Annotated in this window: 50 protein-coding genes and 1 riboswitch (2 of these 51 cut by a window edge); of the genes, 30 read left to right on the top strand and 20 right to left on the bottom strand. The window is 69.0% G+C overall.

The features are described from left to right. From murI to proV, 5 genes are all read right to left on the bottom strand, one after another. On the bottom strand, nt 1-742 hold the 5' portion of the coding sequence (gene murI, locus AB4Z46_RS06385; protein WP_442282639.1) for a glutamate racemase. 71 nt of this gene lie to the left of the window's left edge; 742 of the gene's 813 nt are visible here — the first part of the coding sequence; its start codon is at nt 740-742; the stop codon falls past the left edge of the window. After that, complete coding sequence (locus tag AB4Z46_RS06380) at nt 739-2,289, bottom strand: fumarate hydratase (RefSeq protein ID WP_442282638.1); 1,551 nt, start codon at nt 2,287-2,289, stop codon at nt 739-741. Before AB4Z46_RS06380 ends, murI begins: the two co-directional genes overlap by 4 nt. A 68-nt stretch (nt 2,290-2,357) precedes the next feature. After that, the gene (gene proX, locus AB4Z46_RS06375; RefSeq protein ID WP_442282637.1) at nt 2,358-3,365 is read right to left on the bottom strand and encodes a glycine betaine/L-proline ABC transporter substrate-binding protein ProX; all 1,008 of its coding nucleotides are present in this window, start codon (nt 3,363-3,365) and stop codon (nt 2,358-2,360) included. Between the two features lie 35 nt (nt 3,366-3,400). Then, on the bottom strand, nt 3,401-4,570 hold the full coding sequence (proW, locus tag AB4Z46_RS06370) for a glycine betaine/L-proline ABC transporter permease ProW (RefSeq protein ID WP_442282636.1): 1,170 nt from the start codon (nt 4,568-4,570) through the stop codon (nt 3,401-3,403). Nucleotides 4,571-4,587: 17 nt separating this feature from the next. After that, nucleotides 4,588-5,829, bottom strand: coding sequence for a glycine betaine/L-proline ABC transporter ATP-binding protein ProV (gene proV / locus AB4Z46_RS06365; RefSeq protein ID WP_442282635.1), 1,242 nt, complete (start codon nt 5,827-5,829; stop codon nt 4,588-4,590). Nucleotides 5,830-6,327: 498 nt separating this feature from the next. Between proV and fumC the strand changes: the two genes are divergently transcribed. After that, on the top strand, nt 6,328-7,731 hold the full coding sequence (gene fumC, locus AB4Z46_RS06360; RefSeq protein ID WP_442282634.1) for a class II fumarate hydratase: 1,404 nt from the start codon (nt 6,328-6,330) through the stop codon (nt 7,729-7,731). A 13-nt stretch (nt 7,732-7,744) separates the two neighbouring features. On the opposite strand, the gene AB4Z46_RS06355 is transcribed toward fumC, so the two are convergent. Then, on the bottom strand, nt 7,745-8,362 hold the full coding sequence (locus AB4Z46_RS06355) for a YqhA family protein (protein WP_442282633.1): 618 nt from the start codon (nt 8,360-8,362) through the stop codon (nt 7,745-7,747). A gap of 164 nt (nt 8,363-8,526) precedes the next feature. On the opposite strand from AB4Z46_RS06355, the gene acs reads away from it, so the two are divergent. Then, nucleotides 8,527-10,524, top strand: coding sequence for an acetate--CoA ligase (gene acs, locus AB4Z46_RS06350; RefSeq protein WP_442282632.1), 1,998 nt, complete (start codon nt 8,527-8,529; stop codon nt 10,522-10,524). A 54-nt stretch (nt 10,525-10,578) separates the two neighbouring features. Continuing rightward, nucleotides 10,579-11,085 carry a LapA family protein gene (locus AB4Z46_RS06345; RefSeq protein WP_442282631.1) on the top strand — a complete coding sequence of 169 codons (507 nt, stop codon included), beginning with the start codon at nt 10,579-10,581 and terminating at the stop codon, nt 11,083-11,085. A gap of 22 nt (nt 11,086-11,107) precedes the next feature. On the opposite strand, the gene AB4Z46_RS06340 is transcribed toward AB4Z46_RS06345, so the two are convergent. Next, nucleotides 11,108-11,413 (bottom strand): c-type cytochrome, encoded by a 306-nt coding sequence (locus AB4Z46_RS06340; RefSeq protein ID WP_442282630.1) that lies wholly within the window; start codon nt 11,411-11,413, stop codon nt 11,108-11,110. 105 nt (nt 11,414-11,518) lie between these two features. Here AB4Z46_RS06340 and AB4Z46_RS06335 point away from each other — a divergent pair, with 105 nt between their 5' ends. Beyond that, nucleotides 11,519-11,776 (top strand): TIGR04438 family Trp-rich protein, encoded by a 258-nt coding sequence (locus AB4Z46_RS06335; RefSeq protein WP_442282821.1) that lies wholly within the window; start codon nt 11,519-11,521, stop codon nt 11,774-11,776. Between the two features lie 129 nt (nt 11,777-11,905). Here AB4Z46_RS06335 and ilvD read toward each other — a convergent pair whose 3' ends face one another. After that, nucleotides 11,906-13,600: a dihydroxy-acid dehydratase gene (gene ilvD, locus AB4Z46_RS06330; protein ID WP_442282629.1), complete on the bottom strand. Its 1,695-nt coding sequence runs from the start codon at nt 13,598-13,600 to the stop codon at nt 11,906-11,908. Between the two features lie 97 nt (nt 13,601-13,697). On the opposite strand from ilvD, the gene AB4Z46_RS06325 reads away from it, so the two are divergent. Beyond that, nucleotides 13,698-14,639, top strand: coding sequence for a LysR family transcriptional regulator (locus tag AB4Z46_RS06325; RefSeq protein WP_442282628.1), 942 nt, complete (start codon nt 13,698-13,700; stop codon nt 14,637-14,639). Nucleotides 14,640-14,645: 6 nt separating this feature from the next. Here AB4Z46_RS06325 and bfr read toward each other — a convergent pair whose 3' ends face one another. After that, the gene (bfr, locus tag AB4Z46_RS06320; protein ID WP_442282627.1) at nt 14,646-15,116 is read right to left on the bottom strand and encodes a bacterioferritin; all 471 of its coding nucleotides are present in this window, start codon (nt 15,114-15,116) and stop codon (nt 14,646-14,648) included. A 150-nt stretch (nt 15,117-15,266) separates the two neighbouring features. On the opposite strand from bfr, the gene lgt reads away from it, so the two are divergent. The 6 genes from lgt to AB4Z46_RS06290 all read left to right on the top strand — a co-directional run bounded on the left by lgt (nt 15,267) and on the right by AB4Z46_RS06290 (nt 21,717). Further along, nucleotides 15,267-16,094 (top strand): prolipoprotein diacylglyceryl transferase, encoded by an 828-nt coding sequence (gene lgt, locus AB4Z46_RS06315; RefSeq protein WP_442282626.1) that lies wholly within the window; start codon nt 15,267-15,269, stop codon nt 16,092-16,094. Nucleotides 16,095-16,201: 107 nt separating this feature from the next. Then, nucleotides 16,202-16,870 carry a GntR family transcriptional regulator gene (locus AB4Z46_RS06310; protein ID WP_442282625.1) on the top strand — a complete coding sequence of 223 codons (669 nt, stop codon included), beginning with the start codon at nt 16,202-16,204 and terminating at the stop codon, nt 16,868-16,870. Beyond that, nucleotides 16,867-18,330, top strand: coding sequence for a malonyl-CoA decarboxylase (locus AB4Z46_RS06305; protein ID WP_442282624.1), 1,464 nt, complete (start codon nt 16,867-16,869; stop codon nt 18,328-18,330). Before AB4Z46_RS06310 ends, AB4Z46_RS06305 begins: the two co-directional genes overlap by 4 nt. 75 nt (nt 18,331-18,405) lie before the next feature. Further along, a complete protein-coding gene (locus AB4Z46_RS06300; protein ID WP_442282623.1) occupies nt 18,406-19,392 on the top strand; it encodes a Bug family tripartite tricarboxylate transporter substrate binding protein in 987 nt (328 codons plus the stop codon). After that, on the top strand, nt 19,389-20,165 hold the full coding sequence (locus tag AB4Z46_RS06295; protein ID WP_442282622.1) for an enoyl-CoA hydratase/isomerase family protein: 777 nt from the start codon (nt 19,389-19,391) through the stop codon (nt 20,163-20,165). Before AB4Z46_RS06300 ends, AB4Z46_RS06295 begins: the two co-directional genes overlap by 4 nt. 7 nt (nt 20,166-20,172) lie before the next feature. Further along, nucleotides 20,173-21,717 (top strand): malonate--CoA ligase, encoded by a 1,545-nt coding sequence (locus tag AB4Z46_RS06290; protein ID WP_442282621.1) that lies wholly within the window; start codon nt 20,173-20,175, stop codon nt 21,715-21,717. A 10-nt stretch (nt 21,718-21,727) separates the two neighbouring features. Here the strand turns inward: AB4Z46_RS06290 and AB4Z46_RS06285 are convergent, their stop codons facing one another. The 5 genes from AB4Z46_RS06285 to AB4Z46_RS06265 all read right to left on the bottom strand — a co-directional run bounded on the left by AB4Z46_RS06285 (nt 21,728) and on the right by AB4Z46_RS06265 (nt 24,396). Then, on the bottom strand, nt 21,728-22,153 hold the full coding sequence (locus AB4Z46_RS06285) for a universal stress protein (protein ID WP_442282620.1): 426 nt from the start codon (nt 22,151-22,153) through the stop codon (nt 21,728-21,730). A 65-nt stretch (nt 22,154-22,218) separates the two neighbouring features. Continuing rightward, complete coding sequence (locus tag AB4Z46_RS06280; RefSeq protein ID WP_442282619.1) at nt 22,219-22,662, bottom strand: universal stress protein; 444 nt, start codon at nt 22,660-22,662, stop codon at nt 22,219-22,221. Between the two features lie 98 nt (nt 22,663-22,760). Next, a complete protein-coding gene (locus AB4Z46_RS06275; RefSeq protein ID WP_442282618.1) occupies nt 22,761-23,576 on the bottom strand; it encodes a sulfite exporter TauE/SafE family protein in 816 nt (271 codons plus the stop codon). 278 nt (nt 23,577-23,854) lie between these two features. After that, nucleotides 23,855-24,172 carry a cell division protein ZapA gene (locus AB4Z46_RS06270; RefSeq protein ID WP_442282617.1) on the bottom strand — a complete coding sequence of 106 codons (318 nt, stop codon included), beginning with the start codon at nt 24,170-24,172 and terminating at the stop codon, nt 23,855-23,857. Beyond that, complete coding sequence (locus AB4Z46_RS06265; RefSeq protein ID WP_442282616.1) at nt 24,172-24,396, bottom strand: DUF904 domain-containing protein; 225 nt, start codon at nt 24,394-24,396, stop codon at nt 24,172-24,174. Before AB4Z46_RS06265 ends, AB4Z46_RS06270 begins: the two co-directional genes overlap by 1 nt. 68 nt (nt 24,397-24,464) lie before the next feature. Beyond that, a riboswitch (cobalamin riboswitch) is annotated at nt 24,465-24,702 on the top strand. Nucleotides 24,703-24,783: 81 nt separating this feature from the next. On the opposite strand from AB4Z46_RS06265, the gene AB4Z46_RS06260 reads away from it, so the two are divergent. From AB4Z46_RS06260 to AB4Z46_RS06225, 8 genes are all read left to right on the top strand, one after another. Next, nucleotides 24,784-26,673 carry a TonB-dependent receptor domain-containing protein gene (locus AB4Z46_RS06260; RefSeq protein ID WP_442282615.1) on the top strand — a complete coding sequence of 630 codons (1,890 nt, stop codon included), beginning with the start codon at nt 24,784-24,786 and terminating at the stop codon, nt 26,671-26,673. Next, on the top strand, nt 26,670-27,236 hold the full coding sequence (locus AB4Z46_RS06255; protein ID WP_442282614.1) for a bifunctional adenosylcobinamide kinase/adenosylcobinamide-phosphate guanylyltransferase: 567 nt from the start codon (nt 26,670-26,672) through the stop codon (nt 27,234-27,236). Before AB4Z46_RS06260 ends, AB4Z46_RS06255 begins: the two co-directional genes overlap by 4 nt. Before the next feature lie 2 nt (nt 27,237-27,238). Continuing rightward, nucleotides 27,239-28,096, top strand: a complete 858-nt coding sequence (locus AB4Z46_RS06250) for an ABC transporter substrate-binding protein (protein ID WP_442282820.1) — start codon at nt 27,239-27,241, stop codon at nt 28,094-28,096. 34 nt (nt 28,097-28,130) lie between these two features. After that, the gene (locus AB4Z46_RS06245) at nt 28,131-29,135 is read left to right on the top strand and encodes a FecCD family ABC transporter permease (RefSeq protein ID WP_442282613.1); all 1,005 of its coding nucleotides are present in this window, start codon (nt 28,131-28,133) and stop codon (nt 29,133-29,135) included. After that, on the top strand, nt 29,132-29,923 hold the full coding sequence (locus tag AB4Z46_RS06240; RefSeq protein ID WP_442282612.1) for an ABC transporter ATP-binding protein: 792 nt from the start codon (nt 29,132-29,134) through the stop codon (nt 29,921-29,923). Before AB4Z46_RS06245 ends, AB4Z46_RS06240 begins: the two co-directional genes overlap by 4 nt. Nucleotides 29,924-29,961: 38 nt before the next feature. Beyond that, a complete protein-coding gene (cobO, locus tag AB4Z46_RS06235; protein ID WP_442282611.1) occupies nt 29,962-30,531 on the top strand; it encodes a cob(I)yrinic acid a,c-diamide adenosyltransferase in 570 nt (189 codons plus the stop codon). A gap of 166 nt (nt 30,532-30,697) precedes the next feature. Next, nucleotides 30,698-31,663 (top strand): adenosylcobinamide-phosphate synthase CbiB, encoded by a 966-nt coding sequence (gene cbiB, locus AB4Z46_RS06230; protein WP_442282610.1) that lies wholly within the window; start codon nt 30,698-30,700, stop codon nt 31,661-31,663. Beyond that, complete coding sequence (locus AB4Z46_RS06225; protein ID WP_442282609.1) at nt 31,660-32,664, top strand: aminotransferase class I/II-fold pyridoxal phosphate-dependent enzyme; 1,005 nt, start codon at nt 31,660-31,662, stop codon at nt 32,662-32,664. Before cbiB ends, AB4Z46_RS06225 begins: the two co-directional genes overlap by 4 nt. A 1-nt stretch (nt 32,665) precedes the next feature. Here AB4Z46_RS06225 and AB4Z46_RS06220 read toward each other — a convergent pair whose 3' ends face one another. Further along, the gene (locus AB4Z46_RS06220) at nt 32,666-33,580 is read right to left on the bottom strand and encodes a LysR family transcriptional regulator (protein ID WP_442282608.1); all 915 of its coding nucleotides are present in this window, start codon (nt 33,578-33,580) and stop codon (nt 32,666-32,668) included. A gap of 167 nt (nt 33,581-33,747) precedes the next feature. Here AB4Z46_RS06220 and AB4Z46_RS06215 point away from each other — a divergent pair, with 167 nt between their 5' ends. The 4 genes from AB4Z46_RS06215 to AB4Z46_RS06200 all read left to right on the top strand — a co-directional run bounded on the left by AB4Z46_RS06215 (nt 33,748) and on the right by AB4Z46_RS06200 (nt 40,861). Beyond that, nucleotides 33,748-34,608 (top strand): alpha/beta hydrolase, encoded by an 861-nt coding sequence (locus AB4Z46_RS06215; protein ID WP_442282607.1) that lies wholly within the window; start codon nt 33,748-33,750, stop codon nt 34,606-34,608. A 210-nt stretch (nt 34,609-34,818) separates the two neighbouring features. Continuing rightward, nucleotides 34,819-36,063 carry an efflux RND transporter periplasmic adaptor subunit gene (locus tag AB4Z46_RS06210; RefSeq protein ID WP_442282606.1) on the top strand — a complete coding sequence of 415 codons (1,245 nt, stop codon included), beginning with the start codon at nt 34,819-34,821 and terminating at the stop codon, nt 36,061-36,063. A gap of 23 nt (nt 36,064-36,086) precedes the next feature. Continuing rightward, on the top strand, nt 36,087-39,341 hold the full coding sequence (locus tag AB4Z46_RS06205; RefSeq protein WP_442282605.1) for an efflux RND transporter permease subunit: 3,255 nt from the start codon (nt 36,087-36,089) through the stop codon (nt 39,339-39,341). Between the two features lie 32 nt (nt 39,342-39,373). Further along, nucleotides 39,374-40,861, top strand: a complete 1,488-nt coding sequence (locus tag AB4Z46_RS06200; RefSeq protein ID WP_442282604.1) for an efflux transporter outer membrane subunit — start codon at nt 39,374-39,376, stop codon at nt 40,859-40,861. A gap of 10 nt (nt 40,862-40,871) precedes the next feature. On the opposite strand, the gene AB4Z46_RS06195 is transcribed toward AB4Z46_RS06200, so the two are convergent. Then, a complete protein-coding gene (locus tag AB4Z46_RS06195; RefSeq protein WP_442282603.1) occupies nt 40,872-41,099 on the bottom strand; it encodes a hypothetical protein in 228 nt (75 codons plus the stop codon). Between the two features lie 135 nt (nt 41,100-41,234). Between AB4Z46_RS06195 and AB4Z46_RS06190 the strand changes: the two genes are divergently transcribed. The 4 genes from AB4Z46_RS06190 to AB4Z46_RS06175 are packed head-to-tail and all read left to right on the top strand — an operon-like array spanning nt 41,235 to nt 45,071. Next, nucleotides 41,235-42,692 (top strand): cobyric acid synthase, encoded by a 1,458-nt coding sequence (locus tag AB4Z46_RS06190; protein WP_442282819.1) that lies wholly within the window; start codon nt 41,235-41,237, stop codon nt 42,690-42,692. After that, nucleotides 42,689-43,732: a nicotinate-nucleotide--dimethylbenzimidazole phosphoribosyltransferase gene (gene cobT / locus AB4Z46_RS06185; protein ID WP_442282602.1), complete on the top strand. Its 1,044-nt coding sequence runs from the start codon at nt 42,689-42,691 to the stop codon at nt 43,730-43,732. The genes AB4Z46_RS06190 and cobT overlap by 4 nt, the downstream gene beginning before the upstream one ends. Continuing rightward, the gene (gene cobS, locus AB4Z46_RS06180) at nt 43,729-44,526 is read left to right on the top strand and encodes an adenosylcobinamide-GDP ribazoletransferase (protein ID WP_442282601.1); all 798 of its coding nucleotides are present in this window, start codon (nt 43,729-43,731) and stop codon (nt 44,524-44,526) included. The genes cobT and cobS overlap by 4 nt, the downstream gene beginning before the upstream one ends. Next, nucleotides 44,523-45,071, top strand: a complete 549-nt coding sequence (locus AB4Z46_RS06175) for a histidine phosphatase family protein (protein ID WP_442282600.1) — start codon at nt 44,523-44,525, stop codon at nt 45,069-45,071. The genes cobS and AB4Z46_RS06175 overlap by 4 nt, the downstream gene beginning before the upstream one ends. A 49-nt stretch (nt 45,072-45,120) precedes the next feature. On the opposite strand, the gene nth is transcribed toward AB4Z46_RS06175, so the two are convergent. Further along, the gene (nth, locus tag AB4Z46_RS06170) at nt 45,121-45,759 is read right to left on the bottom strand and encodes an endonuclease III (RefSeq protein ID WP_442282599.1); all 639 of its coding nucleotides are present in this window, start codon (nt 45,757-45,759) and stop codon (nt 45,121-45,123) included. A gap of 86 nt (nt 45,760-45,845) precedes the next feature. On the opposite strand from nth, the gene AB4Z46_RS06165 reads away from it, so the two are divergent. Together AB4Z46_RS06165 and AB4Z46_RS06160 are read left to right on the top strand one after the other, a co-directional pair. After that, nucleotides 45,846-47,033 (top strand): aminotransferase-like domain-containing protein, encoded by a 1,188-nt coding sequence (locus tag AB4Z46_RS06165; protein ID WP_442282598.1) that lies wholly within the window; start codon nt 45,846-45,848, stop codon nt 47,031-47,033. A 125-nt stretch (nt 47,034-47,158) separates the two neighbouring features. Continuing rightward, entirely contained in the window at nt 47,159-49,411 is a 2,253-nt protein-coding gene (locus AB4Z46_RS06160; protein WP_442282597.1) for a PhoX family protein, read from the top strand. A 78-nt stretch (nt 49,412-49,489) separates the two neighbouring features. Here AB4Z46_RS06160 and AB4Z46_RS06155 read toward each other — a convergent pair whose 3' ends face one another. Genes AB4Z46_RS06155 through mfd form a run of 3 tightly spaced genes read right to left on the bottom strand, consistent with a single transcriptional unit; the run spans nt 49,490 to nt 54,923 of the window. Next, nucleotides 49,490-50,740, bottom strand: a complete 1,251-nt coding sequence (locus AB4Z46_RS06155; protein WP_442282596.1) for a cystathionine gamma-synthase family protein — start codon at nt 50,738-50,740, stop codon at nt 49,490-49,492. After that, nucleotides 50,737-51,441: a phosphoserine phosphatase SerB gene (gene serB / locus AB4Z46_RS06150; protein WP_442282595.1), complete on the bottom strand. Its 705-nt coding sequence runs from the start codon at nt 51,439-51,441 to the stop codon at nt 50,737-50,739. Before serB ends, AB4Z46_RS06155 begins: the two co-directional genes overlap by 4 nt. After that, nucleotides 51,438-54,923 (bottom strand): transcription-repair coupling factor, encoded by a 3,486-nt coding sequence (gene mfd / locus AB4Z46_RS06145; protein ID WP_442282594.1) that lies wholly within the window; start codon nt 54,921-54,923, stop codon nt 51,438-51,440. Before mfd ends, serB begins: the two co-directional genes overlap by 4 nt. Nucleotides 54,924-55,030: 107 nt before the next feature. Between mfd and ispD the strand changes: the two genes are divergently transcribed. After that, nucleotides 55,031-55,501 carry the 5' portion of a 2-C-methyl-D-erythritol 4-phosphate cytidylyltransferase gene (gene ispD, locus AB4Z46_RS06140; RefSeq protein ID WP_442282593.1) on the top strand. The gene runs 240 nt beyond the window's last position, so only the first 471 of its 711 coding nucleotides appear in the window; its start codon is at nt 55,031-55,033; its stop codon lies beyond the right edge, outside the window.

The raw sequence follows: 55,501 nt of genomic DNA, 5'->3' as shown, positions 1-55,501 counted from the left end.
ACAGGTCGCCGATGCCTTCGGTGCGCTGCGTGCCGGCCTGGGCGAGCAGCCGCCGCGTCTGTTGCGCCACGGGGGCGCCGGTATCGATGAAGCGGACCGCCTCACCGGTGTGGCGGCGCAATTCGTCGGCGATGAAGGGGTAGTGGGTGCAGCCCAGCACCAGCGTGTCGAGCTGGCCGTCGCCGCTGCCGAAGCATCCTGCGGCGGCCGAATACTGTTCGCACAGCGCCGAGATCCGCGCCGCGTCGGAGCGCTCGATGGCGCCGGCCAGGCCGTCGCAGGCCACGATGCTGAAGGAGGCCTGTCCGGCCAGCGAGGCGAGCAGGGTCTGGAACTTGCGGCTCTCGACGGTCACGCGGGTCGCCAGCACCGCGATGTGCCCGGTTCGGCTCAGCGCCACCGCGGGCTTGAGCGCGGGCTCGACGCCAACCACGGGCAGCGCCGGATGGTCGGCGCGCAGCCGGTGGATCGCGGCCGCGGTCGCGGTGTTGCAGGCCACCACCAGCGCCTTGATCCGGTGCGCATCGAGCAGATGGCGCGCGACCGCGGCGCTGCGCTCGGCGACGAAGGCGTCGCCGCGCTCGCCGTACGGCGCATGGGCGGTGTCGGCGAAGTAGACGAAGCGCTCGTGCGGCAATGCCTCGCGCAGCGCGTTGAGGACGCTCAGGCCCCCGACGCCGCTGTCGAACACGCCGATCGGATCGTCGGCATGCACGGGACCATCGACGCGCGCCAGGTTCAAGCCGGTTCCAGCGTGATGGTCTTGAACTCGCCGCTGGCGATGCGCTTCTGCCATTCGGCCGGGCCCGTGATGTGGGCGCTGGTGCCGCCGGCATCGACCGCCACCGTCACCGGCATGTCGACCACGTCGAACTCGTAGATGGCTTCCATGCCGAGGTCCGCGAAGCCGACCACCTTGGCCGTCTTGATGGCCTTGCTCACGAGGTAGGCGGCGCCGCCGACGGCCATCAGGTAGGCGCTCTGGTGCTTCTTGATGGCCTCGATCGCGACCGGGCCGCGCTCGGCCTTGCCGATCATCGCGATCAGGCCGGTCTGGGCCAGCATCATCTCGGTGAAGCCGTCCATGCGCGTGGCGGTGGTCGGGCCGGCGGGGCCGACGGCCTCGTTGCCGACCGGGTCGACCGGGCCCACGTAGTAGATCACGCGGTTGGTGAAGTCCACCGGCAGCTTCTCGCCCTTGGCCAGCATGTCGGAGATGCGCTTGTGGGCGGCATCGCGGCCGGTCAGCATCTTGCCGTTGAGCAACAGCGTGTCGCCGGGCTTCCAGCTCGCGACTTCGGCCGGCGTGAGCTTGTCGAGGTCGACCCGCTTGCTTTTGTTGGTGTCAGGCTGCCAGTCGATCTTCGGCCAGAGGTCGAGCGAGGGCGCCTCGAGGTACACCGGGCCCGAGCCGTCGAGCACGAAATGCGCGTGGCGGGTGGCGGCACAGTTCGGGATCATCGCGACCGGCTTGCTGGCCGCGTGCGTCGGATACATCTGGATCTTGACGTCGAGCACGGTCGAGAGGCCGCCCAGCCCCTGCGCGCCGATGCCCAGCGCATTGACCTTCTCGTACAGCTCGATGCGCAGCGCCTCGACCTTGGTCAGCTCGGCGCCCGAGGCCTTCTTGGCCTGCAGCTCGTGCATGTCGAGGTCGTCCATCAGGCTTTGCTTGGCCATCAGCGCGGCCTTCTCGGCGGTGCCGCCGATGCCGATGCCCAGCATGCCGGGCGGGCACCAGCCGGCGCCCATGGTCGGCACCGTCTTGAGCACCCAGTCGACGATGCTGTCGCCGGGATTGAGCATCGCCAGCTTGCTCTTGTTCTCGCTGCCGCCGCCCTTGGCCGCGACCGTCACTTCGACCGTGTTGCCCGGGACGATCTCGGTGAAGATCACGGCCGGCGTGTTGTCCTTGGTGTTCTTGCGGTCGAACTGCGGATCGGCCACGACCGAGGCGCGCAGCGTGTTGTCGGGGTGGTTGTAGCCGCGCCGCACGCCTTCGTTGATGGCGTCGTCCAGGCTGCCCGTGAAGCCGCCCCAGCGCACGTCCATGCCCACCTTCAGGAACACGTTGACGATGCCGGTGTCCTGGCAGATCGGCCGGTGGCCGGTCGCGCTCATCTTGCTGTTGGTCAGGATCTGCGCCATCGCGTCCTTGGCCGCCGGGCTCTGCTCGCGCTCGTAGGCGCGGGCCAGATGGGCGATGTAGTCGGCCGGGTGGTAGTAGCTGATGTATTGCAGCGCGGCGGCAACCGACTCGATCAGGTCGGCTTGCTGAATGGTGGTCATGGTGGGGAGATTTCTTGTGAGTGGGGACGCCCGGCGATTATCTCAGCCGCAAAAAACCTCCGCCCGCCTCACCTCGCGGCGGCCCGCGCCTCCTCGATCCAGCCATCGAACAACGGCTGGTGGACCCGGATCCAGCCGTCGACGTGGCGCTCGACGTCCCGCTGGCTGTTGGCGCCCTGGCTCATGCGCAGGTTCTGGGCGTTGATGTCGGCGATCGGCAGCTTCATGACCTCGAACAGGCGCCCGGCCGCCGGGTTCTTCGCGACGAAGTCCTTGTTGGCGACGATCTGCTGTTGGTTGGCCAGGAAGCCGTAGTTTCTGCCGTTGGCAAGCCGGGTGTCGACGCTGTCGCCCTGCGAGGACGAGAACGGCACCTGCAGCCAGACCACGTCCGTGCCCGGCCGCAGCACGGCGCTGACCCAATACGGCGTCCAGGTGTAGTAGAGGATCGGCTGGCCCTGCTTGAAGCGGGCGATGGTGTCGGCCATCAGCGCGGCATAGCTGCCTTGCTTGTGGGTCACGCTGTCGCGCAACTGGTAGGCCGTGAGGTGGTTCTCGATCGCCAGTTCGCAGCCCCAGCCGGGGTTGCAGCCGGTCAGGTCGGCCTTGCCGTCGCCGTCGGTGTCGAAAAGCTTCGCGATCGCCGGGTCCTTCAGCTGGTCGATGCGGGTGATGTTGTACTGCTCGGCCGTCTTCCTGTCGATCAGGTAGCCCTGGACCGCACCGTCCGCATAGACCCCCCGGCGGGACAGCCTGGCGTCGCCGCCGCTGTTCCTGTAGAAGTCGGCGTGCAGCAGGTTCCAGTGGTTGGCCATGAAGGTGGCGTCCCCGTTGGCGATCGCCAGGTGCTCGGTGGCGGGTTCGAGGTCCTTCATCGGTTCGACCGCGTAGCCGAGCTTCTCCAGGGCCCTGGACACCAGCAGCGTCTGGAACATCTCTTCCGCCAGCGAACTCTTGAGCGGCTGCACAGTGACGCCCTTGCCCGGCAGGCCATTGGCGCGGGCTTGGGTGGCGAGGCCGAGGACGAGCAGGCCGATGGCCAGCAGGCCGCGTGCGACGGGGCGGGTTCTCTTCATGCGTCGGATTCCTTCGAAGGTCATGGCGGGGCCTTTCACTGCGCTTGCGTGGACAGGGCCGCGACGGGTTCGCTCTCGCTGCGCGAGGGGCGCACCAAGCGATGCAGCAGGCGCAGCGCGAAGCCGGCCGGTCCGGTGTGCCACCAGCGGCGCCCGGCGCTGCGGCGCGACCGTCCCATGGCCTGGGTCAGGCGGTCGAGCGAGATCGCCAGCAGCACGATGCCCAGGCCGCCGACGGTCGCCAGGCCCATGTCGAGCCGGCCGATGCCGCGCAGCACCATCTGGCCCAGCCCGCCGACGGCGATCATCGAGGCGATCACCACCATCGACAGCGACAGCATCAGCGCCTGGTTGATGCCCGCCATGATCGACGGCATGGCCAGCGGCAGCTTCACCTTCACGAGCATCTGCCAGGGCGACGCACCGTAGGCGCGGGCGGCCTCGATCAGGTCGGGCCGCACCTGGCGCAGGCCCAGGTTGGTCAGGCGCACCAGCGGCGCCAGCGCGAAGACGATGGTCACGATCACGCCCGGCACGTTGCCGATGCCGAACAGCATCACCACCGGCACCAGGTAGACGAAGGCGGGCGTGGTCTGCATCGCGTCGAGCACCGGGCGCATCAGGCGCTGGGCCCGGTCGCTGCTGGCCAGCAGCACGCCCAGCGGCAGGCCGATCACCATACAGAACACCAGGGAGGTCAGCACCAGCGACAGCGTGACCATGGCTTCGGACCAGATGCCGAGCAACGCCACCAGCAACAGCGACACGGCGGTCCCGATGGCGAGCTTGCGGCCGGCGAACTGCCAGGCCAGCAGGCCGATCAGCGCGATCATGGCCAGCGCCGGGAGGCCATTGAGAAGGCCTTGCACCCAGGTCAGCATGCCGTCGATGGGCAGCCGCACGGTCTGGAAGAAGGGGCGGAAATGCGCGACCACCCAGCCGAGCCCCTGGTTGATCCAGGATTCGATGGGCAGGGAGCCATCCCAGAGGCGATTGAGCTGGAGGCCGCCGGCCATGGGGTCGACCGATCCGGCCAACTGCTGCGCCGCGTCGACCGGGGCCGGTGCGTCGAGCCAGTCGCTGGCCGCGGACGCATCGGGCGTGGCCGAGACGCTGGCCCAGGGGTCGGTCGACGTTGGCGGCGGCAGCGACGCCATGGCGTCGTTCAACGGGGCGATTTCGGAAGGAAGTGCGGTGTCGTTCATCAAGGGATCCTTCGGGGTCAGTGCGTTTCGGCGACGGCCACGGCGGCCGCAGGCTCCATCGGCGGCGTGTCGCGGTCGAGGAACTTCAGCAGCGTGGTCTTGCTGATGGCACCGCAGAAGCGGCCGTCGCCGGCCACCACCGGCACGGCGCACGGCGCCTGCGCGACCTGGCCGAACAGGCCGGCCACGGGCGCATCCGCCGCGATCGGCGGCAGCGCATTCAAGAACGCGTGTTGCAGGCCGAGCGGGCCCGAATGCCCGTCGAGGGCCGCGCGCAGCGTGTCGGCCGACACCGTGCCCAGGTAGCGTTTTCCGGCGTTCACCACGTAGGCATGGTCGCGGTCCTGGTCCTCGAGCAGCTTGAGCGCTGCGCGCGCGCCGCGTTCGGCGTGCTCGGAGACCACGGTGAGCGACTGGCGTGCGATGTCCGCGGCCTTGAAGACCGCCGCGGCATCGACGCCGCGCACGAAGCTGCGCACGTAGTCGTCGGCCGGGCTGCGCAGGATCTCGTCGGGCGTGCCGACCTGGATCACGTGGCCGTCCTTCATGATCGCGATGCGGTCGCCGATGCGCATCGCTTCGTCGAGGTCGTGGGAAATGAAGACGATGGTGCGGCGCTGGGCCTGCTGCAGCCGCAGCAGCTCCGACTGCATCTCGGTCCGGATGATCGGGTCGAGCGCCGAGAAGGCTTCGTCCATCAGCAGGATGGAAGGGTCGGAGGCCAGTGCGCGCGCCAGGCCCACGCGCTGCTGCATGCCGCCCGAGAGCTCGTCGGGATAGCTGTCGCCCCAGCCCGCGAGCCCCACCTGGGCCAGCGCCTGGTCGGCCTGTTCGAGGCGTTCCTTCCTGCTGGCGCCGGCGAGTTCCAGGCCGAAGGCGGTGTTCTCGCGCACCGTCATGTGCGGCATCAGGGCGAAGGACTGGAACACCATGCTGATGTCCTTGCGGCGCAACGCGCGCAGCTTCGCGTCCGAGTGCTCGTTGATGTCGGCGCCGTCGATCACGATGCGCCCGGCGGTCGGCTCGATCAGCCGGTTGAGCAGGCGCACCAGCGTGGACTTGCCCGAGCCCGAGAGGCCCATGATGACGAAGATCTCGCCGGCCTGGATCTCGAAGGTGGCGTCGAACACGCCGATCGACTGGCCGGTGCGCGCCAGGATCTCCTTCTTGGAAAGGCCTTGGCGGACCAGGTCCAGGGCTTGTTCCGGCTCGTCGCCGAAGACCTTGAACACGTGATCGATGAGAATTCCTTTGGCCATGGGCGGGGGCTCCTTGTGTGAAGGGTGGACAGGGCGCCGCCCAGGAGGGCGACGGCGGCCACGCCACCAGCCGATGGGGGTCCGCGGAGGGCGCGTGCAACGGCCCGGCGAGCCTCAAGGGCTGCCGACAGGCACTGAAGACGACGTGGCGACGAAACCAGTGCCCACCGGATGCTTCATTCGCAGGGCAGCGGGCCTGGTCGAGGGGCGCCGCCTGGATGAGCGTGGTGTAGCAATGGGACCGGAAAGATCCGGCCGGTTGCCGGGCTGGACCCGGCGGGAGAGGATCCTGCACCGCGACGGGATTCGGAGATCCGCGAGTAGTGCAGGGTGATCAACATGACTAGTCGATCGTCTGGGAGGTCGAATTATAACTTTTTGACATGAAGAGTCAAGCCTAGGCAGGACTATCAAATGCGATCCATTCTTGTTTGCGACGATACTCGGCCTAGCGCCCGGTGAATGGCCGGTCCCCATCCCTGACAGAGGAGTTCTTTCATGACGACATCCCCCAAGACCCGCATCGAACGCGACACCTTCGGCCCGATCGAGGTCCCTGCCGACAAGCTATGGGGCGCGCAGACCCAGCGCTCGCTGCAGAATTTCGACATCTCCGGCGAGCAGCAGCCGCGCGAGATCATCCGGGCCCTGGCGCAGGTCAAGCGTGCCTCGGCGGTGGTCAACCACGCGCTCGGGCTGCAGGACGAGAAGAAGACCCAGGCCATCGCCGCCGCCGCCGACGAAGTGATCGCCGGCAAGCACGCCGACGAGTTCCCGCTGGTGGTCTGGCAGACCGGCTCGGGCACGCAGACCAACATGAACGTCAACGAGGTGCTGGCCAACCGCGCGAGCGAACTGCTGGGCGGCGAGCGCGGCGAAGGGCGCCTCGTGCACCCGAACGACGACGTCAACCGCAGCCAGTCGTCGAACGACGTGTTCCCGACCGCGATGCACGTGGCGGCGGTCGAGGCGATCACGCACAAGCTGCTGCCGGCGATGGCCAGGCTGCGCGGGACGCTGGACAGGAAATCCAAGGACTTCGCCGACATCGTGAAGATCGGCCGCACCCACCTCCAGGACGCCACGCCGCTCACGCTGGGCCAGGAGTTCTCGGGCTACGTCGCGCAACTCGCGCACGGCGAGGCGCATGTGCGCGCCGCGTTGCCGCACTTGTGCGAGCTGGCGCTGGGCGGCACCGCCGTGGGCACCGGGCTGAACGCGCCCAAGGGCTATGCCGAACAGGTGGCGGCCGAACTGGCGAAGCTCACCGGCTTGCCCTTCGTCACGGCACCGAACAAGTTCGAGGCGATGGCCAGCGTCGACGCGCTGGTGCACGCGCACGGCGCCTTGAAGACCCTGGCCGCCAGCCTGATGAAGATCGCCAACGACGTGCGCTGGCTCGCCAGCGGCCCGCGCAGCGGCATCGGCGAGCTCAGCATTCCCGAGAACGAGCCGGGCTCCTCGATCATGCCGGGCAAGGTCAACCCGACGCAGAGCGAGGCGGTCACGATGCTCGCGGCCCAGGTGTTCGGCAACGACGTCGCGATCAACTTCGGCGGTGCCTCCGGCAACTTCGAGCTCAACGTGTTCCGCCCGATGGTGGCGCACAACTTCCTGCAGAGCGTGCGCCTGCTGGCCGACGGCATGGTGAGCTTCAACGACCATTGCGCCGTCGGCATCGAGCCGAACCGCGAGCGGATCACCGAACTGGTCCAGCGCTCGCTGATGCTGGTGACCGCGCTCAACACACACATCGGCTACGACAAGGCGGCCTTCATCGCGAAGAAGGCGCACAAGGAGGGCAGCAGCCTGCGCGAGGCGGCGATCGCGTCGGGGCACCTCACGGCCGAGCAGTTCGACCAGTGGGTGGTGCCGGAGAACATGACGGGGCGCCTCGGGTGAGCGAGGCCGTCAGTCAGTGGCTGTCGTCGAGCGATCGCGACATCAGCCGGTCCGTGTAGGCGATCGCAATCGCCGACAGCAGGAAGGTGATGTGGATCGCGGTCTGGGCGATCAGCACGCGGTCGGTGTAGTTGTCCGCGTTGATGAAGGTCTTGAGCAGATGGATCGAGCTGATGCCGATGATGGCGGTGGCCAGCTTGACCTTCAGCACCGAGGCATTGACGTGGCTCAGCCATTCGGGCTGGTCGCGGTGGCCTTCGAGGTTGAGGCGGCTCACGAAGGTCTCGTAGCCGCCGACGATCACCATGATCAGCAGGTTGGAGATCATCACCACGTCGATCAGCGCCAGCACCACCAGCATGATCACGGTCTCGTTCAGCGTCGTGACCGGCGCGGCGGTCTTGTAGCCGATGCTGGTGACCAGGGCTTCGAGCGCATCCGTGCTGCCGAAGGCGGCCTCGACCAGGTGCGTGAGCTCGACCAGGAAATGCATCACGTACACGGCCTGGGCGACGATCAGGCCCAGGTACAGCGGCAATTGCAGCCAGCGGCTGGCGAAGATCAGGTTGGGGAGCGGACGCAACGGCGAGACTTTGCCGCGTTTCGGAAGAAGGGTGTCGTCGTTTGACATCGAAAGGTTTCGGCGGGCTTTGCCAACAACTGTAAACGCGCGATTCTAGGGGCTGCCCAATGAGGCCTTGCGCCGCTTGGGGTCGTTAATATGTCCCGTCAGTCGGCAGTAAGTGCGGGACCCGACATTACCGCCCGTCATCACGTTTGGTACAGGAGACAAGAATGAGCAGCGCATCCACGATCGAATCCGTCCTGGTCGAGAACCGAGTTTTCCCGCCCGACGAGCGGGCCAGCCAAGGGGCGCGCATCGCCAGCATGGCGGCGTACGAAGCGCTCTGCAAGGAAGCCGCGGACGACTTCGACGGCTTCTGGGCGCGCCAGGCGCGAGCCAACGTGGTGTGGACCAAGCCCTTCACGCGCACGCTCGACGAATCGAACGTGCCTTTCTACAAGTGGTTCGAGGACGGCGAACTCAACGCTTCGGCCAATTGCCTGGACAAGCACATCGGCACGCCGGTCGAGAACAAGACCGCGATCGTCTTCGAGGCCGACGACGGCGTGGTCACCAAGGTCACGTACAAGGAACTGCTGGCGCGCGTCTCGCAGTTCGCCAATGCGCTCAAGGCCGAAGGCATCCGCAAGGGCGACCGGGTCATCATCTACATGCCGATGACCATCGAAGGCGTGATCGCGATGCAGGCCTGCGCCCGCATCGGCGCCACCCACAGCGTGGTGTTCGGCGGCTTCTCGGCCAAGGCGCTGCAGGAACGCATCATCGACGCCGGTGCGGTGGCGGTGATCACCGCCAACTACCAGTTGCGCGGCGGCAAGGAACTGCCGCTGAAGGCGATCGTCGACGACGGCATCGACCTGGGAGGCTGCGAATCGATCAAGACCGTGCTGGTCTACCAGCGCACCGCGACCGCCTGCCGCATGGTGGCCGGGCGCGACAAGACCTTCGGCGAGGCCCTCCAGGGCCAGAGCAGCGAATGTCCGCCGGTGCCGGTGGGCGCGGAGCATCCGCTCTTCATCCTCTACACCTCCGGCTCTACCGGGAAGCCCAAGGGCGTGCAGCACGCGACCGGAGGCTACCTGCTGTGGGCCAAGCTCACGATGGACTGGACCTTCGACATCCGTCCGGAGGACGTGTTCTGGTGCACCGCCGACATCGGCTGGATCACCGGCCACACCTACGTCGCCTACGGTCCGCTGGCTGCCGGCGCCACGCAGGTGGTGTTCGAGGGCATCCCGACCTTCCCGCATGCGGGCCGCTTCTGGCAGATGATCGAGAAGCACAAGGTTTCGATCTTCTACACCGCGCCGACCGCGATCCGTTCGCTGATCAAGGCCGCCGACAGCGACGAGAAGGTGCACCCGAAGAACTGGGACCTGTCGTCGCTGCGCATTCTCGGCACCGTGGGCGAGCCGATCAATCCCGAAGCCTGGATGTGGTACCACCGGCACGTCGGCGCCGAGAAATGTCCGATCGTCGACACCTTCTGGCAGACCGAGACCGGCGGCCACGTGATCACGCCGCTGCCGGGCGCCACGCCGTTGGTGCCGGGATCGTGCACGCTGCCGCTGCCCGGCATCATGGCCGCGATCGTCGACGAGACCGGCAAGGACATCCCGAACGGCGCCGGCGGCATGCTGGTCATCAAGCGGCCCTGGCCTTCGATGATCCGCACCATCTGGAACGACCCGGAGCGCTTCAAGAAGAGCTATTTCCCCGAGGAAATGGGCGGCACGATCTACCTCGCGGGCGACGGCGCGGTGCGCAGCGCCGACCGCGGCTACTTCCGGATCACGGGGCGCATCGACGACGTGCTCAATGTCTCGGGCCACCGGCTGGGCACCATGGAGATCGAGTCGGCGCTGGTCGCCAAGACCGATCTGGTGGCCGAGGCGGCCGTGGTGGGCCGGCCCGACGACCTCACCGGCGAGGCGGTCTGCGCCTTCGTGGTGCTCAAGCGCGGACGGCCGGCCACGGAAGACGAAGCCCGCAAGATCGCCGCCGAACTGCGCAATTGGGTGGCGAAGGAAATCGGACCCATCGCAAAGCCCAAAGACATCCGCTTCGGCGAGAACCTTCCGAAGACGCGCAGCGGTAAGATCATGCGGCGCCTGCTGCGCAGCCTTGCCAAGGGCGAGGCCATCACCCAGGACACCTCGACGCTCGAGAATCCGGCCATTCTGGAACAGCTCGGCCAGGCCTATTGAGCGCCTGGTCTCCCTGGCGCAGCGGCAGTTCAATCAACTTCAGGGAAAACAAAAATGGGATTGAGAACCGCTGTGCTGCTGGTGGTCGTGCTGCTGATCGCGGCACTGGCCGCGTTGAACTGGGGCACGATCGCGACGCCCACATTGATCTCGATCGGCTTCATGCAGGTCACCGCGCCGCTGGGCCTGATCATGCTGGGCCTGACCGCGCTGCTGGGCATCTTCTTCGTGGCCTACGTGGTCTACCTGCAAAGCTCGATCCTGCTCGAGACACGCAGGCACACCAAGGAGATGCAGGCCCAGCGCGATCTCGCCGACAAGGCCGAGGCCTCGCGCTTCACTGAGCTGCGGAATTTCCTCGAGGCCCAGGAGAACGCGCACATGGCACGCAATGCCGAACGACACGCGGCGCTGCTCGCGCGGATCGAACAGTTCGAAGTTGCCGCGAGGCAGCGTGCCGAGCAGTCCGAAAACACGATCGCGGCCCACATGGGCCAGTTGGAAGACCGTCTCGAACGCCGGCCGGTGCCCACGCCGGCCGCGATGCCGCCGGCAGTCTGAGCGGCGCTGCCCGTTCGGCTCTCTATTTGGTCGACAGCACCCAGGCCGCGAGCTTCTTCGCATCGGCTTCGCTGACCTGGTTGTTGGCCGGCATCGGCACCGGCCCCCAGACGCCGGCGCCACCCTTCATGATCTTGGTCGCCAGCAGGTCGGCGGCGCCCTTGGTGTCCTTGTACTTCGCTGCAATGTCCTTGAAGGACGGCCCCAGCACCTTGCGGTCGACCGCGTGGCAGCTCATGCAGTTCTTCGAAGTGGCCAGCGCCAGGTCGGCGAAGGCGGGCGCGGCGCAGAGGAGGCCGGCGGCAGCAAGGACGAGCGCTTTTTTCATGGGGGCTGGCAGTCGTGGGTGCGTTAAAGTCGATCCAACGCGATTGTAGGCAGGGCGGTGGACCGCTTCGGCCGGCGCGCCTCTGACACAACGGAGAAGTTCGCGATGTGGTTTCTGATGCTGGGCCTGCTCGGTGTGGCTCTCAAATATTTCGAGATCGGCTTCGTCGCCACCCTGAGTTGGTGGATCGTCCTGGTTCCGTTCGCGCTCGCTGTCGCCTGGTGGTCGTGGGCCGATGCCTCCGGCTACACCAAACGCAAGGTAGTCGAGAAGGAGAACCAGCGCCGCCAGGACCGGATCGATCGCCAGCGCAGCAACCTCGGCATGCTGAACAGCCGCTCGAACAGCCGCAAGAGGCGCTGAGCACCGCCGGCGCTTCCAACGCGCTTCTAGCCAGAAACACCGCGGAACCGGCTTTGCCGGGCCGCTGGTGTTGCCCCCGGTAGGGGGTGGGCGCCCCGACACGCAGTGCGGGGCAACCTGGGGGCGAGCTCAATACTTGTCGAGCACCGCGCCCGAACTGGCGCTCGAGGCGTTGAACGCAAACTTGGCTTGCACGCCGCGCGTGTAGCGCGGCGCCGGAGCCTTCCAGCCTTCGCGGCGCTTGGCGATCTCGGCTTCGGGCACGTTCAGTTCGAGCTTCAGTTCGTGCGCATCGATGGTGATCGAGTCGCCTTCGTTGACGAAGGCGATGGTGCCGCCGGCCGCCGCCTCGGGTGCCACGTGGCCGACCACCATGCCCCAGGTGCCGCCCGAGAAGCGGCCGTCGGTGATCAGGCCCACGCTCTCGCCCAGGCCGGCGCCGATCAGCGCGCCGGTCGGCGCCAGCATCTCGGGCATGCCCGGGCCGCCCTTGGGGCCCAGGTAGCGCAGCACCATCACGTCGCCGGCCTTGATCTTGCCGTCGAGGATCGCCTGCAGCGCCGACTGCTCGTCGTCGAACACGCGCGCCGGACCGGTGATGACCGGGTTCTTGAGCCCGGTGATCTTCGCCACCGCGCCTTCGGGCGACAGGTTGCCCTTGAGGATCGCGAGATGGCCCTCGGCGTACATCGGCTTGCCGATCGGACGGATCACGTCCTGATCCGCGCGCGGCTGGTCCGGCACGTCCTTCAGGACCTCGGCGATGGTCTGCCCCGTGATCGTGATGCAGTCGCCGTGCAGCAAGCCGGCGTTGAGCAGCACCTTCATGACCTGCGGGATGCCGCCGGCCTGGTGCAGGTCGACCGCGAGGTACTTGCCGCTGGGCTTGAGGTCGCACAGCACCGGCACCTTCTTGCGCATGCGCTCGAAGTCGTCGATCGACCAGTCGACGCCGGCGGCGTGCGCGATCGCCAGGAAGTGCAGCACCGCGTTGGTCGAGCCGCCCGTGGCCATGATCACGGCCACCGCGTTCTCGATCGCCTTCTTGGTCACGATGTCGCGCGGCTTGAGATCCTTCTTGATCGCCTCGATCAGCACCTTGGCCGATTCCTTGGCCGAGTTGGCCTTCTCGTCGTGCGGGTTCGCCATGGTCGACGAATAGGGCAGCGAGATGCCCAGCGCCTCGAAGGCCGAGCTCATCGTGTTCGCCGTGTACATGCCGCCGCAGGAGCCGGTGCCGGGGATGGCGCGCATCTCGATCTCGCGCAGGTCCTCGTCGCTCAGGTTGCCGGCGGCGTTCTGGCCGACGGCCTCGAACACGCTCACGATGTTCAGGTCCTGGCCCTTGTACTTGCCCGGCAGGATGGTGCCGCCATAGACATAGATCGCCGGCACGTTGGCGCGCAGCATGCCCATCAGGCCGCCGGGCATGTTCTTGTCGCAGCCGCCGACCACCAGCACGCCGTCCATCCACTGGCCGCCGACGCAAGTCTCGATGCAGTCGGAGATCACCTCGCGGCTGACCAGCGAGTACTTCATGCCTTCGGTGCCCATCGCCATGCCGTCGGAGATGGTGGGCGTGCCGAAGACCTGCGCATTGCCGCCGGCCTCCTCGATACCGGCGATCGCGGCATCGGCCAGCTTCTGCAGGCCCGAGTTGCAGGGCGTGATCGTGCTGTGGCCATTGGCGACGCCGACCATGGGCTTCTTGAAGTCGCCTTCCTGGTAGCCCATCGCATAGAACATCGAGCGGTTCGGCGCGCGGCTCTTGCCTTCGACGATGTTGGCGCTGCGGCGGTTGATCTGGAGCGGTTTGGTGTCCATCGTGGTTCTCGGGTTCGTGATCGGGGGATGCCAAGTATCGGACGATTGATTGATTGCTTCCAATCCTATTTCAGGGTGCTATTGATATGCTTGGCATATGAAAGAAACGTCGATCGACCTGCGCGCCTGGCGCCAGTTCGTGGCCGTCGCCGAGGAGCTCCATTTCGGGCGGGCCGCGCTGCGCCTGCACATGACGCAGCCGCCGGTCACGCAGGCCATCGCTCAACTCGAGAAGACGCTCGGCGTGCTGCTGTTCGACCGCACCCGGCGCCGCGTGGCGCTGACGCCGGCCGGCGAGGCGCTGCTGCCCGAGGTGCGCGAGCTGCTGGCCCGCGCCCAGGCGCTGCCGGCGCGGGCCCGCGCGGCGGCGGCCGGCGAGGTCGGGCGCGTGCGGTTGGCCTTCGTCTCGACCATCGGCTTCGACCAGCTGCCGGGCTGGGTGCGGGCGTTCCGCGAACACAGCCCGCAGGTGGTGCTGGAGCTGGTCGAGGCCACGGGCGACGTGCAACTGCGCGACCTGGAGCGTGGCGCCATCGACGCTGGCCTGATGCTGCATTCGCCTGGCTTTGCGCCGCCGGGCCTGCACCACCTGCGGGTGGCGGTCGAGCCGCTGGTGCTGGCGCTGCCCGAACACCATCCGCTGGCCGCGGCGCCGCAGTTGGCGTGGGACGCGGTGCTCGGCGAGCCGCTGGTGATCTTTCCGCGCCGCATCGCGCCGTCGCTGCACGATGCAGTCTTCGGGCTCTATCACGCAGCGGGCCGGCTGCCGGTCGTGGCGCAGGAGGCGATCCAGATGCAGACCATCGTCAACCTGGTCTCGGCCGGCCTCGGCCTGGCCTGGGTGCCCGAGAGCGTCATGCAGTTCCGGCGGCCCGGCGTGGTCTACCGGACGCCCGACGCCGCCGGCTCGCGCGGCAGGAAGCGGCAGCCCGCCGTGCCGCTGTGCGAGACCAGCATGGTCTGGCTGGACGGCGACGGGCACCCGGCGCTGGCCCGCTTCGTGGCTTTCGTGCGCGAGCGGATGGAGGAGGGCGGTTGAGCGCCTTCAGCCTTGCGATTGGGTTTGCAGGTAGTTCTCGAGCCCGACCTTGTCGATCAGGCCGAGCTGCTTCTCGAGCCAGTAGGCGTGGTCCTCCTCGGTATCCCGAAGCTGCGTCAGCAGCAGGTCGCGGCTGACGTAGTCGCCGACGCTTTCGCACAGGGCCATGCCCTCCTGCAGCGCGGCGCGCACTTCGTATTCGGTCGCCAGGTCCTTCTTCAGCATCTCGGGCACGGTCAGGCCCGGCGTGAATTCCTTCGGGCGCATGTCCGGCAGGCCACCGAGGAACAGGATGCGGCGGATCAGCGCGTCTGCGTGCTGGGTTTCCTCCTGCATCTCGTGGTCGAGGCGCGTGTAGAGCTTCACGAAGCCCTGGTCCTCGTAGATGCGCGAATGGATGAAGTACTGGTCGCGGGCGGCGAGTTCGCCGCGCACCAGTTGCTTGAAGTAGTCGATGACTTGGGGATCGCCCTGCATGTTGTTGGTGTTGTGTGGTTCCGGGAGTCGACGAGTATCGCGGCGAATGGCGTCCGGGACCTTGATGTCCCCGTGCCGGCGGTCTGCATGGGTGTGGGTATCAGAAGCGTTCGCATTCGGGATGGGCGCGCGGGGCGGCACAATCTCCCCATGCTCATGTACCCGCAGATCAACCCCATCGCGCTGCAGCTCGGCCCGGTCGCCATCCACTGGTACGGCCTGACCTATCTGGCCGCCTTCGCACTGTTCTATTTTCTCGGCACGCGCCGGCTGCGGCACGAACCCTTCCGTTCGATCACCGGTCCGGGCGCCTGGACCCGCAAGGACGTCGAGGACATCCTGTTCCTCGGCGTGATGGGCGTGATCGTCGGCGGCCGGCTGGGCTACTGCCTGTTCTACAAGCCGGGCTACTACCTCACGCATCCACTGGAGATCTTCTTCGTCTGGCAAGGCGGCATGAGCTTCCATGGCGGGTTGCTCGGCGTGATCGCCTCGATGGTGTGGTTCTCGCGCTCGCGCGCCAGGCCGTTCTGGCAGGTGATGGACTTCGTCGCGCCCTGCGTGCCCACCGGACTGGCGGCGGGGCGGGTCGGCAACTTCATCAATGGCGAACTGTGGGGCCGATTCAGCAGTCCCGATCTGCCCTGGGGCATGGTGTTCCCGCAGAGCGGTTCGATGCTGGCGCGCCATCCTTCGCAGGTCTACCAGTTCCTGCTCGAGGGCCTGCTGCTGTTCGTGCTGCTGTGGCTCTACGCGCGCAAGGATCGCGGCGAGCGCCGCGTGTCGGCGGTGTTCCTGATCGGCTACGGCCTGATGCGCTTCATCGCGGAGTACTTCAGGGAGCCCGACGACTTCCTGGGGCTGCTGGCGCTCAACATGAGCATGGGCCAATGGCTCTGCGTGCCGATGATCGCGTTCGGACTCTGGCTCTATGCCAGCGGACGACCGGCGCAAAGGGCGGGCGTGGTGCGGGGCTGATCGGCCCCGCCGCCGGGCGGCGCCGGGGTATCCACGGACGCAAAAAGGCATTGCGCTGCGGTACCTGAATTCTGATAATTACGCGTAATTACGGAAATCGCCCCCCGATGCGCCTGGTCCAGAACTCCTTGCACGACGAAGTCGCCGCCACGCTGCGCGAAGAAATCTTCGGCGGCGGGCTTGCGCCGGGCAGTTTCATCGACGAGGCGGCCGTGTGCGACCGGCTCCAGATCTCTCGCACGCCATTGCGCGAAGCCCTCAAGGTGCTCACGGCCGAGGGGCTGCTGCGGCACGAGCCGCGCCGCGGCTGCTTCGTCGCCGAGGTCACCCAGCGCGACCTCGACGAGATCTTCCCGGTGATCGCGCTGCTGGAAGGCCGCTGCGCCTGGGAGGCCGCGCGCAATGCGAGCGATGCCGACCTCGACGCCCTCGAGGCGCTGCACGGCCGGCTCGCGAAACACGCGCGGGCGCGGCGCATCAACGACTACTACGCGACCAATTTCGCCATCCACGAGGCCATCATCATGCTGGCCGACAACCGCTGGCTGGCACAGGTGATCGGCGACCTGCGCAAGATCCTCAAGCTGGCGCGGCAGCAGCAGCTGCATGCGCCGGGGCGGCTCGACCAAAGCCTGTCCGAACATCTCGCGGTGTTCGCCGCGCTCAAGGCGCGCGACAGCGACGGCGCCGAGGCCGCGATGCGCACCCATCTGAACCGCCAGCGCGAAGCCCTGCGGGCCGTCGCGCTGCAACAGAAAGCGAAGCTCATCTCATGAATGCCAGTGACTGGATCACGCGCGGCGTCTCGCTGCTGCGTCCGGGCAACTCGCCCGACGCGGGCAAGAAGACGGCCGCGGATGCGAGCAAGGCCAGGAAGGCCGCCGTCGGGCCGCGCCCGCTCGCGGAGCGGCTCGATGCCACGCTGCGCCGGCCGGGCGAAGCCCTCGCGCCGCGCGCGTTGCGCCGTGCGCTGGTCGAACTGCAGGCGGTGGTCGATCCCAGCGTGAGCGAGGTCGAGGCCGGACGGCGTGCCCATGCGGTGGTGCAGTGGTATGCAGCCCGCGAGCTGGACGAGCGCCGCGACATCTGGCTCTTGATGAGCGAACGCTTCGCGCCTGATGTGCAGACGCTCAGCAGTGCGCGCGACCAGCACGAGGCCGCGGTCGGCACGGCCGACGAGGGCCAGGCCGAGGTCCAGCTTCGGCGCGCGCTGGCGTCGCCGCGCGCGCGGCTGCTGCAGCGCTTCGCGATCGATCCCGATGGCATGCGCTTCCTGGTCGACCTGCGCGCCGAGCTGCTGCCGCACCTGAAGGGCGATCGCCGGCTGCTGCCGCTGGATGCCGAACTCGAGCACCTGTTCTCGACCTGGTTCGACATGGCCTTCCTGGACCTGCGTCGCATCAGCTGGGACTCGCCGGCCTCGCTGATCGAAAAGCTGATCCAGTACGAGGCGGTGCACGACATCAAGAGCTGGGCCGACGTCAAGAACCGGCTCGACAGCGATCGCCGCTGCTATGGCTTCTTTCATCCGCGCCTGCCCAACACGCCGCTGATCTTCGTCGAGGTGGCGCTGGTCGACCGCATCAGCGAGGGCATCGAGCCGCTGCTCGACGAGGCCGCCGCGCTGGTCAGGCCCGACCGCGCGACCACCGCGATCTTCTATTCGATCAGCAGCACGCAGACCGGGCTCAAGGGCGTGAGCTTCGGCGATTCGCTGATCAAGCGCGTGGTCGAGACGCTGCAGGACGAGCTGCCGCGCCTGAAGACCTTCGCGACGCTGTCGCCGATCCCGGGCTTTCGCAGCTGGCTGGCGAAGCACGCCGCCGACATGGTCGAGCGGCTCGACGAGAAGCGGGCCGCCGAGCTGGGGCGTGTCATCGGCTCGTTGCCGCCCTCGGCCGAACGCTTCCTCGCCGCGGCCGACGAGGCGGTTGCGCTCGACGCCAAATCCCCGGTGCGGCAACTGCTGCTGAACGCGGCTGCCGAGTACCTCGGGCGCGCAACCGCCGCGGGCAGGCCGGTCGACCCGGTGGCGCGCTTCCACCTCGGCAACGGCGCCCGGGTGGAGCGGCTCAACTGGGGCGGCGACCCGTCGCCGAAAGGGCAGAGGCAGTCCTACGGCCTGATGGTCAACTACCTCTACGATCTGAAGCGGCTCGACAAGCACCGCACCCTGCTTGCGCAGGGCAAGGTGGCGGTATCGGGCGGCATCGACGATCTGGTCCTCAGGGGCTGAGGCCGAGGCTCCGCCCGGCGCGGCACGCCGCCGACCGCGACGCACGACAGTTCGAACAACAACAGGAGACTACCGATGACCCCAGGCTTTCAACGGCGCGACTTTCTGCGTCTGGCCGCGGCGAGCGCCGCCACCCTGGCCGGCAGCGCGCGCGCGCAGTCGAACTGGCCGACCCGGCCGGTGACGATGATCGTGCCGTTCCCGGCCGGCGGAGGCACCGACGCTTTCGCGCGGCCGCTCTCGGCGCAATTCACCCGGATCACCGGGCAGACGCTGGTGATCGACAACCGCGGCGGCGCCGGCGGCACCGTGGGCGCCAGCATCGCCGCCAAGGCGGCGCCGGACGGCTACACGCTCTTCATGGGCGCGGTGCACCACGCGATCGCGCCCTCGATCTATCCCAAGCTCGACTACGACCTCGAGAGGGATTTCGTGCCGCTGCTGCTGCTGGCCAATGTGCCGCAGGTGGTGGTGGTGAATCCGAAGCGCGTCAGCGCGACCACGCTGAAGGCCTTCGTCGCCAACGCCAAGCAGAACCCGGGCAAGCTCAACTACGCATCGGCCGGCGCGGGCACCTCCCACCACCTGGCCGGCGAACTGTTCAAGCTGCAGACCGGCACGTACATCACGCACATCCCCTATCGCGGTGCGGGGCCGGCGCTGCAGGACCTGATCGCCGGCAACGTCGACGTGATGTTCGACGGGCTGGGCTCGTCGGCCCAGCACATCAAGGCCGGCCGGATCAAGGCGCTGATGGTGGCCGGCGACAAGCGCAATCCCGCCTTCCCCGACGTGCCCTGCGCCGCCGAGGTCGGTTTGCCCGACTACACCGTGACCACCTGGTACGGGTTGTGGGCGCCCAAGGGCACACCGGCGGAGGTACAGGCCAGGATCGTCGACGACATGAAGAAGGCCCTCGCCAGCGAAGAACTGAAGGCGATCTGGGCCAGCAACGGCTCTGAGATTCCGAATCTCTCGGGGACGGCCTATGGCAGCTTCGTGAACTCGGAGATCAGGCGTTGGGCCAAGGTGGTCAAGGATTCGGGAGCCAAACTGGAATGACAGCTTCGATCGGCCTGCGCATCGAAGGCCCGCTGGCCTTCGTGACGCTCGCGAACCCGGACCGGCTCAATGCCATGACGCGCGGCATGTGGCGCGCATTGCGCGACACCTTCGAGCGCCTGGCGCGGGAGCCCGCGCTGCGCTGCGTGGTTGTCGGCGGGGAGGGGGGCGCCTTCTGCGCCGGTGGCGACATCTCGGAGTACCCCTCGTTCCGTTTCGACGCCGCCAGCCTGCGCGAATTCCACGAGAACGAGGTCTGGGCCGCGCTGGCCGCCATGCTGGCTTGCGAGCTGCCGCTGGTGGCCCGGATCGAGGGCGCCTGCATGGGCGCCGGGATCGAAATTGCGAGCTGTTGCGACATCCGCCTGGCCGCTGCGTCCGCCAGGTTCGGCGCCCCGATCGCGAAGCTCGGATTCCCGATGGCGCCGCGCGAGGCGGCCTTGGTGCAGCGCGCGGTCGGGGACGTGCTGGCGCGCGACATGCTGCTGGCCGCGAGCGTCCACGACGCGGCGCGGCTGTACGACGCCGGCTTCCTGCTGCGCGTGCTGCCCGATGCCGAGCTGGCCGCAGGCGTGCTGGCGCATGCGCAGCGCATTGCGGTGCTGGCGCCCGAGGCCGCGCGCCTCAACAAGGCCACCTTCTCCGCCCTGCGGCAAGCGGGTTCGCAGGACGCGGTCGCGCCCCTGTTGCGCACTGCCTACGACTACGCCGACTCCGCCGAGCATCGCGAGGGCATCGCTGCCTTCCTGGCCAAGCGGGCCCCCGTTTTTTGAGATCGCCATGACCGACATTCCCAACGCCAATCTCTTCGCCGCCCTGCGCGCGGCGTTCCCCGCCGACCTCGACGCCATCGCGGTCGAGACCGACGACGGACTTTTCTATTCGTGGCGCGACCTGGACCGCGCGAGCGCGATGATCGCCAACCTGCTGGACGCGCTGGACCTCGAGAAAGGCGCCCGCATCGCGGTGCAGGTCGAGAAGTCGGTCGAGGCCATGATGCTGTATCTCGCCACGCTGCGCGCGGGCTATGTCTTCCTGCCGCTCAACACGGCCTACCGGAACGCCGAGATCGAGTACTTCATCGGCAACGCCGAGCCGGCCGTGGTGGTCTGCAGCAGCGCCAACGCATCCTGGGTGGCGCCGATCGCAACCGCGGCCGGAACCCGCCATGTCTTCACGCTCGATGACGACCGCACGGGCACGCTGCTCGAAGTGGCCGCGCAGTGCAGCGACCGGCATGCAGTGGCCGCCAAGCGGGAGGACGACCTCGCCGCCATCCTCTACACCAGCGGCACCACCGGCCGCAGCAAGGGCGCGATGCTCACGCATCGCAACCTGTCGTCGAACGCCGAGGTGCTGAAAGACTACTGGGGCTGGCGCAATGGCGATGTGCTGATCCATGCGCTGCCGATCTTCCATGTGCACGGCCTCTTCGTCGCGATCCACGGCGCGCTGATCAGCGGCAGCAGGATGATCTGGTTCAACCGCTTCGATCCGGCGCGCGTGGTGGCCCGGCTGCCCGAGGCGACCGTCTTCATGGGCGTGCCCACGCTCTATGTGCGCATGCTCGCCGAGCGCGGGCTGACCCGCAAGGCCTGCCGCCGGATGCGGGTCTTCATCTCGGGCTCGGCACCGCTCCTGATCGACACCTTCGAAGAATGGCGCGAGCGCACGGGCCACACGATCCTCGAGCGCTACGGCATGAGCGAGACGGCGATGCTGACCTCCAACCCCTACAGCCCGGTGCAGGGCGAGCGGCGCGGCGGCACGGTGGGCTTCCCGCTGCCGGGCGTGCGGCTGCGGGTGCGCGACGACGCCGGCGCGCCGTGCCCGACCGACGAGATCGGCCACATCGAGGTCGACGGGCCGAACGTGTTCGCGGGCTATTGGCGCATGCCCGAAAAGACGAAGGAAGAATTCACGGCCGACGGCTATTTCAAGACCGGCGACGTCGGCAAGGTGGACGGGCTCGGCTACGTCACGATCGTCGGGCGCAGCAAGGATCTGATCATCAGCGGCGGCTACAACGTCTACCCGGCCGAGATCGAGGGCTACATCAACGAGATGTCCGGCGTGGCCGAGAGCGCGATCGTCGGCGTGCCGCACGCCGACTTCGGCGAGGTCGGCGTGGCCATCGTGACGGCCAGGGCTGGCGCCGCACTCGACGGCGAAGCCATCATCGCGGAGCTGAAGGCGAAGCTCGCCAACTTCAAGATCCCGAAACGCTGCTTCGTGGTGACCGAGCTGCCGCGCAATGCCATGGGCAAGGTGCAGAAGGCACTGCTGCGCGAGCAGCACAAGGGGCTCTTCGTCCCGCGGGATTGAGGGCCTGCGCCTACTGCACCAGCAGCACCGAGATGTCGGTCTCGGACACCACCTTGGTCGCGACCGACCCCATCAGTGCGCGGCCGAAAAGGCCGTGGCCGTGCGTTCCCATCACGATCAGTTCGGCGCCCGAGGCGGCAGCCGCCTTGAGGATCTCCTCCGCGGCATGGCCGTGGCGCTGGTCGACCTTGAACTCGGTGATGCCGAGGCCCGCGAGGGTGGCCCTGACCGGCTCGAGAACCTTGGCGGCTTCCTCGGCGTAGTAGTCGCTGACGATTTCCTTGCTCAGGTGGCGCGTGACGTGACCCGGCACACCGACACAGACGTGCACCACGACCAGTTCATTGCCGTCGACGAACATCTTGCGATGCTTCGCCAGGTAGTCGAGCGCTTTCTGCGTGTGGGCGCTGCCGTCGACGGCGATCAGAATCTTCATTTAGGGCCTCTCGTTGTTGCTTGACGCGCGGTGAAAGCACCGCGTGCCTTGGTTATAAACCCGACTCAGCGCAAGACCAAGACGGGCAGTTCGGAATGCGTGAGAACGTGCTGGGTCTCGCTGCCCAGCAGCAGGCGCTTGATGCCCTGGCGGCCGTGCGATGCCATCACGATCAAGTCGCTCTGGTGTTTCTTGGCGGCGCCGATGATCGCCTCGGCCACGAGGTCGGCGCTGACCGTCGCTGTCTTGGTCCTGACGCCGCTGGCCTCCGCTTGCCTGGCGATCGCGTCGAGCGTGGCCTGCGCCGCTTCCGTCCACTGTTTCTCGATGCGCCCGATGTCTTCGGGCGTGAAGACCGCGGCGCCCTCGAAGTAGTTCGTCGGATAGCGGGGCACCACGGTGAGCGCGACCAGCTCGGCGCCGTTCAGGGCCGCCATGGCGATGGCGCTCGTCACCGCCTTCTGCGAGAGCGGGGAGCCGTCGGTGGCGACCAGGATGCGCTTGAACATGGAGATCTCCGTGCGTGAGTGGATCCCCTGAGCTTAAGGCAGGTGCCGTGCGCCCCGGCTTGATTCACGTCAAGCCGCGGGGTGAAATGCGCAGGCCCTCAGCCGTGCAGCCCTTTCCAGAGCATGTAGGCCGCCAGCAGGTAGAGGATGCTCCCGAACACGCGCTTGAGCTTGCCCACCGGGAGGCTGTGCGCCGCCCGGGCGCCGAGCGGCGCCACGAGGAAGCTGCAGACCGCGATCACCGCCAGCGCCGGCAGCCAGATGTAGCCGAACGAGCCGGCTGGCAGGCCCTGCACCGACTGGCCACTGGCCACATAGCCGGCCACGTTGGCGACCGCGATCGGGAACCCGAGTGCCGCGCTGGTGGCGACCGCGTTGTGGATCGCGACGTTGCACCAGGTCATGAACGGGACGCTGATGAAGCCGCCGCCGGCGCCGACCAGGCCGGAGATGAAACCGATCGCGCCGCCGGCCCCGAGCTGGCCCGCGGTGCCCGGCATCTGGCGCGTCGGCTTGGGCTTCTTGTCGAGGAACATCTGCGTGGCCGAGAAGCCGACGAAGAGCGCGAAGAAGATCGCCAGCGCAGTGCCCTTGAGCAGGCTGAAGACGCCCAGGCTGCCGGCCAGGCTGCCGATCACGATGCCGGGTGCCAGCCGCTTGACGATGTCCCAGCGCACCGCGCCGCGCCGGTGGTGGGCGCGCACGCTGGAGATCGAGGTGAAGATGATGGTCGCCATCGAGGTCGCGATCGCCATCTTGACTGCGAGGTCGGCGGCGACGCCGCGCTGGCCGAGGATGATCGTGATGAACGGCACCATCAGCATGCCGCCGCCGATGCCGAGCAGGCCGGCGAGGAAGCCGGTGCCGACGCCTAGCAGGGCGAGTTCGGCGATCAGCAGGGGTTCGATGGTCATGCGCACGGGTCCAGAAAAAAGCCACGGCGCCGATTCGCGGGGCCGTGGCTGTCAGTGAAGGGTGTCTGCGAGTGTGAGCCGAACCCGCATCCTGAACCAGGGTTCAGGTGGGCGAGGTCAGCAAGGCTTCGGGTTCATCTGACGCGAGATGATCACACCTGCCAAGCGATATTCCAAGCCCTGCTCCGGAGAGCATTGGTACAAGGAAATATAGAGCCCAGCCTCGCACCGCAGACGATGCGTATTTTACGCCCTGCCGCAGCGGGCGCGCCGGATCTTCAGAGCAAATGCCCGTCGCCGGCGAGGGCCTGGTCGAGCCGCTGGATCAATTGCGTGGCGCGAGCGTCGTCTTCGGTGGCGTCAGGAGCCGTCGCAGGCGCCGGGGCCGGCGCGGCTTCGCGCTGCACCAGGTCGAAGGCCAGGTTGAGCGAGGCCAGCACCGCGATGCGGTCGCGGGCCTTGACCTTGCCGGCATCGCGGATCTTGCACATCGCGCCGTCGACGCGTTCGACCGCGTCGCGCAGTTGCGCCTCGCCGCCTTCGGGGCAGCCGAGCAGGTAGCTCTGGCCCATGATCTGGACTTCGATTTGTTTCATCAGGAAGAGCTGGCGTCTTGGGAGGGTTCGACCGGGAGCTGATCGAGCAGGGCGTCGAGGCGCGTGCGCGCCGCGGCGAGCCGCGATTTGAGCGCGTCGCGTTCGCGCGTGAGCGCGTCGACCTGGTCTTGCAGCAACGCATTGGTGCGCTGTACTTCTTCGTGGCGCACGAGCAGGCGCTCGACGCGCTCGGCGATCTGGTCAATACGGCTCGATGCTGGCATGGAGGGCGATTGTAGATTCCGCCGCCGGCGCGGTTGCGCCCCGTCGTTCCGGGCGCATGCCGACAAACCCTACAATTCCGTTCGTTGGTGCTCGCGCCGCGGTTCACGCGTCGCAGTTCAACGGGAAGCAGGAGTCGAAGCCCCCCGGGGCCGAACCAACCTGCGCTGCCCCCGCAACGGTCAAGCAGTCGGCGCCCTCGGGCGCCGCCTTCGTCATCAGCCACTGGGTGCCCTGAAACAGGTGCCCGGGAAGGCGACGAGGGTGGCACTGCCAGCCCGGATACCGGCCAACGAGGCGGCTGCCGCATGCGCGAAGCATGCAGGCGGCCATGACGTCCGAATGCCGGCGGGGAAGCCGGCGAAGGACATTGACCTGTCGTCGCCCCCATGAAAACCTGCGTTTCTTCCACGCCCGCCTCCCGGTGCGCCTTGCCGCGGCCGCTGCGCGCCCATGCCATTTCGTCGGCCGTTGCGGCCTTGATCGCCGGTGCTGCCGGCCTCCCCACGCTGGCGTTCGCCCAGGAGGCCGCACCCGCGCTGCCCGAGATGGTGGTTACCGCGACCCGGGTGCCGACCCGCGCCGACGAGCTGGTGTCCGACACCGTGGTCATCGACCGGGAGCAAATCGAGCAGCAGGCGAGCCGCACGCTGCCCGAAATCCTGGCCCGGCTCGCCGGCGTGCAGATCTCGGCCAATGGCGGCGCCGGCAAGTCGAGCAGCGTGTTCATCCGCGGCGCCGAGGCGCGCCACACGATCCTGTTGATCGACGGCGTTCGCTACAGCTCCGCCACGCTCGGCACGCCGGTGTGGGACAACATCCCGGTCGAGATGATCGACCGGATCGAAGTGGTCAAGGGTCCGGCCTCGGCGCTCTACGGCAGCGACGGCGTCGGCGGCGTGGTGCAGATCTTCACGCGCAGGGCGAGCCCGGGCGAGACGGTGTTCGCCCCGCACGCCTCGACCACGGTCGGCAGCGAGAGCTACAAGCAGATCACCGGCGGCTTCAGCGGCGCCGCGGGGGCCGCGACCTATTCGCTCGACGTCGCGCGCACGCTCAACGCGAAGTTCTCGTCGACCAACCGCAACGTGCAGTTCGGCAACTTCAACCCGGACGACGACCCCTTCAACCAGACCGCGGTCAACGCCTCGTTCGGCTACCAGCTCAACCCGGACTGGAAATTCGACGCCGCCATGCTCTACGCCGACGGGCTGAACCGCTTCGACGACGGCCCGAACCGCGACACGCGCGGCACCCTGCGCACCCAGGCCGGCTACGTCGGCGCCCGCGGCCTCGTGATGTCGAACTGGACCACCCAGCTGCGCTACTCGCGCAGCGAGGACTACACCCGCGCGATCGTGGCCGCGCCGTTCAACCTGCCGGGCCTGTTCGAGACGACGCAGGACCAGTACCTCTGGCAGAACGACATCGTGACGCCGATCGGCACCGTGGTCGTCGGGCTCGAGCGCCGCGAGCAGGACGTGAAGAGCGACACCCGCTACACCGTGACCGACCGCGCCATCGATTCGGGCTTCGTCGGGCTCAACGGCAATTCGGGCGCCCACAGCTGGCAGCTCGACGCGCGGCACGACAGCAATTCGCAGTTCGGCGACAGCAACACCTGGTTCGCCGGCTATGCCTACCGCATCACGCCGAACTGGCGCGTCAACGTGTCGCAGGGCACCAGCTTCGCGGCACCCTCGTTCAACCAGCTCTACTTCCCGGGCTTCGGCAATTCGGCGCTGCAGCCGGAGGAGGGCAGGAACACCGACCTCGGGATCACCTGGACCCAGGGCGCCCACACGGTCAAGCTGGTGGGCTACGACAACAAGATCCAGGGCTTCATCACCAACACGACGCTGCCGCAGAACATTCCGCGCGCGCGCATCGAAGGCGGCACGCTGAGCTACGACGGGCAGTTCGGCGCCCTGGGCCTGCACGCGAGCTACGACTCGCTCGACCCGCGCAACGAGGGCACCGGCAAGCAACTGCCGCGGCGGGCGAAGAACCAGGCGTCGCTGGGGGTCGACTACGCGGTGGGCGCCTGGAAGCTCGGCGGCTCGGCGCTGAACGTGGGCAGCCGCTTTGACGACGCGGCGAACACGCGCACACTCGGCGGCTACACCACGTTCGATCTCTATGTGGACTATCGCTTTGCCAAGGACTGGTCGGTCCAGGCCCGTGTCACGAACCTGACCGACGAGCAGTATGAAACCGCCTATGGCTACAACCAGCAAGGGCGCGCCGCGTTCCTGACCGTGCGGTGGCAGCCGAAATGAGCATGGCCCGCCGCGAACTGATCCTCGGCGGTCAGAAGAGCGGCAAGTCGCGCCGCGGCGAGCAGCTCGCCGCGGCGTGGCTCGCCCGCTCGCCCGCGCATCGCGCGGTGCTGATCGCGACGGCGCAGGCGCTGGACGCGGAGATGCGGGCGCGCATCGCCAGGCACCGCGACGACCGCGCGGCGCGGGTGCCGGCGATGACCACGGTCGAGGAGCCGCTGGCGCTGGCGCAGGCGATCCGCGACCACGGCGCTCCCGGCACGCTGGTGCTGGTCGACTGTCTCACCCTGTGGCTCACCAACCTCATGGCGCCGCCCGGACCGCCGCGTGCGCGCGTGGGTGCCGATCGCGCGATCGCCGAACTGCTGGGCGCGATCGCCGACGCGCCCGGCCCGCTGGTGCTGGTCGGCAACGAGATCGGGCTGGGCGTGATCCCGCTGGGCCGCGAGGTGCGCCGGTTCGTCGATGCGCTCGGCGGACTCAACCAGCAGGTCGCCGCGGCCTGCGAGCGCGTCACGCTGATGGCGGCCGGACTGCCGCTGACCTTGAAGGAGCTCGCATGAAGATGCTTGCGCGGCTGGCCTGCGCGGCCCTGTGCGGCTGGTTGGGCGTGGTGGCCCAGGCGGCGGTCGTGACCGACGAACGCGGCGTCCCGGTGGACCTGCCGCGGCCGCCGCAGCGCATCGTGAGCCTGCTGCCTTCGCTGACGGAATCGGTCTGCACGCTGGGCGCCTGCGCGCGGCTGGTCGGTGTCGATCGCTATTCCAACTGGCCCGCGCCGGTGCGGGCGTTGCCGCAAGTCGGCGGCGGGCTGGACCCGAACGTGGAGGCGATCGTCGCGCTCAAGCCCGACCTGGTGCTGTTGTCGAAGTCGTCACGGGTCACCGAGCGGCTCGAGGGCCTCGGGCTGCGGGTGCTGGTGCTCGAACCGAAGAACCATGCGGACGTGCGCCGCGTGCTCGACGCACTGGGCCGGGTGCTGGGCGTGGACGATGCGCAGGCGGTGTGGCGCGCGATCGACGCCAGCGTGTCGGCGGCGGCGCAGTCGCTGCCCGCGGGCGTGGCGCGCACGCGCGTGTATTTCGAGGTCAACAGCGCGCCCTATGCGGCGGGCGAGGCCTCCTTCATCGGCGAGACGCTCGCGCGGCTCGGCGTGAAGAACATCGTGCCGGCCGCGCTCGGTCCGTTTCCGAAGCTCAACCCCGAGTTCGTGGTGCGGGCCAATCCCGACCTGATCATGGTCGGCGAACGCAGCGCGCAGGGGCTGGAGCAGCGACCGGGCTGGGGCGCCATCCGGGCGGTGCGCGAAGGCCGCATCTGCCGTTTCAGCGCCGCCGAGTCGGACGTGCTGGTGCGTCCCGGGCCGCGCATGGGCGAAGCCGCGCGGCTGATGGCCCAGTGCCTGCAGGAGAAGGCGCGATGACGGTTTCCTGCGTGCATGCGCCGCGAGGCCGCCGGTGAAGAGCCAGCACCGCCGCGCGCTGGCGCTGGGCATCGTGCTGGTCCTCTCGGCCCTGCTGCTGCTCCTGCTGGGCGCGGGCGTCGGCAGCACCGGCTTCGAGAACGTGCTGGCGGCCGGACACGATCCGGTGGCCCTGCAGATCGTCTGGGACATCCGCTTGCCGCGCACGCTGGGTGCGTGGCTTGCCGGCGCGCTGCTGGGCCTGGCGGGCGCGGTGGCGCAGGGGCTGTTCCGCAATCCGCTGGCCGACCCGTACCTGCTCGGCAGCGCCTCCGGGGCCTCGCTGGGTGTGGCCCTGGCGCTGACGCTGTTCGGACTCTCGCCGGTCAGCACCCAATGGGTGGTGCGGCTCGGCCTCACAGGGGCGGCCTTTCTGGGCGCGGTGCTCGCGGTGATGCTCACGCTGGTGCTGGCGCGCGGCGTCCAGCAGACGCTCAGGCTGCTGCTCGCCGGCGTGATCGTCGGCGTGGTCCTGGGCGCGGCCAAGGACCTGCTCACGATCGCCTCGGCCGACATCCTGCAGGCGATCCAGGGCTTCATGCTCGGCAGCACCGGGCTGGTCGGCTGGAGCGCCTGCGCCGTGATGGGCGGCCTGGGTGCGCTCTGCCTGCTGCTGGCCTGGGCGCTGGCGCCGGTGCTCGACGGGCTCGCGCTCGGCGAAGCCACGGCCGCCAGCCTCGGCCTGCCGCTGGGCGCGATGCGTGCCGCGCTGGTCGCGGTGCTGGCGCTGGCCACCGGCACGGCCGTGGCGCAGACCGGGCTGATCGCCTTCGTCGGCCTGGCGGCGCCGCACCTGGTGCGCTCGGTCGTGAAGACCACGCATGCGCGACTCATCGTCCTGTCGGCCGCCATGGGCGGCTTGCTGCTGATGGCCGCCGACCTGCTCGCGCGCTGGCTGGTCGCGCCGCAGGAGTTGCCGGTCGGCGTGCTGACCGCGGTGCTCGGCGGCAGCTACCTGCTGTGGCTGATGCACCGGCGCAGCGCGCGGGGGGGCCTGTGACGGCGCCGGTCGCCATTCACGGGCCCGCGCTCGAGGCGCGCGGCATCACGGCCAGGCTGGGCCAGGCCGAGGTGCTGCACGGTATCGACCTGGCGCTGGCGGGCGGTCGCTGGACCAGCATCGTGGGACCGAACGGCGCCGGCAAGTCGACCATGCTCAAGGTGCTCGCGGGCCTGCTGGCGCATGGGGGCGAGCTCCGTGCGCTCGGCCGGCCGCTGGCGGATTGGTCGGGGCGCGCGCGCGCGCAGCGCCTGTCCTGGCTCGGCCAGGGCGGCGCGGGCGAGGGCAGTGCGGACGACCTGCTGGTGCACGACGTCGCGATGCTCGGCCGCCTGCCGCACCAGCGCTGGCTGGCGGCCCCCAGCGAGGCCGACCGCGCCGCGGTCGAGCGGGCGCTGCGCAGCACCCAGGCCTGGGAGTGGCGCGAGCGGCCGCTCGGCCAGCTCTCGGGCGGCGAACGCCAGCGTGTGCTGCTGGCGCGCGCGCTGGCCGTCGAGGCCGAACTGCTGCTGATGGACGAGCCGCTGGCCAACCTCGATCCGCCGCACCAGGCCGACTGGATGCAGACCGTGCGCGCGCTGGTGGCCGGGGGGCGGACGGTGGTCAGCGTGTTGCACGAGCTCAACGCCGCGCTGTGCGCCGATGCGATGGTCGTGATGGCTCAGGGCCGCGTGCTGCACCACGGCGCCTGCGACGATCCGGCCACCCACCGCGCGCTGGAAGCGGTGTTCGACCGGCGCGTGATCGTTCATCGCGTGGAAGGCCAGTGGCTGGCCGTCACGCACTAGTCAAAGCAAAGCTCGAAGCTCACTCAGTCAGGAACCTCATGCAGATCGAAACACCCCCTACCGAAAAGCCCTACGAGAAACCCGAAGGCGAGCGCCGCGGCCTCGTGATCGTCAACACCGGCGACGGCAAGGGCAAGAGCACGGCCGCTTTCGGACTGGCATTGCGCGCGCACGGCCGCGGCAAGGCGGTCAAGATCTTCCAGTTCATGAAGGTGCCCAGCGCGCGCTTCGGCGAGCACCGCATGTTCGAGCAGATCGGGATTCCGATCGAGGGCCTGGGCGACGGCTTCAGCTGGAAGACCCAGGATCTCGAACGCTCCGCGCAGCTGGCGCGCGACGGCTGGGAGAGGGCCCGGTCGGTGATCCTCTCGGGCGCGCACTTTCTGGTTGTGCTCGACGAGATCACCTATCCGCTCATCTATGGCTGGCTGCCGCTCGAAGGCGTGCTCGAGACCTTGCGCGCACGGCCGAAGCAGGTGCACGTGGTGCTGACCGGCCGGCGCTGCCCGCCCGAGATCGTCGAACTGGCCGACACGGTGACCGAGATGCAGCTGGTCAAGCATGCGTTCAAGGCCGGCATTCCTGCGCAGCGGGGAATTGAAGATTGAACTTGAGCTTGAGATTGAGCTCGCCCCCAGGTTGCCCGGCACTTCGTGTCCGGGCGCCCACCCCCTGCCGGGGGCGACACCGGCGGCCCGGCGAAGCCGGTTCCGCGGTGTCTCACCAAGGGGCCTGGCTGCGCCGGCCGGCGGCGGGGAGGTATAGGGTGAGGACATGGCGGTGCTGAGTTCCATTGCTGCACTCTGGCTCGCGCTGGCCATCGACCGTTGGGTCGGGGAGCCGCCTGCGCGATGGCATCCGGTGGTCTGGATCGGTCGCTACCTGGGCTGGATCGGCAAGCGCATCGCGCCGGTCGCCGGCGCGCCGGCGCGCCAGTTCGCGGCTTTCGCCGGCGGCGCGATCGGCTGGTGCGTGGGCGCCTCGCTGGTTGCGGCGGGCGCCTGCGCGGTGGCTGCAGGCGTGAACCGCCTGCCGATCTGGGCCGGTGTACTGCTGGCGGGCATCGCCCTCAAGCCGCTGCTGGCCTGGCGCATGCTGCGCGACGAGGTGCTGGCGGTCGAAGCGGCGCTGGGCCGCTCGCTCGACGAAGGTCGCGTGCAGCTGGGTCGGCTGGTGAGCCGTGACGTGACTTCGCTGAGCGCCGCCGAGGTGCGCGAAAGCGCCATCGAGTCGCTGGCCGAGAACCTCAACGATTCGCTGGTCGCGCCGCTGTTCTGGTTCGTGCTGTTCGGCCTGCCGGGCGCGGCAGTCTATCGGTTCGCCAACACCGCGGATGCGATGTGGGGCTATCGCGGCGAGCGCGAGGGCCGGCAGTGGGAATGGGCCGGCAAATGGGCCGCGCGCGCCGACGACCTGCTGTCCTGGCTGCCCGCCCGCCTGACAGCCCTGTTCCTGTGGGCTTGCTCGCCCTCCCGCCCGGGACGCGCCGCGGGGCGGGCCATCTTCCGCGAAGCACGCCGAACCCCGTCGCCCAACAGCGGCTGGCCGATGGCGGCGATGGCGCTGCAGCTGGGCGTCCGGCTCGCCAAGCCCGGCGTCTATGTGCTCAACGCAGAAGGCCGCGGCGCCTCGGCCGCCGATACGGCGAGAGCGGCGCAACTCGCAGCGCGCGTGGTCGTCGTCGCAGGCCTGGGCGCGACGGCCGCGATTGCCTGCCTGATACCGATGGGAGGGGCATGAAAGCCTCCGAAATGTTCGAACTCATGCACGGCGGACCCGATGCCCAGGGCGCGGTGCCGCACGACTTCTCGACCAACGGCAATGCCTGCGGACCCTGTCCCGGCGCTTTGCAGGCGTTGCAGGCGACGGACGCCAGCCGCTATCCCGATCCGCACTACCTGAGGCTGCGCGAGCGGCTGGCACGCCTTCACGGCGTCGAGGTCTGCCGCATCGTGATCGCCGCGAGCGCCAGCGAATTCATCGGCCGGATCACGGCCGCCGTGTCGCAGGGCGGGGGCGGGCGGGTCCGGGTCCCGCGGCACGGCTATGGCGATTACCTTCGAGCCGCCAAGGCCTGGCACTTCGAGATCGCGACGGCGGACAGCGCGGCCGATCTGGTCTGGTGCTGCGACCCCGGCAGCCCGCTGGGCCAGCCGCAGGAGGACCTGATGAGCCGGATCGGCCCGCTGAGCGGGGGCGCCACCTGCGTGCTCGATCTCGCCTACGAACCGCTGCGCCTCGAGGGCACGCTGGCCCTGAGCGGCGCGCAGCGCGACACCGTCTGGCAGCTTTGGACGCCCAACAAGGCGCTCGGCCTGACCGGTGTGCGCGCGGCCTATGCGATCGCCCCCCTGGCCGCGCAGGACATGGCCGGGCGTCTCGTGCGCCTCGCGCCTTCCTGGCCGTTGGGCGCCCACGGCGTGGCGCTGCTCGAGGCCTGGGCCGGCGAGGCGGCGCAGCGCTGGCTGGCCGAGAGCCTGGCCACGCTCCGGGCATGGAAGGCCGAGCAGCGCGCACTGTGCGAATCGCTGGGCTGGCGCTGTTTCCCCAGCGTCGCCAACTTCTTCTGTGCCGAACCGGACGCGGTCTACACCGCCGGACGCGCCGCCGCCCTGCGCCAGGCCGGCATCCAGCTGCGCGACACGGCATCGTTCGGGCTTCCGGGGCAGGTGCGCCTCGGCGTGCTGCCGCCCGCCAGCCAGCAGGCGCTGCAGCGCGCCTGGATCGCGTCGCGCCCCTGAATCAGAGCCGCTGCAGCTGCGGGTGCTTGGCGAACAGTTCCGCCGCCCAGTCGACGAAGGCCCGCACCTTGGCGCTCAGGTGGCGGTTCGGCGGATACACCACGTGCACCGGCAGCGGCGGCCGGGTCCAGTCCGGCAGGATCTGCACCAGCTCGCCGCTCGCGATGTAGGGCTCGGCCATGTAGGTGATGACCTGCGACAGCCCGAAGCCGCCGAGCACCGCCGTCATGTGCGCATTGCTGTCGTTGACCGAGACCCGGTAGGGTCCCGCGATCTCGAACTGCTCCTCGCCGCGGTGGAACTCGTGCGGGTAGACCCGGCGCGTGCTGCCCGAAAAGAAGCTCACCACCAGGTGGCGCTTCTCGATGTCCGACGGATGCTGCGGCACGCCGTAGCGCTTCAGGTAGGCCGGCGAGGCCACGGTCATCCAGGGCAGGTTGCCGATGCGCCGCGCCACCAGCGACTGGTCGGTGAGCTCGCCGCCGCGGATCACGCAGTCGACATTGTCGGTGATCAGGTCGACCGTGCGGTCGCTGACGCCGACGTCTACCTGGATGTCTGGATAGCGGTCGCAGAAGGTCGAGAGCGCGGGCAGGATCACCAGCCGGGCCATCGACGAGCCGACATCGATGCGCAGCCGCCCCGTGGGATTGGCCTGCGCATTGGTCATGCTGGCCTCGATGTCGTCGAAATCGTTCAGCAGCCGCGCCGTGCGCTCATAGTAGGCGGCGCCGTCCGGCGTGACGGTGACGCGCCGCGTCGTGCGGTTCAGCAGCTTTACGTGCAGGCGCGACTCCAGCGCCTGGATCTGCTTGGTGACCGTGCCCTTGGGCAGGCCGAGGGAGTCTGCGGCGCGGGTGAACGTGCCTGCTTCGACGACACGGACAAAGATCCGCATGCCCTGGATCTGATCCATCTGTGCTGCTCCTGGGGGGTGGCCGGGGGGCCGGGGGGAGCGGAATTCTCACACGGCACCTGTATGCGATTGTTCGCCGATTGGAAACAGAGTGGGGTAGGGTGCCTCGTTGAAGCGACACGGCGCCGCCTTATATTTCAGTCATCGTTCAACCCACCGAGCCTGCCATGCCCACCCGTCCGATCCTGTCAGCTGCCGATGCCGCCCCGGCCGCCGCGCGCGGCGCAGAAACCGACATCCGCATCGAGCTGCCGGACCGCGAGCCGGTGCAGGCCCGCCTGTATGGCGAGCGTGCGCGGGGTACCACGGTGCCGCTGGTGCTGCATTTCCATGGCGGTACCTTCGTCTGCGGCGATCTCGACAACGGCCGCAGCGTCGCCCGCCTGCTGGCCGGCGCCGGCGCCGTGGTGGTCTCGCTCGACTATCCGCTGGCGCCCAAGGCGCCGTTCCCGGAGCCGATCGAGGTCGGCTTCGCGGCCCTCGAATGGCTCTACAAGCAGCGCGTGAAGCTGGCCGGCAAGGGCGCCCGCGTGTTCCTGGCGGGCGAGGAGGCCGGAGGCAACCTGGCCGCCGCGGTGGCGCTGATGGCGCGCGACCGTGCCCATCCGCCGCTGGCCGGCCAGATCCTGCTGTCGCCGATGCTCGACCCCTGCGCCGGCACCGCATCGCTGCGCAAGGCCACGGGCGATGCCACGCAGTGCAAGTGGGCCTCCGGCTGGCAGGAGTACCTGCGCCGGCCGATGAACGCCACGCATCCCTATGCGGTGCCCGGCGGGTCGCTGCGACTGGCCGAGGTGGCGCCGACGCTGGTGCTGGTCGGCCAGGACGACCCGATGCGCGACGAGGCGCTGAACTTCGCGCGCCGGCTCGGCGAGGCCGGCATCCTGGTGACCAGCAGCGTGCTGCCGGGTGCCGCGAACTGGCCCGAAGCGCTCTACGAGCCGGAAGGTGCGGGCTGCGCGGCCTGTGCGGCGGTGGTGCAGAAGCACTTCCGCGACTTCTTCAGCGCGGCCCCACCGCCGCACTGAGCGACGGCGCACGGCGGCCGTGCGCTGACTGACGGTTCCGCTCGCGCGGAGCCCTTCCCACCACCGAGGTGACGGCACCTCGACCCGAACGGCGGTTGCCCCGCCGCGGGGTGCCGTGCGCTCCGCAACAACTGCTTCTTCCCGCTGTCCTGCGCTACCCGCGCGGGAGGGCGTCGTGTTTTCCAAGAGTCACCAAAAGGACGTTTCATCATGTCGAACCTTCAACACTCCTCCCCGGCCCGCCGCGGCCTCTGGCCCGCGGTGACCGGCGTCACGGCCCTGCTGGCGATCGCTTCCGCGGCGCTCGGCTTCCACAGCCTCAACGCCGAGGCGAACGATGTCACGACCGTCGCGGCGCCGCGCGCGACACCGGTCTCGGTGGCCACGGTGGTCGCGACCGACATCAACACCTGGGACGAGTTCTCGGGCCGGCTCGAGGCGGTCGAGCGGGTCGACGTGCGTTCGCGCGTGGCCGGCGCGGTGCAGGCCGTGCACTTCCGCGAGGGCTCCCTGGTGAAGCAGGGCGAACTGCTGATCACCATCGACCCGGCACCGTACGCGGCCGAAGTGGAACGTGCCGAAGCCCAGGTCGCCTCGGCGCAGGCCCGGGTCTCGTTCACGCGCAGCGAGCAGGAGCGGGCCCGCCGCCTGTGGGAGGAGAAGGCCATCGCCCAGCGCGAGCTCGACGAGCGCAGCAACGCCGGCCGCGAGGCCGAGGCCAACCTGCGCGCAGCGCAGGCCTCGCTGCAGAGCGCGCGCCTGAACCTGGGCTACACGCAGGTGCGCGCCCCGGTGGCGGGGCGCACCGGCAAGCTCGAGGTGACCGCGGGCAACCTGGTGGCCGCCGGCCCCGGCGCGCCGGTGCTCACGACGCTGGTCTCGGTCAGCCCGATCTATGCGAGCTTCGATGCCGACGAGCAGATCGTGGTGCGGGCCTTGAAGGACCTGCCGGGCGGTGCCAGCGCACGCGGCCGCATCGAGGGCATTCCGGTGCAGATGGGGACTGCCGGCAGCGACGGCACGCCCTACCAGGGCCGCCTGCAGCTGATCGACAACCAGGTCGACGCCAAGAGCGGCACGGTGCGCGTGCGCGCGGCCTTCGACAACGCCGACGGCCGCTTGATCCCGGGCCAGTTCGCCCGCATCCGCATGGGCCAGGCGCGCGACGAAGCGGCCTTGCTGGTGAACGAGCGCGCGGTCGGCACCGACCAGAACAAGAAGTTCGTCCTGGTGGTCGGCGAAGACAACAAGGCGGAATACCGCGAAGTGGCGCTCGGCGCGCCGGTCAACGGCTTGCGCGTGGTCTCCAGGGGCCTGAAGGCCGGCGAGCGCGTGGTCGTCAACGGCCTGCAGCACGTCCGTCCGGGTGCGCTGGTGGCGCCGCAGGCCGTGAGCATGGACGCGAAGTCCGAAGTTCAACCGCAAGCCCAGCACGTGGCGGACGCGAAGTCCTGATCCCGGCTCAGGGAGAAACATTCATGAACCTTTCCAAGTTCTTCATCGATCGGCCGATCTTTGCCGGCGTGCTCTCGCTGCTGATGCTGATCGCGGGCCTGATCGCGCTGCGCGGGCTGCCGATCTCCGAGTACCCTGAGGTGGCGCCGCCCTCGGTGGTGGTGCGGGCCCAGTACCCGGGCGCCAATCCCAAGGTGATCGCCGAGACCGTGGCCACGCCGCTGGAGGAATCGATCAACGGCGTCGAGGGCATGCTCTACATGGGCAGCCAGGCCACCACCGACGGCGTGATGACGCTGACCGTCACCTTCAAGCTCGGCACCGACCCCGACAAGGCGCAGCAGCTGGTCCAGAACCGGGTCTCGCAGGCCGAGCCGCGGCTGCCGGAAGAGGTGCGCCGCCTCGGCATCACGACGGTGAAAAGCGCGCCCGACCTGACGATGGTCGTGCACCTGGTATCGCCCAACAACCGCTACGACATCAACTACCTGCGCAACTACGGGGTGCTGAACGTGAAGGACCGGCTCGCGCGCATCCAGGGCGTGGGACAGGTGCAGATCTTCGGTGGCGGCGAGTATTCGATGCGCGTCTGGCTCGACCCGCAGAAGGTCGCGCAGCGTGGCCTGTCGGCCAGTGACGTGGTGGCGGCGATCCGCGGCCAGAACGTGCAGGCCGCGGCGGGCGTGGTCGGCGCTTCGCCGGGTCTCTCCGGCGTCGACATGCAGTTGTCGATCAACGCGCAGGGCCGGCTGCAGAGCGAGGAAGAGTTCGGCGACATCATCGTCAAGACCGGCACCGACGGCGCCGTGACGCGGCTGCGCGACATCGGCCGCCTCGAGATGGGCGCGGCCGACTACTCGCTGCGCTCGTTGCTGAACAACGACGCCGCGGTCGGCATGGGCGTGTTCCAGGCGCCGGGATCCAACGCGCTCGACATCTCGCGCGACGTTCGCAAGACGATGGACGAGATCGCGAAGAACATGCCCGAGGGCGTGGAGTACCGCATCGCCTACGACCCGACGCAGTTCGTGCGGGCCTCGATCGAGTCGGTGATCCACACGCTGCTCGAGGCCATCGCGCTGGTGGTGCTGGTGGTGATCCTGTTCCTGCAGACCTGGCGCGCATCGATCATTCCGCTGCTGGCGGTGCCGGTGTCGGTGATCGGCACCTTCGCGGTGTTGCACCTGCTGGGCTTCTCGATCAACGCGCTGAGCCTGTTCGGGCTGGTGCTGGCGATCGGCATCGTGGTGGACGACGCGATCGTGGTGGTCGAGAACGTCGAGCGCAACATCGAGGCCGGACTGACGCCGCGCGAGGCCACCTACCGCGCGATGCGCGAGGTCTCCGGGCCGATCATCGCGATCGCGCTGGTGCTGGTCGCGGTGTTCGTGCCGCTGGCCTTCATCAGCGGGCTCACGGGGCAGTTCTACCGCCAGTTCGCGGTCACGATCGCGATCTCGACCGTGATCTCGGCGATCAATTCGCTCACGCTGTCGCCGGCGCTCGCGGCACTGCTGCTGCGCAGCCACGATGCGCCCAAGGATGCGCTGACGCGCGGCATGGATCGGGCCTTCGGCTGGCTGTTCCGAGGCTTCAACAGGTTCTTCCATCGCGGCGCCGAGGCCTACAGCGGCGGCGTCAAGGGCGTGATCTCGCGCAAGACGCTGATGCTGGTGATCTACCTGGCGCTGATCGGCCTGACCTTCGGCCTGTTCAAGGCGGTGCCCAGCGGCTTCGTGCCGGCGCAGGACAAGCAGTACCTGATCGGTTTCGCTCAGTTGCCCGACGGCGCCACGCTCGACCGCACCGAGGACGTGATCCAGCGCATGGGCGACATCGTGAAGAAGAACCCGAACGTGGAAGACGCGATCGCGTTCCCGGGGCTGTCGATCAACGGTTTCACCAACAGCTCCAATTCGGGCGTCGTCTTCGTGACCCTGAAGCCCTTTGCCGAGCGCAAGCGCGCCGACCAGAGCGGCGGTGCGATCGCGGGCCAGCTGAACCAGCAATTCGCCGGCATCCAGGAGGCCTTCATCGTGATGTTCCCGCCGCCACCGGTCGCGGGGCTCGGCACCACGGGCGGCTTCAAGCTGCAGCTGGAGGATCGAGGCTCGGTCGGCTACGAGGCGATGGACGCGGCGGTCAAGGCCTTCATGGCCAAGGCCTCGCAGGCACCGGAACTCACGGGCCTGTTCACCAGCTGGCAGGTCAACGTGCCGCAGCTCTACGCCGACATCGACCGCACCAAGGCGCGCCAGCTCGGCGTGCCGGTGACGGATGTCTTCGACACCATGCAGATCTACCTCGGCAGCCTGTATGCGAACGACTTCAACAAGTTCGGGCGCACCTACAGCGTGCGGGTTCAGGCCGACGCACCGTACCGCGCCCGCGCCGAGGACGTCGGCCTGCTCAAGGTGCGCTCGAACTCGGGCGAGATGGTGCCGCTGGCGGCGCTGATGAAGGTCAATTCGAGCTTCGGCCCGGAACGCGCGATGCGCTACAACGGCTACCTGGCCGCCGACGTCAACGGCGGCCCGGCACCGGGCTATTCGTCGGGCCAGGCGCAGGACGCGATCGAGCGGATCGCGGCCGAGACCCTGCCCAAGGGCGTCAGCTACGAATGGACCGAACTGACCTATCAGGAGATCCTGGCCGGCAACTCGGCGCTGCTGGTGTTCCCGCTGGCGATCCTGCTGGTGTTCCTGGTGCTGGCGGCGCAGTACGAGAGCCTCACGCTGCCGCTGGCGATCCTCATGATCGTGCCGATGGGCATCCTGGCCGCGATGACGGGCGTGTGGCTCTCGAACGGCGACAACAACGTCTTCACGCAGATCGGGCTGATCGTGCTGGTCGGGCTCAGTGCCAAGAACGCGATCCTGATCGTGGAGTTCGCGCGCGAACTCGAGTTCGCCGGGCGCACGCCGATCCAGGCCGCGATCGAGGCCAGCCGGCTGCGGCTGCGCCCGATCCTGATGACCTCGCTGGCCTTCGTGATGGGTGTGCTGCCACTGGTGCTCGCCACCGGCGCCGGCGCGGAAATGCGCTCGGCGATGGGCGTGGCGGTGTTCGCCGGGATGATCGGCGTGACCGCCTTCGGCCTGTTCCTGACGCCGGTCTTCTACGTGGCGGTGCGGCAGATGGCCGGCAATCGGCCCCTCAAGTTGCATGGCGAGGTGCCGCATCTCGACGCCTTCGTGTCGGCCGAGCACCCAGCCGGCGGCGGCGCGGGCGGCGGACTGCACCCCTCGCCCGCGGCGCCGCGGCATGACCACGAGTAGGCGCCATGGCGTCTCTACCCAGAAAGCTCATCATGAATTCAAGACTTGAAACCCGAGGCCGGCCATGGCGCGCCGCATGGCTGCCCCTGTTCGCCGCACTGGTGCTGGCCGGCTGCGCGACCGCGCCGGCCGAGCTGCCGACCTTCACGCCGCCTGCGCAGTTCAAGGAACAGGCGGCGGCCGCCCCGGAAGGCGCCTGGACCCGCGTGCAACCCGCCGAGGCGCAGCCGCGCGGCGAATGGTGGCGCGCCTTCGACGACCCGGTGCTCGACCGGCTGATCGAACGTGCGGATGCCCGCAACACCAGCATCCAGGCGGCCGCGGCCCGGCTGGCCGAGGCCCGGGCGCTGGCCCGCGACAAGGACGCCGACCGCGCGCCGCAGATCGGCCTGGCCGCCGGCGGCGTGCGCAGCGCCGGCCTGAACCGCAATCCGACCCCGCGGCCCTCGACGCTGGTCACGGCCGGCTTCGACTTCTCCTACGAGCTGGACCTGTTCGGCAAGTTGTCGCGCGCCAGCGAGGCGGCGCAACTCGACGCCGATTCGCGCGCCGGCCTGTTGCAGAGCACGCGGCTGCTGGTGCAGGCCGAAGTGGCGCAGACCTATCTGGCGCTGCGCGCGATCGATGCCGAGCGCGCGCTGGTGCGCGACACGGTCGAGGCCTACCGCGACACGCTGCGCCTGACGCAGAGCCGCGAGCGGGCAGGGGACGTGGCCGAGCTCGACGTCGTGCGGGTCGAAACCGAGGTGGCGTCCACCGAGTCCGATGCCCTGACGCTCGACCGGCGCCGCGCGGAGATCGAGCATGCGCTGGCGGTGCTGGCCGGCGACCTCGCCTCGGATTTCGGCGTCGGCACGGACGAGTGGTCGACCACCTTGCCCACCATCCCGCCGGGCGTGCCGGCCACCGTGCTGACGCGGCGGCCCGACATCTCGGCGGCCCAGCAGGCCGTGCTGGCGGCGCAGGCGCGGGTCGGTGTCGCGCAGGCGGCGTGGTTCCCGGACCTCGCCCTGACCGGCGGCGCCGGCTACGCGTCCGCGGACATCGGCGACCTGCTGAAGTGGTCGGCCCGCTCCTGGGGCATCGGCGCCTTGCTCGCGCTGCCGGTCTTCGACGGTGGCCGGCGCGAGGCCGGCGTGCAAGGCGCGTCGGCGCAGCTCGACGGCGCCCTGGCCAACTACCGGGCGCAGGTGCTGGTGGCGTTCAGGGACGTCGAGGATCAGTTGTCGTCGCTGCGCATCCTCGAGCAGCAGTCGGGCGTGCAGGCCAAGGCGGTGGCTTCCGCGATCCGGGCGACCACGCTGTCGGACTCGCGCTATCGCAACGGCATGGTCAGCCAGCTCGATCTGCTCGATGCGCGCCGCAGCGAGTTGCAGAACCGGCGGCAGGCGCTGCAGGTGCGAGCGGCTCAGTACCAGGCGACGGTGGGACTGATCCGTGCGCTGGGCGGGAGCTGGGAGGCGCAGGTGGCGCAGGCCACGCCGCCGGGCGACGCCAAGGCGCAGGTGGCGGCGCGCTGAGCCCTGGCGTTCACATGCGGGTCTCCGGTGCGTTGGCTGGATCCACCAGCTTGCGCAGCGCGTTGGCCCCCATGACGAGCGCGCTCGAATAGCTGGGTTGCGGCGTCGCGGCCGTGAGGATGCGGCTGTAGTGGATCGCCTCGGCGGCGTCGCTGTTGAGGGCTTCCAGGATGACCCAGAAGAACTGATGTGTCTCGCGCTCTTCGACCGTGAGCGCTATGTCGCGTGATGCTGGCATTCGCCGGAGTCCTCGTTCTCGTGGAGGTCTCGAAGCTAAGGGCGAAACATATGAATGCTTTCGACTTCGTTTTGAGAGCGCGCGCCCGAACGTGATGGAGTTCACGTAAAGCACAATCTCTCCATGACTTCCAACATGCAAGGCGGCCGGGCGCGCTGCGTCATGGTGCTGGGCACCACCAGCGGAGCCGGCAAGAGCTGGCTGGCGACCGCGCTGTGCCGCTGGTATGCGCGCCAGGGGCTTCGGGTGGCGCCGTTCAAGGCACAGAACATGAGCAACAACGCGCGCGTGGTGGCGGGCGGCGAAATCGGCAGCGCCCAGTACTTCCAGGCGCTGGCGGCGCGCGCCGAGCCCGACGTGCGCATGAATCCGCTGCTGCTCAAGCCCGAGCGCGACACGCACAGCCAGGTGGTGCTGATGGGGCAGGTGAGCAGCGAGCTCTCGACGCTGCCCTGGCGCGGGCGCAGCGAGCGGGTCTGGCCGCAGATCGCGCAGGCGCTCGACGAACTGCGCGCCGAGAACGACGTGGTGGTGATCGAGGGCGCCGGCTCGCCGGCCGAGATCAATCTGATGGCCAGCGACATCGTCAATCTGCGGGTGGCGCGCCATGCGGCGGCGCGCTGCCTGCTGGTGACCGACATCGACCGCGGCGGCGCCTTCGCGCACCTCTATGGCACCTGGGCCCTGATGCCGGAAGAGGACCGCTCGCTGCTCGCCGGCTTCGTCCTCAACATGTTCCGCGGCGACGCGGCGCTGCTCGCGCCGGCGCCGCAGCAACTCGAGGCACTGACCGGCGTGCCCACGGTCGCGACCCTGCCGATGTGGTGGCAGCACGGTCTGCCCGAGGAGGACGGCGTGTTCGACGACCGCAGCAGGTCGAACGGGGAAGTCACCCGCACCATTGCCGTGATCGCCTACCCCCGGATCAGCAACCTCGACGAATTCCAGCCGCTGAAGAACATCGCCGGCGTGCGCCTGTGCTGGGCGCGCAGTCCGGCCGACGTGGCGGACGCGGACTGGATCGTGCTGCCCGGCTCGAAGAACACCAGCGGCGACCTGGACTGGCTCAGGGGCCAGGGCCTGGACCGCGCGGTGGCCGCGCATGCCGCGCGCGGCGGGGCGGTGCTGGGTGTCTGCGGCGGGCTGCAGATGCTGGGCGAGGCGCTGATCGACCCGCACGGCGTCGATGGCAACGGGCCTGGCCTGGGCCTGCTGCCGGTGGTCACCACCTTCGCCCAGGACAAGACGGTGCGCCAGCGCGAGGCGGCGTTCGACACCCTGACCGGCCCCTGGGGCGCGCTCTCGGGCGTCGCGGTGCGCGGCTACGAGATCCATCACGGCCAGACGGCCGAGCATCCCGCGATGGCGGCGAGCGGCGACCGCGCCGTGGCTGTGATGCCCGATGGCCTCGCCTGGCAGAACGGCGCCGGCAACGTGCTCGGGCTCTACCTGCACGGCCTGTTCGAGGATCCGGCGGCGCTGAACGCGCTCTTCGGCGTGGCTGCGCGCACGCTCGACGTCGTGTTCGACGGCCTGGCCGACCACATCGATTCCCACTTTGAAGCGGGCGTGCTGCGCTCCCTGATCGAATGACCCTAGACATCTTCCCCATCGACGACCTCGACGACCCGGCGCTTGCCGCACGCCTGCAGCAGCGGCTCGACGGCAAGACCAAGCCGGTCGGCGCCCTCGGCCGGCTGGAGGCGCTGGCCTTGCGGCTGGGCACCATTCTCGGCACCGAGACGCCGGCACTGGCGGCGCCTCAGATGCTGGTCTGCGCCGCCGACCACGGCCTGGCCGCGCGCGGCATCTCGGCCTATCCGAGCGACGTGACCTGGCAGATGGTGCAGAACTTCCTCGCCGGTGGCGCGGCCGTCAGCGTGCTGGCGCGGCAGCACGGACTGGCGCTGACCGTGGTGGATTGCGGCGTGCGGCATGACTTCGCACCGACCGAGGGGCTCCTGATCCGCAAGATCGCGGCCGGCACCGCCGACGCCTCGATCGGCCCGGCCATGAGCGCTGCGCAGTGCGGGCAGGCCATCGCCAACGGCATGGCGGTCGTGCGCACGCTGCCGGGCAATGCGCTGCTGCTCGGCGAGATGGGCATCGGCAATTCATCCGCGGCAGCGATGCTGCTGGCGCGGCTCGCGAACCAGGATATCGACGCCTGCACCGGGAGCGGCACCGGTCTCGACGCCAGCGGCCGGGCCCGCAAGCGCGAGGTGCTGCGCGGCGTGCTCGACCTGCACGCCGACGCCACCGCGCCGCTGGACGCATTGGCGGCCTTCGGCGGCTTCGAGATCGCGACGCTGGTCGGCGCGGTGCTGCAGGCCGCGCACGAGCGCCGCGTGATCGTGGTCGACGGATTCATCGCCAGCGCCGCGGTGCTGGTCGCGGCGGCGCTGCGGCCGCAGGTCGTGCAGCGCTGCGTGGCGGCGCACGAATCGGCCGAGCCCGGCCATCGCCTGCTGCTCAATCATTTGCGGCTCGAACCGCTGCTTCGGCTCGACCTGCGGCTGGGCGAAGGTTCGGGCGCGGCGCTGGCCTGGCCGCTGCTCGAGTCGGCGTGCCGCATCCTGCACGAGATGGCCAGCTTCGAGTCGGCGGGGGTTTCGGGCCGGGAGAATCAATGAACGGCGTGCGCCACTTCCTGCTGGCGCTGCAGTTCTTCACGCGCGTGCCGGTCACGGGCGGGCTGGCGGGCTGGGTCGGTTTCAGTCCGGCGATGCTGCGCGCCAGCGCGGCGCATTTCCCCGGTGTCGGCTGGCTGGTCGGCGCGGTCGGGGCCGGTGTCTTTCTCGTGGTGCAGGCGGGTCTTCCGGGCCTGGCCGGCGCCTGCGTGGCGGCACTGCTGTCGACCGTCGCGACCGTGCTGATGACCGGTGCCTTCCACGAAGACGGGCTGGCCGACGTGGCGGACGGGCTGGGCGGGTCGGCCGATCGGTCGCGCGCGCTCGAGATCATGAAGGACTCGCGCATCGGGGCCTTCGGGGCGATCGCGCTGGTGCTGACACTGGGCCTCAAGGTGGCGCTGCTGGCGGCGCTGGCGGGGCAGGGCGCGCTCGGCGCGGCCGTGGCGCTGGCGAGCGCCCACGTGCTGTCGCGGCTCGCGCCCTTGTTCCTGATCCGGCGGCTGCCCTATGTCGGCGACGCCAATGGCGCAAGCAAGGCCAAGCCCCTGGCCGATGCGATCAGCGGCGGTGCCCTGCTGGTCGGTGCCGCGTGGTCCCTCCCGGCCGTCCTGCTGCTGCTCCTGGCCCATGGCATGGCGCATGGTCTCGCCGCCATCGGCCTGTGCGCCGTGGCCGCCCTGTACATGGCGCGGCTCTTCAAACGCCGGCTCCACGGCTTCACCGGCGACGGCCTGGGGGCGACCCAGCAGGTCTGCGAGCTCGCCATCTATCTCGCACTAGTCTGGCAGCCATGAAGCTGCTGCTGATCCGCCATGCGAAGACGACCGCGGCCGACGGGTTCTGCTACGGCCGCACCGATGTGCCCGTGCTCGCCGAGCTGACACAGGCGGCGGCGCTGCAGGTGGCCTCCGGGTTGCCCGCCGGTGCCGCGATGGCCTGCTCGCCGCTGAGTCGTTGCCGCGACCTGGCGCAGGCCATTTGCGCGCTGCGGCCCGACCTGCGCGCGGTGCCCGATCCGCGGCTGGCCGAGATGGACCTCGGCGCCTGGGAAGAACGCGACTGGGCCGCGATCGAGCGCGCCGAACTCGAGGCCTGGAGCCGCGACTTCGCCGACACGCGCGCGGGCGGCAGCGGCGAGAGCACGCGCCAGTTCATGCAGCGGGTGGCCGGCGCCTTCGACGCCTGGCGCGACAGCGGACGCGATGCGATCTGGGTCACGCATGCCGGCGTGATCCGTGCGGTGCGGCTGCTGCACGGCGGCATGCGATGCGTCGAACGCGCCGACCAGTGGCCGGGCGAGCCGATCGCCTTCGGGGCGATGGTCACCTTCGAAAGCTGACTCATGCGTGAGCGGCGGCCGGCTCGCAAGCGTCGCCGGATCCGCGCGGTCAAGGCGCGGGCGTCTTGGGCTTGTAGTCGCACCAGGGCGCCACTGCGCACTGCCAGCACAGCGGCTTGCGCGCCACGCAGACATAGCGGCCGTGCAGGATCAACCAGTGGTGGGCATGCAGGCGGTACGCCTCGGGCACCCGTTTCTCGAGCTTGAGCTCGACCTCCAGCGGGGTCTTCCCGGGGGCCAGACCGGTGCGGTTGCCGATCCGGAAGATGTGCGTGTCAACCGCCATGGTGGGCTCGCCGAAGGCGACGTTGAGCACCACGTTGGCGGTCTTGCGGCCGACGCCCGGCAGGGCCTCGAGTTCGGCGCGCGTCCTGGGCACCTCGCCACCGTGCAGTTCGACCAGCATGCGGCAGGCCTCCACCAAGTGCTTCGCCTTGCTGCGGTAGAGGCCGATGGTCTTGATGTAGCCCTCCAGGCCCTCGACGCCGAGGTCCAGGATCGCCTGCGGCGTGTTGGCAACCGGGAACAGCCTGCGCGTCGCCTTGTTGACGCCGACGTCGGTCGCCTGGGCGGACAGCAGCACGGCGGCAAGAAGCTCGAAGGGCGTCTGGTACTCGAGTTCGGTCTCGGGCGTCGGGTTGGCCGCCTGGAGCGTGGCGAAGAACGGCTCGATATCTGATTTCTTCATCGTGGCGGGGAGTTTAGTGAGGCGCCCGGCCGTGTTGCCGCACGCTGCGACAATCTCCTTCTGCAACTCCTCCGAAGAAGGCTCTCATGCAATTCGCCTCCCGCCTCGACAACGTCGAAACCTCCGCCATTCGCGAACTCTTCAAGCTGCTGGGCACGCCCGGCATCATCAGCTTCGCGGGCGGCTTCCCCGACAGCGCGATGTTCGATGTCGAGGGGCTGAAGGAGGCCAGCGCCAAGGCGCTGGCCGAAGAGCCCGGCGGCGCCCTGCAGTACGGCGCCACCGAAGGCTATGAGCCGCTGCGCACGCAGCTCAGTGCCTTCATGAAGACCAAGGGCGTCGAGGTCGATCCCAGCGGCCTGATCGTCACCACCGGCAGCCAGCAGGCGCTGGACCTGCTCGGCAAGACGCTGATCTCGCCCGGCGACAAGGTGATCGTCGAAGGCCCGACCTTCCTCGCGACCATCCAGTGTTTTCGCCTGTACGGCGCGCAGTTGATCAGTGCACCGATCGACGCCAACGGCGTGCGCACCGACGAACTCGAGAAGCTCATCGCCGAGCACAAGCCGAAGTTCGTCTACCTGATCCCGACCTTCGGCAACCCGAGCGGCGCGATGCTGAGCCTGGAGCGGCGCAAGAAGGTGCTCGAGATGGCGGTCAGGCACCAGACGCTGATCGTGGAGGACGACCCCTACGGCGACCTCTACTTCGACCAGGCACCGCCGCCGTCGATCATGTCGCTCACCAAGGATGTGCCCGGCAGCCGGGAACTCGTCGCGCATTGCGGCAGCCTCAGCAAGGTGCTGAGCCCGGGCCTGCGCATCGGCTGGATGATCGGCCCGGCCGAGCTGCTGGCCAAGGCCACCATGTGCAAGCAGTTCAGCGACGCCCACACCAGCACCTTCGCGCAGGCGACGGCCGCGCAGTACCTCAAGAGCGGCCGCATGCCGGCCACGCTGGCCAATGTGCGCAAGGTCTATGCGGAACGGGCGCTGGCCATGGGCGAGGCGCTCCGGAAGGAACTCGGCGATGCCGTCACCTTCACGCAGCCGGGCGGCGGCCTGTTCTTCTGGGCGCGTCTCACGGGCGCGAACGGCAAGATCGACGACGCCAACGTGCTCGCCAAGCGGGCGATCGAAAAGCTCGTGGCCTTCGTGCCCGGCGCGCCCTTCTTCGCCGAGAAGCCGGACGTCGCGACGCTGCGGCTGAGCTTTGCGACTGCCAACGTCGATAAGATCCGCGAAGGCATTGCGCGGCTGGGCGCGGCGCTGTAGTTTTCGCGCGACCGTCGGCACGGGGCCGTCATCGAACTGACACCGCGCTTTCGTCGCGGCGTCATCCGTTGTCTTTAACTTCATGGGTTGATCTCCCGATCTTCATACCCATGAAAGAACCACGCATGACCGCGAACATCCCTTCGGACGCCCCCCAGATCGACCCGGACGACATCGGCTACAACAAGACATCGAACCCCTCCTTCGGCGACCTGGTCGAGGCGCGCCTGAGCCGCCGCAATCTGTTCGGGCTCGGCGTCGGCAGCGCCAGCGTCGCGCTGCTTCAGGCCTGTGGCGGCGGCGGAAGCAATGGATTCCTGCCCGTCGCGGCACCGGCTCCCGCGCCTTCGCCGGCACCGGCCCCTGTGCCTTCGCCCGCACCGGCCAGCACCAAGCTCGGCTTCACCGCCGTGCCGAAGAGCCTTGCCGACGTGGTCTCGGTACCCCTGGGCTATACGGCGAGCGTGCTGTACCGACTCGGCGACCCGATCGCGGCAGGCGTTCCGGCCTATCTGAACGACGGCACCGACGCGCCCGCCAGCTACGATCAGCGGGCCGGCGACCACCATGACGGCATGACCTACTTCGGCATCAACGCGTCGAACAAGTGGGACCCGGCGGCCGCGGCGCGCGGCCTGCTCGCGATGAACCACGAGGCGATCACGGCGCTGTTCCTGCATCCCACCGGCCAGACCATCGTCGGCTCCGGCAACGCCGCCGTGCGCAGCGTCGCCGCCGAGGTGCAGCGCGAGTTCTTCGTGCACGGCGTGAGCGTGATCGAGGTCGCCAGGAACGGCAGCGCCTGGAGCTACAAGCAGGACTCGACCTTCAACCGCCGTGTCCACACGCTGACCGAGATGCAGTTCTCGGGCCCGGCTGCGAAGACCAACTACCTGAAGACCAAGTACTCGATCGACGGCAGCAAGACCCGCGGCACGGTCAACAACTGCGCCAACGGCACCACGCCCTGGGGCACCTATCTCACCTGCGAGGAGAACTGGGCCGGCTACTTCCGCCGCATCGCGGTGAACGACGATCCGAGCCGCAACGCGAAGGAAATCGCCGCCTTCGGACGCTACGGCGTCGCGGGCACGGGCCGCGAACTCTGGGCCACGGTCACGCCCGACACGGCCGACAACCTCTATGGCCGCTGGAACACCGAGGTCATCGGCGGTGCGGCCAGTGCCGTGGATGACTATCGCAACGGTGCCAACACCTACGGCTGGGTGGTGGAGATCGACCCCTTCACACCCGCCAGCACGCCCAGGAAGCGCACCGCGCTGGGCCGCTTCGGCCATGAGGGCGCGTGCCTCGGCCCGGTCGTGGTCGGCAAGCCGCTGGTCTGGTACATGGGCGACGACTCGCAGAACGAGTACATCTACAAATTCGTCTCGACAAAGGCATGGGACGCGGCCGACGTCAACGGCGGCATCGCGGCCGGCGACAAGTACATGGACGACGGCAAGCTCTACGTGGCCAGGTTCAACGCCGACGGCACCGGAACCTGGCTCGAGCTCGCGCTTGGCGTCAACGGTATCACGGCCGGCAACCCTGCCTATGCCTTCGCCGATGCGGCAGATGTGCTGGTCAACGTCCGACTTGCGGCCGACGCGGCCGGTGCGACCAAGATGGACCGGCCCGAGTGGACGGCCGTCAACCCGAAGAACGGCGAGGTGTACGTGACCCTCACGAACAACTCGGCGCGCCCCGTGGGCGGCACCGACGCGGCCAATCCGCGGTCCTACAACGACCCCAAGGGTCCGGGCCAGACGGCGCAGAAGGGCAATCCGAACGGCCACATCGTCCGCTTCGCGGATGCGAACGGCAACCCGGCCGCCACGACCTTCAAGTGGGATGTCTATCTGTTCGGCGCGCGCTCCACGGCCTCGGCCGACGTCAACCTGTCGAGCCTGGTCGCCGACAACGACTTCTCGAGCCCCGACGGCATGTGGTTCAGCTCGGCGACTGCCGGCCTGCTCTGGCTCGAGACCGACGACAGCAAGTACACGGACGTGACCAACTGCATGATGCTGGCCGCGCTGCCGGGCCAGGTGGGCGATGGTGCCGCGAAGACCATCACCAACGTGGACGGCGCCACCAGCGCCACGCAGGCGACCTTCGTCGGCAAGGCGCCTGGCACGGAGGGCTTGCGTCGCTTCCTCGTCGGTCCGAAGGATTGCGAGATCACCGGCATCGCCGAATCCGGCGACGGCCGTGCGCTGTTCGTGAACATCCAGCACCCGGGCGAGACCACGCCGGCCGCCAGCATCAGCGACCCGAGCAAGTTCGGCAGTCACTGGCCCCAGGGTGGAACGGCGCGGCCGCGCTCGGCCACGGTGGTGATCACGAAGGACGACGGCGGCTTGATCGGGCTCTGAGGCGAAGCGCCCTCGGGATGGCGTTGACGGGAGCCCGCGCGGGATCCTGGCGGCCACCCGAGGCGGCCTTGGGGCGAGTCAGGCGATGGCTTGCTCGAAATCCGCGATCAGTTCGTCGGCCGACTCCAGTCCGACCGAGACCCGGACCAGCCCGTCGGCGATTCCCATCTCGGCGCGCACCACCGGCCCGGCCTCCCAGTAGATCGTCGGCGCCACCGGAATCACGAGCGTGCGGTTGTCGCCCAGGCCGGTGGCCTTGATCGCCAGCTGGAGCCGGTCGAGCATCGCCGGCATGCGCGCGCTGTCGTGCAGTTCGAAGGCCAGCAGCCAGGAGCCGGCCTTGAAGTGGCGCACGGCCAGCGCATGCTGCGGGTGGCTTTCGAGCATCGGGTAGTGCACCCTGCCGACCGCCGGATGCGCGTCGAGAAAACGCGCCAGCGCCAACGCGGTGGCGCTGGTCTGCGCGACCCGCAGCGACAGGGTCTCGGCGCCCAGGCTGATGCGGTGGGCCTGCTCGGGCGCCAGTGTGCCGCCCATGTCGCGCAGGCCTTTCTTGCGGATCTGCTGCAGGCCCCATTGGCGCGGGTCCATGGCGCGGTAGCTGGCCGCGATGTTGGGATAGCCGCGCCAGTCGAACTCGCCCGTGTCGGTGACCGCGCCGCCCAGCGCCGCGCCGTGCCCCGCGATGGTCTTGGTGAGCGAGTTCACGACCAGCCCGGCGCCCACGCTCTTCGGGCGGAAGAGGGCTGGCGAGGTGATCGTGTTGTCCACCACGTAGAGCAGCCCGCGCTCGCGGCACAGCGCGCCGATGGCCTCGAGGTCGGGAATCTGGGTGCCGGGGTTCGCGACCGTCTCGACGAACACCATGCGGGTCTCGGGCCGCAGCGCCGCGCGAACCTTGTCCGCCGACCCGGCGTCGACCTTGCTGACCGCCACGCCCAGATCGCCCAGCGTGCCGAACAGGCTGTTGGTGTTGCCGAAGACGTAGCGGCTGGCCACCAGGTGATCGCCCGCGCGCAGCAGCGTCAGGAAGAGGGCGCTCAGCGCGGCCATGCCGCTGGCGAAGCAGATGCTGCCGATGCCCTGTTCGAGCTGGCTGATCTTGGCTTCGAGCGCGGCGCTGGTCGGGGTGCCCTGGCGGGCATAGCTGAAGCTGTTCCTGACGGTGCCCTGGAAGACGCCGATCAGGTCCTCGACGCGGTCGAAGCCGTACTGCACCGAGGTGTGGATCGGCTTGTGGATCGCGCCGTGCTCGACGCCGTCCCGGCGATCGCCATGCAGCGTCTGCGAGGTGGGCGGAGGGAGCTCGTCGTCGGGCACGGCGGTCACCGCAGGACTTCGAGCAGCCGGTCGAGGCCGCCTTCGTTGATCGCAACCATGGCCTGTTCGCGCACCTTCGGCTTCGCGTGGTAGGCCACCGAGAGGCCGGCCTCGCCCATCATCGGCAGGTCATTGGCGCCGTCGCCCACGGCGATCGTCTCGGCGGCCGAGATGCCCAGCAGCGAAGCGACCTCGAGCAGCGTGCGGCGTTTCTCGGCACCGTCGCAGATGTCGCCCCAGGACTGCTGGACGACGCTGCCGGTGAGCTGGCCGTCGGCCTCGTCGAGCAGGTTCGAGCGCGCGAAATCCAGCCCCAGGCGCGCCTTCACCCGGTTGGCGAAGAAAGTGAAGCCGCCCGAGACCAGCAGGACCTTGAGCCCGGCGGCCTTGCAGGTCGCGACCAGTTGTTCCGCGCCCGGATTCAGCCGCAGCCGCTGGTCGTAGACCTGCTGCAGCGAGGCCACCGGAACGCCTTTGAGCAGGGCCACGCGGCGCCGCAGGCTTTCCTTGAAATCCTTGATCTCACCGCGCATCGTGGCCTCGGTGATGGCCGCGACTTCGGCCTTCTTGCCGACCGCGTCGGCGATCTCGTCGATGCACTCGATGTTGATCAGCGTCGAGTCCATGTCGAACGCGATCAGCTTGAAGTCGGCGAGCGCGAGCGGCGGCGTGAAGCGCTGGACGACCAGGCCGGGAGAGAGTTCTTTCATGCCGGTGCCGGCTCCTGTACTTTGGGTTGGCCCAGGCTGCGCAGCACGTCGCGCACCATCTGCGCGCGCTCCTTGGGCTCCTTCAGCTCGCGCTCGATGCGCAGCTTCTCGTTGCCCGCGAGCTTGATGTGCTTGTTCTTCTGGATCAGCTGGATGATGTTCATCGAATCGACCGGCGGGTCCTTCTTGAACGTGATGTGGATCACGCCCGGCGCGGCGTCGACCTTGACCACGCCGTAGGGCCGCGCCAGCACGCGCAGCCGGTGCACGTCGATCAGCGTCTGTCCCTGCGGCGGCAGCTTGCCGAAACGGTCGACGATTTCTTCCAGCAGGGTGTCGATCTGGTCGGGCGTCTTGGCCGTCGCGAGCTTCTTGTAGAACGACAGCCGCAGGTGCACGTCGCCGCAGTAGTCGTCGGGCAGCAGCGCCGGCGCATGCAGGTTGATCTCGGTCGTGACGGACAGCGGCGCCAGCAGGTCGGGCTCCTGGCCGGCCTTGAGCGAACGCACGGCCTCGGCCAGCATCTCGTTGTAGAGCTGGAAGCCGATCTCCAGCATGTTGCCGCTCTGGTTCTCGCCCAGCACCTCGCCGGCGCCGCGGATCTCGAGGTCGTGCATCGCGAGGTAGAAGCCCGAGCCGAGCTCTTCCATCTGCTGGATCGCGTCGAGCCGCTGCGCCGCCTGCTTGGTCAGGCCGTCGATGTCCGGCACCATCAGGTAGGCGTAGGCCTGGTGGTGGCTGCGKCCGACGCGGCCGCGCAGCTGGTGCAGCTGCGCCAGGCCGAACTTGTCGGCACGGCTCATCACGATGGTGTTGGCGGTCGGCACGTCGATGCCGGTCTCGATGATTGTCGAGCACAGGAGCAGGTTGTAGCGCTGGGCCACGAAGTCGCGCATCACGCGCTCGAGTTCGCGCTCGGGCATCTGTCCGTGCGCTACCGCGATGCGCGCCTCGGGCAATATCTGTTCGAGCTTCTGGCGCCGGTTCTCGATCGTCTCGACCTCGTTGTGCAGGAAGTAGACCTGCCCGCCGCGCTTGAGTTCGCGCAGCACGGCCTCGCGGATCACGCCGGTGCCTTCGTTGCGAACGAAGGTCTTGATCGCGAGCCGCCGCTGCGGCGCGGTGGCGATCACGCTGAGGTCGCGCAGCCYTTCGAGCGCCATGCCCAGCGTTCGCGGGATCGGCGTCGCCGTGAGCGTGAGCACATCGACCTCGGCGCGCATGGCCTTCATCGCTTCCTTGTGGCGGACGCCGAAACGATGCTCCTCGTCGATGATCAGCAGGCCCAGGTTCTTGAACTTGACCGACTGCGAAAGCAGCTTGTGCGTGCCCACCACGATGTCCACGCTGCCGTCGCCCAGCCCCTTGGCAGCGGTGGTGATTTCCTTGGCCGAGCGAAAGCGGCTCATCTCGGCCACCTTCACGGGCCACTTGGCGAAACGGTCGACCAGCGTCTGGTAGTGCTGCTCGGCCAGCAGCGTGGTGGGCGCCAGGAAGGCCACCTGCTTGCCGCCGGTCACCGCCACGAAGGCGGCCCTCAGCGCGACCTCGGTCTTGCCGAAGCCGACGTCGCCGCAGACCAGCCGGTCCATCGGCTGCGGCGAGATCATGTCCTGGATCACGGCGTGGATCGCGGCCTTCTGATCGGCGGTCTCGTCGAAGCCGAAGTCGTTGGCGAACACCTCGTAGTCGGCGGCCGAGAAGCGGAACGCATGGCCCTCGCGCGCCGCGCGGCGGGCGTAGATGTTGAGCAGCTCGGCGGCCGAATCGCGCACCTGTTCGGCGGCGCGACGCTTGGCCTTCTCCCACTGGCCCGAGCCGAGCTTGTGCAGCGGCGCCTCGTCGGCGCTGACGCCGGTGTAGCGGCTCACCAGGTGCAGCTGCGACACCGGCACGTAGAGCGTGGCCTTGTCGGCGTACTCCAGGTGCAGCATCTCCTGCAGCAGCGGCTTGCCCTCGGCATCCACGCCCTGGCCCAGGTCCATGTTGACCAGCCCGCGGTAGCGGCCGATGCCGTGCGCGGAATGCACCACCGGGTCGCCGATCGCGAGTTCGCTCAGGTCCTTGATCAGCGCCTCGACGTCGCTGACCTGCTCCTGCTTCTTGTTGCGGCGCCGGGTTGCCGGCGCGGTGGCGAACAGCTCGGTCTCGGTGACGAAGTCGATGCCCTGTTCGCGCCAGGCGAAGCCCGCCACCAGCGCGGCGGTCGCGATGCCGATCTTCTCGTCGGGCGAGGCCTCGAACTCGGCCAGCGAATCGAAGGCCGGCGGACCGACGCCGCTGGCGCGCAGGAAGTCGAGCAGGCTTTCGCGCCGGCCGTCGCTCTCGGCAATCACGAGCACGCGGTGCGGCGTGCTGCCGATGTGCTCCTTGAGCTTGACCAGCGGGTCGTCGGCGCCGCGCACCACCGCGAAGGGGGGCAGGGTGTCGAACTCGGCGTAGGGCGGCACATCGGCGGCCGCCTCGCCGCGGATGGCGAGCTGCGCGTGCGGCTTGGCGCGCTGGTAGAACTGCTCGGCGTTCAGGAACAGCGCCTCGGGCGGCAGCGCGGGCCGCTCAGGGTCGCCCTGCACCAGGCGGTAGCGCTCGCCGGTGTCCTGCCAGAAATGCTGGAAGGCCGGCTCCAGCTCGCCGTGCAGCACCACCGTCGCATCGGCGCCCAGGTAGTCGAAAACGGTCGCGGTTTCTTCGAAGAACAGCGGCAGGTAGTACTCGATGCCCGCCGTGGCGACGCCGTTGCCCATGTCCTTGTAGATCCGGCTGCGCGTCGGGTCGCCCTCGAGCAGTTCGCGCCAGCGGCTGCGAAAGCGCGCCCGCGCGTCGTCGTCCATCGGGAACTCGCGGCCCGGCAACAGCCGCACCTCGGGCACCGGGTAGAGGCTGCGCTGGGTGTCCGGGTCGAAGGTTCGGATCGAGTCGATCTCGTCGTCGAACAGGTCGACCCGGAACGGCACCGGCGAGCCCATCGGGAACAGGTCGATCAGGCCGCCGCGCACCGCGTACTCGCCCGGGCTCACCACCTGCGTCACATGGGTGTAGCCGGCCAGCGTGAGCTGGGCCTTGAGCTTGGAATCCTGCAGCTTCTGGCCGCTCTTGAAATGGAAGGTGTAGCCGGCCAGGAAGGCCGGCGGCGCCAGCTTGTAGAGCGCGGTGGTGGCGGGCACCAGCACCACGTCGGCCTCTTTCTGGCTGATGCGCCAGAGGGTCGCGAGCCGCTCGCTGATCAGGTCCTGGTGCGGCGAGAAGCTGTCGTAGGGCAGCGTTTCCCAGTCCGGAAACAGCGCGCAGCGCAGGCCCGGCGCGAAGAAGGCGATCTCGTCGATCAGCCGCTGCGCGTCGTTGGCGTCGGCGGTGAACACCGCGGTCGCGCGGCCGGCCGTTTTCTCGCGCTCGGCCAGTTGCGCCAGCATCAGCGCGTCGGCCGACAGCGGAGGGCGCGGCAGCGTGAAGCGCTTGCCCGCCGTGAGTTGGGGGAGGTCCATGGAGTGCCCGGGAAATGCAGAACACCCCGCGCCGGTCGGCGAGGGGTGTGCGAAGCCCGATTCTAGAATGGCTGCCCCTTTGTCGCTGGCCGCCATTGCACCCCCCCATGTCCGCTTCCCGTCTTTTCGTCCTGATCCCCTGCGCGGGCTCCGGCAGCCGTGCCGGCAGCACCGGCCCCAAGCAGTACCAGCGTATCGCCGGCCGCCCGATGGTCGAACACACGCTGGAGGCTTTCCGCGCCCTGGCCGGAACCTTCGCCGGGCTGGCGCTGGTGGTGGCCCCCGGCGATGCCGACGTCGGCATCGTGCTGCCGCGCTTTCCGGCCGAGCGCGAACACCTGCTGCGGGTTGGCGGCGCCAGTCGGGCCGCGACGGTGCGCAACGGGCTGCGCTCGCTGCGGCAGCTCGGTGCCGAGCCGCACGACTGGGTGCTGGTGCACGATGCCGCGCGCTGCCTGGTCACGCCGACCCAGATCGAGGCGCTGATCGCGGCCTGCGAGCACGACGCGGTTGGCGGCCTGCTGGCGCACCGGCTGGCGGACACGCTCAAGGTCGCCACGCCCGACGGCCGGGTTGCG

It is taken from the genome of Variovorax sp. M-6 (genome assembly GCF_052114385.1).
GTDB lineage: Bacteria > Pseudomonadota > Gammaproteobacteria > Burkholderiales > Burkholderiaceae_C > Variovorax.
The sequence above is the reverse complement of the archived record's forward strand: the minus strand, read 5'-3'. Positions and strand labels throughout refer to the sequence as shown.

Excerpts from the sequence above, each read along its gene's own strand:
- AB4Z46_RS06380 (WP_442282638.1), bottom strand. The coding sequence starts at position 2,289 with ATGACCACCATTCAGCAAGCCGACCTGATCGAGTCGGTTGCCGCCGCG.
- proX (WP_442282637.1), bottom strand. The coding sequence starts at position 3,365 with ATGAAGAGAACCCGCCCCGTCGCACGCGGCCTGCTGGCCATCGGCCTG.
- proW (WP_442282636.1), bottom strand. The coding sequence starts at position 4,570 with ATGAACGACACCGCACTTCCTTCCGAAATCGCCCCGTTGAACGACGCC.
- proV (WP_442282635.1), bottom strand. The coding sequence starts at position 5,829 with ATGGCCAAAGGAATTCTCATCGATCACGTGTTCAAGGTCTTCGGCGAC.
- fumC (WP_442282634.1), top strand. The coding sequence starts at position 6,328 with ATGACGACATCCCCCAAGACCCGCATCGAACGCGACACCTTCGGCCCG.
- AB4Z46_RS06355 (WP_442282633.1), bottom strand. The coding sequence starts at position 8,362 with ATGTCAAACGACGACACCCTTCTTCCGAAACGCGGCAAAGTCTCGCCG.
- acs (WP_442282632.1), top strand. The coding sequence starts at position 8,527 with ATGAGCAGCGCATCCACGATCGAATCCGTCCTGGTCGAGAACCGAGTT.
- AB4Z46_RS06345 (WP_442282631.1), top strand. The coding sequence starts at position 10,579 with ATGGGATTGAGAACCGCTGTGCTGCTGGTGGTCGTGCTGCTGATCGCG.
- AB4Z46_RS06340 (WP_442282630.1), bottom strand. The coding sequence starts at position 11,413 with ATGAAAAAAGCGCTCGTCCTTGCTGCCGCCGGCCTCCTCTGCGCCGCG.
- AB4Z46_RS06335 (WP_442282821.1), top strand. The coding sequence starts at position 11,519 with ATGTGGTTTCTGATGCTGGGCCTGCTCGGTGTGGCTCTCAAATATTTC.
- ilvD (WP_442282629.1), bottom strand. The coding sequence starts at position 13,600 with ATGGACACCAAACCGCTCCAGATCAACCGCCGCAGCGCCAACATCGTC.
- AB4Z46_RS06325 (WP_442282628.1), top strand. The coding sequence starts at position 13,698 with ATGAAAGAAACGTCGATCGACCTGCGCGCCTGGCGCCAGTTCGTGGCC.
- bfr (WP_442282627.1), bottom strand. The coding sequence starts at position 15,116 with ATGCAGGGCGATCCCCAAGTCATCGACTACTTCAAGCAACTGGTGCGC.
- lgt (WP_442282626.1), top strand. The coding sequence starts at position 15,267 with ATGCTCATGTACCCGCAGATCAACCCCATCGCGCTGCAGCTCGGCCCG.
- AB4Z46_RS06310 (WP_442282625.1), top strand. The coding sequence starts at position 16,202 with ATGCGCCTGGTCCAGAACTCCTTGCACGACGAAGTCGCCGCCACGCTG.
- AB4Z46_RS06305 (WP_442282624.1), top strand. The coding sequence starts at position 16,867 with ATGAATGCCAGTGACTGGATCACGCGCGGCGTCTCGCTGCTGCGTCCG.
- AB4Z46_RS06300 (WP_442282623.1), top strand. The coding sequence starts at position 18,406 with ATGACCCCAGGCTTTCAACGGCGCGACTTTCTGCGTCTGGCCGCGGCG.
- AB4Z46_RS06295 (WP_442282622.1), top strand. The coding sequence starts at position 19,389 with ATGACAGCTTCGATCGGCCTGCGCATCGAAGGCCCGCTGGCCTTCGTG.
- AB4Z46_RS06290 (WP_442282621.1), top strand. The coding sequence starts at position 20,173 with ATGACCGACATTCCCAACGCCAATCTCTTCGCCGCCCTGCGCGCGGCG.
- AB4Z46_RS06285 (WP_442282620.1), bottom strand. The coding sequence starts at position 22,153 with ATGAAGATTCTGATCGCCGTCGACGGCAGCGCCCACACGCAGAAAGCG.
- AB4Z46_RS06280 (WP_442282619.1), bottom strand. The coding sequence starts at position 22,662 with ATGTTCAAGCGCATCCTGGTCGCCACCGACGGCTCCCCGCTCTCGCAG.
- AB4Z46_RS06275 (WP_442282618.1), bottom strand. The coding sequence starts at position 23,576 with ATGACCATCGAACCCCTGCTGATCGCCGAACTCGCCCTGCTAGGCGTC.
- AB4Z46_RS06270 (WP_442282617.1), bottom strand. The coding sequence starts at position 24,172 with ATGAAACAAATCGAAGTCCAGATCATGGGCCAGAGCTACCTGCTCGGC.
- AB4Z46_RS06265 (WP_442282616.1), bottom strand. The coding sequence starts at position 24,396 with ATGCCAGCATCGAGCCGTATTGACCAGATCGCCGAGCGCGTCGAGCGC.
- AB4Z46_RS06260 (WP_442282615.1), top strand. The coding sequence starts at position 24,784 with ATGAAAACCTGCGTTTCTTCCACGCCCGCCTCCCGGTGCGCCTTGCCG.
- AB4Z46_RS06255 (WP_442282614.1), top strand. The coding sequence starts at position 26,670 with ATGAGCATGGCCCGCCGCGAACTGATCCTCGGCGGTCAGAAGAGCGGC.
- AB4Z46_RS06250 (WP_442282820.1), top strand. The coding sequence starts at position 27,239 with ATGCTTGCGCGGCTGGCCTGCGCGGCCCTGTGCGGCTGGTTGGGCGTG.
- cobO (WP_442282611.1), top strand. The coding sequence starts at position 29,962 with ATGCAGATCGAAACACCCCCTACCGAAAAGCCCTACGAGAAACCCGAA.
- cbiB (WP_442282610.1), top strand. The coding sequence starts at position 30,698 with ATGGCGGTGCTGAGTTCCATTGCTGCACTCTGGCTCGCGCTGGCCATC.
- AB4Z46_RS06225 (WP_442282609.1), top strand. The coding sequence starts at position 31,660 with ATGAAAGCCTCCGAAATGTTCGAACTCATGCACGGCGGACCCGATGCC.
- AB4Z46_RS06220 (WP_442282608.1), bottom strand. The coding sequence starts at position 33,580 with ATGGATCAGATCCAGGGCATGCGGATCTTTGTCCGTGTCGTCGAAGCA.
- AB4Z46_RS06215 (WP_442282607.1), top strand. The coding sequence starts at position 33,748 with ATGCCCACCCGTCCGATCCTGTCAGCTGCCGATGCCGCCCCGGCCGCC.
- AB4Z46_RS06210 (WP_442282606.1), top strand. The coding sequence starts at position 34,819 with ATGTCGAACCTTCAACACTCCTCCCCGGCCCGCCGCGGCCTCTGGCCC.
- AB4Z46_RS06205 (WP_442282605.1), top strand. The coding sequence starts at position 36,087 with ATGAACCTTTCCAAGTTCTTCATCGATCGGCCGATCTTTGCCGGCGTG.
- AB4Z46_RS06200 (WP_442282604.1), top strand. The coding sequence starts at position 39,374 with ATGAATTCAAGACTTGAAACCCGAGGCCGGCCATGGCGCGCCGCATGG.
- AB4Z46_RS06195 (WP_442282603.1), bottom strand. The coding sequence starts at position 41,099 with ATGCCAGCATCACGCGACATAGCGCTCACGGTCGAAGAGCGCGAGACA.
- AB4Z46_RS06190 (WP_442282819.1), top strand. The coding sequence starts at position 41,235 with ATGCAAGGCGGCCGGGCGCGCTGCGTCATGGTGCTGGGCACCACCAGC.
- cobT (WP_442282602.1), top strand. The coding sequence starts at position 42,689 with ATGACCCTAGACATCTTCCCCATCGACGACCTCGACGACCCGGCGCTT.
- cobS (WP_442282601.1), top strand. The coding sequence starts at position 43,729 with ATGAACGGCGTGCGCCACTTCCTGCTGGCGCTGCAGTTCTTCACGCGC.
- AB4Z46_RS06175 (WP_442282600.1), top strand. The coding sequence starts at position 44,523 with ATGAAGCTGCTGCTGATCCGCCATGCGAAGACGACCGCGGCCGACGGG.
- nth (WP_442282599.1), bottom strand. The coding sequence starts at position 45,759 with ATGAAGAAATCAGATATCGAGCCGTTCTTCGCCACGCTCCAGGCGGCC.
- AB4Z46_RS06165 (WP_442282598.1), top strand. The coding sequence starts at position 45,846 with ATGCAATTCGCCTCCCGCCTCGACAACGTCGAAACCTCCGCCATTCGC.
- AB4Z46_RS06160 (WP_442282597.1), top strand. The coding sequence starts at position 47,159 with ATGACCGCGAACATCCCTTCGGACGCCCCCCAGATCGACCCGGACGAC.
- serB (WP_442282595.1), bottom strand. The coding sequence starts at position 51,441 with ATGAAAGAACTCTCTCCCGGCCTGGTCGTCCAGCGCTTCACGCCGCCG.